The sequence below is a fragment of the Pseudonocardia asaccharolytica DSM 44247 = NBRC 16224 genome, assembly GCF_000423625.1.
GTDB classification, from domain to species: Bacteria; Actinomycetota; Actinomycetes; order Mycobacteriales; family Pseudonocardiaceae; genus Pseudonocardia; species Pseudonocardia asaccharolytica.
On record NZ_AUII01000001.1, the window covers coordinates 341,900 to 399,570 of the forward strand.

Sequence of the window (57,671 nt, forward strand, 5' to 3'; positions counted from 1 at the left end):
CGCCCGACCAACGGATGCGTACGGTCTCGGTCGTGGCCGTCCTGGCCACGCTGGTCGACGCCGGCCATGTCGTAGCGGATGTCGGTGCCGGCGGTGAGCGCGGCCAGCCGCTGCACCGTGCTGCGGTCCTCGAGCAGCTCGCCGAACAGCTCCCGCAGCGCGGTGACGTCGCTACCCGGGGCCAACAGCGCGGACAGCGCCTGTGCGTAGCCGGTGACCCGGCGGGCGGCGAGCTGCCGCTCGGAGTCGTAGCTGTCCAGCAGCCCGGCCGGAGCGTCGCCGCGCAGCTGCGCGGCGAGTTTCCAGCCCAGGTTGAGCGCATCCTGCAGACCCAGGTTGAGGCCCTGCCCGCCGGCCGCGTCCACATGCGCGGCGTCACCGACCAGGAACACCCTCCGGTCGCGGAATCGCTCGGCCCGCCGGTTGTTACCGCCGACCAGGCGGCGCAGCGCGTGCGGTCCGTCCCCGGTCGGTGGCCCCATCGGCACGTCGGCACCCAGCACCCGGCCGACGCTCTCCCGCAGCTCCGCGAGGCTCATCGGGCCGTCCGGGACCGGTCGGTCCCATTCGGTCGTGGCGATCATCGGTGCCCGCCCGGGTAGTGGTGCGTAGGAGAAGGTGCCGTGTTCGGTGCGGATGCCGATGAACGGGGAGACCGTCCCGTGCCCGGGCACATCGAGTCCGCCGGTCGCCGGGTCGAGCCAGTCGTCGGGTACCGAGACGTGTGCCCACCGGCTGGTCGTGCGGTCGTAGCTGACGCCCGGGAAACCGATGCCCGAGAGCTTGCGGGTCATGCTGTGTGCCCCATCCGCCCCCACCAGGTATCGGGCCGGAAGCCGATAGCTCCCGTCCGGGCCCGCGACGTCAACCCCGACGGCGTCGGCGTCCTGGGACAGGCCGACGACGCCGTGGCCCCACCGGATCTGCGCACCGAGCTCGATCGCCCGTTCCGCGAAGAGCTGGACGATCCGGTGCTGCGGCACCGGCAAGGTGTAGATCGGGTTGTCGTCGAGCAGGCCCAGGTCCAAGCCCATCCCGGCGAACATGAAGTACGGCGCCGGTCGGGGCGGCTCCGGGCTGCCGCTGAGGCGTTCGTACAGGCCACGGTGATCGACCATGCGCACGACCTGCCCGAGCAGGCCGTTGGCCTTGGCCTCGTCGCTCGGCTCGGTCAGCCGCTCCAGCACGATCGGCCGGACATCGGCCAACCCGAGCTCGCAGGCCAGCATCAATCCGGTCGGGCCGGCTCCGACGATGACGACGTCGACGTCCATTCGATCGCTCCTCCGGGATCGGGCGGGGTGTCATGGGACCGGGAGGCCGGCCCGAAGCTGCTCGAGCGCGTCCCGCAGGACCGGCCCGAGCGGTGTCGGAGCCTCGGCGCGCAGGCAGTGCTCGATGGCCACGGCGACGGCCGAACCGGCCGCGGCGGCCACGAGAGCGGGGTACAGGTCACGAGCGGGGTCGGTGCCGGTGCGCTCGGCGATCGCCGCGGCCAGCTCGTCCTGAGCCAGCGCATGCGCCCGGGCCAGCTCGCCCTGCAACGCCGGCTCGGTGAGCATCACCCGCACCCCGTCGACCTGCGCAGGGTCGGGCGCGGGCACGGCGTCCAGGTCCTCGTCGGGGGCGAACTGCGCCTCCACCGAGGAGACGAGGGCCTCCCACAACGGCTCGTCGCCCGGGCGGACGCGCAGCTCGTCGGCGATCCGCCGCATCCGGTCCAGGTGCCGGGCGGCGACCGCCTCCGCCTTACCGGAGAAGTAGTTGCGAAACGTCCGCACCGAGACGTCCGCGGCCGCGGCGATGTCCTCCACCGTCACCGCGGCCCACCCGCGCTCCACGGCCAGCCGGATCGCCGCCAGGCTCAACGCCTCGCGGGTCCGCTGCTTCTTGCGCTCCCGCAGCCCGCCGCGGCCGGCATGTCCGCCCACCATGCCGACAAGCCTAAACAGAATATGCCGGATCGGCAATATTGCTGATACGGCAAGATAGGGCGCCGCCGTCGAGAGAGCCGTCGTGTCCGGGGCGGCCGGGGCGCGCGTTCGGCCGGCATCCGGCGGTTGCGGGGTTCGCCTCCGTTTGGTAGCTTCATTCATAAGTTGAAACTTATTTATGGAGTGAGTGGGCATGGCGATCGATCTTGTGGCCACGGCTGGTCTGGTGACTCGGGAGGTCCGTAGCGGCACCCGCGACGGGGTACCCACGAAGATCGCCGTCGCTCGTCGTCGCTACCCCACCGATCAGGCCGATCTCTGGGACGCGCTGACCAACGGTGACCGCATCCCCCGGTGGTTCGTGCCCGTCAGCGGGGATCTCCGCGTCGGCGGCCGCTATCAGGTCGAGGGCAACGCCGGTGGTGTCGTCGAGCGCTGCGAGGAGCCGGAGATGTTCGCCGTGACGTGGGAGTTCGGGCCGATGGTGTCGTGGCTCGAGGTCAGGCTCACCCCGGCCGGCGACGGCACCACCCTCGAGCTGGCCCATGAAGCGCAGGTCGACCCCGACCTGTGGGGACAGTTCGGTCCAGGTGCGGTGGGCGTCGGCTGGGACCTCGGCCTCATGGGGCTGGGTCTCCACATCGAGAGCGGAGCACCGGTCGACCCGGAACTGGCTGCCACGTTCCCCACCTCGCCGGAAGGCGTCGAGTTCGTCCGCCGGGCCGCTGCGGGGTGGGCCGAGGCCGCTGTGATCGACGGCGACGAGCCCGGACCGGCGTACGAGGCGGCAGAACGCACGGTAGCCGCGTACACCACCCAGCCCGAGGACGTTCCCGAGGGCTAGATGGACGAGGTCTTCGATGCGCTCGGCGACCCGACCCGCCGGCAGATCCTGGAGCTGCTCGCCGCGGGTGAGCAGCCGGTGGGGACGGTCGTCGCAGCGCTTCAGGACCGAGCGCCGATCTCGCAACCTGCCGTTTCACAGCACCTCAAGGTGCTCCGCGAGGCCGGGCTCGTCACTGTGCGCGCCGAGGGGCCCCGCAGATTCTACGTCATCGACGGGGCCGGCCTCGATGCCGCCCGTGCCTGGCTCGCCCGGCTCGCCGACCCCCTCGCGCCGTTCGCCCAGCCGCTCGACGCGCTCGCGACCGAGATCGCACGCGGCCGACGGGCCCGTCGAGCTGCTCCCGTCGAGCGGCCCGGACAGCATCCAGGCGACCAGGACAGCCGGCTCGCCTGACCCGTGCAGGACATCCAGTGGCGCCGAACGAGTTAGAACGGTGGTGGGTCGTCGTCGGGGGTGGGTGGGGGTTCGGGTTCCGGTTTCGCTGCGACCGCGGCGGCGGTGAACTCGGCGCGCAGGGCGGCGAGTTCGGTGTCGGTGCGGTAGTCGTAGGGCTCGGTGGTGTAGACGTGCCCGGTCGGGGTGGTCCAGGTGACCCGGCCGTCGGGGTGCAGGGTGGTCTGCCAGCCGGCGTGGTGTTTGAGCTTGTGCCCGTGCTGGCACTTGGAATCGACGTTCGATTCGGCGGTCGGCCCGTCCGGGAACCGGATGATGTGGTCGAGCTCGCAGCCGGCCGCCGGGCGCATACACATCGGTTCGCGACAGTAGCCGTCGCGGGCGCGGATGTGATCGGCCAGGGCGACCGGGGGGTGGTAGGTGGTGCGGCCGTAGTCGAGCAGCGCCCCGGAGGCCGGGTCGGTGAGCAGGCGGTGCCAGACCGCGTCGGCGGCGAGCTCCCGGGCCAGCTCGGCCGGGAGGGTGCCGTAGCCGACCAGCTCGCACGGCTCGTCGGTCTGCCCGGTGAGCGTGGGGTAGGGGACCACGACCTGGATGAGGGGTTTGCCGGGGGTGACCGGGCGCAGATACATCCGGCCTGACCCCGCCTCGGAGGCCCCGGGCCCGGGCGGAGATTCCGGCGTGGCCGTCGCGTCTCCCTCGGGATCCGTGAACTGCTGGTCCGGATCGCTGTTGGTCTCGCCGGTGGTCTGCTCGGCGTCCCCGTTCTCGGGGGCGAGGAGATCGACGTCGGTGCTATCGGTGTCGGGGGCGACGGTGAGTCGGCCGGTGAGCAGGTCGCGCAGCAGGTCGGCGCGGCGGGCATCCATGCCGCGGGAGTCGGCGGCGCCGAGGCCGCGGGCCAGCCGGGTGAGCCACTCGTAGGCCGAGTACGCGTCCGGGGCCGAGAGCAGGGCCCACAGCGAGGCCATGCCGTCCTCGCGGGCCTGCACGGTGACCCGCCGGTCGTGCCGGGCGCGGCGGTGGCGGTTCGCGGCCCCGTCCGGGTCGACCGCGATCACCGCGCGGCGCAGCGCCGCGCGCAGCTGGGCCAGGCTCTGCCCGCCCGCCTTGGGGAGCACCCGGGCGGCCACCGCGGTGGCCTGGGCCGGGTCCAGATACAGGGTGGTCTCGTAGAGGGCGCGGACCTTGGCCGCGTCCAGCTCGCCGCGCTCGTACGCGTCGCGCACCGCGTGCAGGGGGCCGGCCAGGGCGGTGGCCTGGGCGAGCAGGAATGTCGCCCAGCCGCGGGAGACCGCAAGCGCGCAGCCGATCTCGTCGGGGGCGAACCGGCTGCCCACGCTGGGCTCGTTCGCCCGCAGCATGTCCGAGGGGTCGGCGGGGCGGCGGCCGGCGAACTCGGCCAGCAGCCGCGCCTGCCGCGCCCCGGCCCAGGACATCAGCCGGTGAAACCCGGCGATGGTCTCGACCAGCGCGGCGTCGTCCATCGAGGCCGGGTCGGCGGTGCCCAGCTCCAACTCCAGGGCCGCCCACCCGGAGGGCATGAACCCGGCTCCGGCCGGGCGACCCTCGGGTTCGGGCCGGGTCGACGGTGGGTCGACCGCCCAGACTCCCGGGGCGGGGGCGATCCCCGGTCCGGGGGCTTCGCGGCGGACGCTCACCGCCGACCAGGTCTCGAACACATGTTCGAGTATAGTCCATTCGGATCAACCACGCAAATGCATGCCGATCGCCTTGGTCAGTCCTGACCAGGCAGAACCTGCAGCCGTGGCCGAGCCGGTGAACGCATCGGAGGCGAAGGCGCACCTGTCGCAGTGGCTGGAGCGGGCGGAGGCCGCGCCGAGGAGCTGCTCACCACGGGCGCGGGCGGACACTTCCGGTTCGACCCGGAGCACGACCGGCTCCGGGCTCTCCGGCAGCGGGGAGACGCAGAACGGACCTGATCACGGTGCGACTAGGGTCGCCACGGACTGCGACAGTGGAGGAGCGAGGGGTGACAACTGCGGGACAGGCGGGCCGGCCACTCCTTCGCGAGCTGATCAGGATCCCGGAACGGATCCACCAGGGCGATTTCGTCCTGCGCCTCACCGAGGGCGTGCAACACACGCGATCCACCCTGGACAGCTACGTCATCACCCCCCAGCTGCGCGTGGCGTTCGACGAGGCACTCGGGCTGATCGGTTCCGCGCTCGCCGAGGGCCGGTCGAAGGCCAGCTACCTGCACGGCTCCTTCGGGTCCGGCAAGAGCCACTTCATGGCGGTGCTGCACGCGCTGCTGCGCGGTGACGTCGCCGCCCGGTCCCGTCCGGAGTTCGCCGACGCGCTGGCCCGGCACCGCTGGCTGGGCCAGCAGCGGTTCATGCTCGTTCCGTACCACCTGATCGGGGCGGAGAGTCTGGAGGCCGCGATCCTCGGCGGCTACGTCGACCACGTCCGCCGGGAGCACCCCGACGCGCCGCTGCCGCCGGTGTACCGCGTGCAGGGCCTGCTCGACGACGCCCGCGCGATCCGCGACAGCATCGGCACCCGGGCGTTCCTGGACCGGCTGCCCGCTTCGCAGGACGACGAGTGGGGGACCGTCGAGGCGCCGTGGACGCCCGAGCAGCTCGACGAGGCGTTCGCCGCCGCGCCGGACTCCCCGCTCGCCCAGCGCCTGATCAGCGACGTCGTGCCGGTCTTCATGCCCAGCTACGCCGACTCGGTGCGTGGTGCCGCCAACGCGTTCGTGCCGCTCGACCCGGGGCTGGCCGCGATCAGCGCGCACGCGAAGCGGCTCGGCCACGACGCGGTGATCCTCTTTCTCGACGAGCTGGTGCTCTGGCTCGCCGGCAAGATCGGTGACCCGGCGTTCGTCTCCCGGGAGACGGAGAAGGTCGCGAAACTGGTCGAGTCGTCCGACGCGTACCGGGCCGTGCCGATCGTCAGCTTCATCGCCCGGCAACGCGACCTGCGCGAGCTGATCGGCGCCAAGCGCACCGGCGCGGAGACGCTGTCGTTCCAGGACCAGCTCTCCTATTGGGACGGCCGCTTCGCCACCGTCACCCTGGAGGACCGCAACCTCGAGCTCATCGCCGAGAAGCGCATCCTCGCGCCCATCGACGAGGTGGCCGCGCAGCGCATCGCCGAGGCGTTCCGTCGCACCGACAACCTGCCCGGCGCCACCCGGGACGTACTGCTGACCGACGGCGACGGCGAGGCGTTCCGGCGCACCTATCCGTTCAGCCCGGCGTTCATGCAGACGCTGGTGCACGTGTCCTCGGCGCTGCAGCGCGAACGCACCGCGCTGAAGCTGATGCAGCAGATCCTCGTCGACCGCCGCGACGACCTGCGCCTCGGCCAGCTCGTCCCGCTCGGCGACCTCTTCGACGCCATCGCCGACGGCAACGACCAGCCGTTCACCGAGAAGCTCAAGCACGAGTTCGACCAGGCTCGCACGCTCTACCAGCGCACGCTGCGGCCGATGCTGCTGGAGCAGCGGGGGCTCACCGAGGAACAGGCCGCCGGGCACACCGAGGCGCCGCCCGCGGTCCTGGCCACCTTCCGCGCCGACGACCGCATCGTCAAGACGCTCCTGCTCTCCGCGCTGGCCCCGGACGTGCCCGCGCTGCGCGGCATGACCGCCCGCCGGCTCGCCGCGCTCAACCACGGCACCGTCATGACCCTCATCCCCGGCCAGGAGGTCGCCGAGGTCATCCGGCGGCTGCGCAGCTGGGCGGGTCACGTGGGGGAGCTCAAGGTCGGCGAGGAGGATGATCCGAGCGTCCGGCTGCAGCTCGTCGGGGTCGACATCGGACAGATCCTCGACCGCGTCACCCACGTCGACAACGACGCCAGCCGCCGCCGCCTGTTCCGCGACCTGCTGCTCGGCGAGCTCGGCATCCGCGACGACGGGGCGTTCGAGCTGGAGCATCCGGTGGTGTGGCGGGGGAGCAGGCGCACCGTCGAGATCGTCTACGGGAACGTCCGCGACCGCACCGAGCTGCGCGACGAGGTGTTCGAACCCTCCCAGCCCGGGCGCTGGCGGCTCGTCGTCGACTACCCGTTCGACGCGGCCACCTACTCCGCCGCAGAGGACCGGATGCGGCTCATGGAGCTGCGCGCCCGGCCCCGCCGCTGCGTCGCGTGGCTGCCGGCGTTCGTCACCGGCAGCGTCCTGGCGAAGGTCGGCACGCTGGTGCGGATCGACCACCTGCTGTCGGGGAACCAGCTCGACGAGAACGCCGCCCACCTCGGCGCCGACGACCGGCAACGCGCCCGCGACCTGCTGCGCAACCAGGGTGACGCGCTGCGCGCCGAGCTGCGGATGGTGCTGCGCGAGGCCTACGGGCTCGCCAAGGCGAACGAGTCCCACGTGCTGGACTGGTCCGACCACCTGATCAGCCTCGACCCGGCCCTGACCCCGCGGCTGGACGTCGGCCGCCCCTTCTCGGACGCGCTGGCCCACCTCGTCGACCAGTGCTTCGCCGCGACGTACCCGGATCACCCCCACCTCGACCCGCAGCGCAAAGGCACACCGGTGACGACGGCGGAGCTGCGGACCGTCCTGGAGGTGGTACGCCGGGCCGCCGACGCCGAGGGCGGGCGGACCGAGACCGACAAGTCCGAGCGCTCCGCGGTGGCGAAGCTCGCCCATCCCCTGCGCCTCGGCGAGGAGCACGGCGGCCCGTTCGTCCTCTCCCGCGACTGGGAGACCGAGTTCGAGCGGCGCGCCGCGCAGGCCCGGACGGACGGCGCCGACCTGCCGGTCCGGCAGGTCCGCGGCTGGCTGGCCGAGCTCGGTCTGGAGGACCGCGTCGCGAACCTCGTCATCGCGACGTACGCGGAGCTGAGCCGCCGGGCGTGGGTGCGGGCGAACCGGGTCGTCGAGCCGCCGAGGTCGGTCGACGAGGTGCGCGACGACATGCTGCTACGGCCACAGCCGATGCCGGACCCCGCGGACTGGGCGGTGGCCGTGGAACGAGCCGGCGTGCTGTTCGGCGAGAAGATCGACGCCCGGGTGATCTCCCCGCGGTCGGTGGCGCGGTTCGCCCGCGTCGGCGGCAAGGCCGACCAGCTGCGCGCCCCGGCGGCCGACCTGCTGGCCGTGCTGGAGAGCATGCTCCCCCGCCTCGAGGTGCCGAATGAGCCCGTCGCGCCGCGGCTGCACACCGCCGAGACCGGGATGCGGCTGCTCGACGCGCTGCGGCGCGCCGACGGCCCGACCGAGCTCGTCGCCGCGCTGGCCCGCGAACCGATCGACGTCCCACTGGTCACGCTCAGCCGGTCGCTCTCCTCGGCCGCGACCGTCGCGCAGGCGCTGCGGGACGCCGACTGGCAGGTCCTCGACCGGCTGTCCTCGCTCGATCATCCCGACGCCGACCCGGTCCGCGAGACACTCCGGACCGGAGCCGCGACGAACGAGAACGCCGCCTCGCTGGCCGAGGTCATCGCCGAGGCGCGGCGACGGGTGCTCGACCTGATCGTCGTCGCGGCGCCGGGCCGGCCTCCGCGTCCGGCCCGGTCTCCACAGCCGGCCCAGTCTCCGCCGGTCGGCCCCGCTCCGGGTCCGGCGCGCGTGCGGACGCTGCGGGGCCGCCGGGACGAGGTGCTGGCGCAGCTGCGAGAGGTGCTCCCGCGGGGTGTGGACGTCGAGATCACCGTCCGGGTCCTCGGCGATGTCCACGGCTGAGATCGCGTCGGCCGGCGAGCGCGCCGTCCTCGAACGGGTGCGCAGCCAGCTGGCGCGGGTCACCGAGCCGCACGGCCTCGTGATCGGTATCCGGACGCTCGAACCCCCCGTCTGGCAGAGCGAGCCGGAGCAGCGGATCGACGAGCGGCCGGTGCGGATCGCCGCGTGCCCCTCCGTGCTGGCCGTGCTCGACGCGCTGGCCGGCGCCGACCGGGCGGGCGTGACCGTGCTGCTCACCGACCAGCCGGAAAGCGAACTCGGCGACGCGGTCCTCGCCCGGCTGCATCGCGGCAAGCTCCTGGAGGCCGACCGGTACACGCTGCTGGGCGATCTGCTCGACGCGCGCACCCTCGACCCCCGCATCCGCGCCGAGAGCTGGCTGGTCGACGCGCTGATCGCGCTCGCGGGGGCCGAGGCGCTGCCGTCGGTGACGGGGGCGGCCGTCAGCCGCCGGCGGGCCGTCGGCCTCGTGGCGGCCGCCCGCCTCGGCGTCGACCCGGAACAGCAGGATCTGCCCGGCCTGGTCGCGGTCTTCGACGAGACCGCCGTCCGGTCGGGCTGGCGGGTGCTGGGCGAGGCCGAGCGTGCCGGCCTCGTCACCCACCTCGAGGAGCTGCACGGGCGGGGCGCGGGGGCCGTCGCGACGCTCGCGCAGCAGCGCGACGACGTCCTCGCCGAACTGCTCGTCGCCGCAGCCATCACCGCGGCCCCGGCCTCGGAAACACGCGCGGCGATCGCGCTCGGCGGTTTCACCCAGTCGCGTTTCCCCACGCCGCGTCCCACCCCGGCGGATCTCACCGCCGCCGGGCGCGCCGCGGTCGAACACACCCGGCGGGCCACGTCCGCGCGGGTGAGCCAGCAGATCCGGCGTGCCGAGGCGCTGCTCGACGAACTCGACGCCGCGGCCGTCGCGACATACAGCGACGTCCTGCCGCGCGGGTTCGGTGAGCGCCTCGCGCACGCCGCGACGTCACTCGAGGCGCCGGCGCTCACCGCGCTGGAGGCCCATGTGGAGGCGCGCGCGCAGCAGCACCGCGTCTCCCGGGTCCGCGCTGCGCTGCGCCTGCAGCGGTGGCTCGACACCCGGCCGACCGCCGACTACCGGACCACCGGCGAGGCCCTTGCACACCACGCCCGGGAACTCGCGTGGGTCGACAGGGCCCTCGCCCAGGTCCGTGCAGGCGATGCGGATCCGCGCGTCGCCGCCGTCCTCACCCGGGTTGCCGCGCAGGCAGGGCCGGCCCGCACCCGGTTCGACTCCGCCTTCGTGGCCCGACTCGCCGTCGCCCCGGACACCCCGGCCGAATCGCTCGCCGTGGAGACCCTGTTGCCCACGGTCGTCGGTCCGCTCGCGCACACCCGCGGCGTCCTGCTGGTCGTCGTGGACGGAATGTCCGGTGCGGTGGCGGGTGACCTCGCCGAGCGGCTCACCGACCATCGCAGCGGATGGACCGAGATCGTGCGCTCCGCCGACGGCGGGCGAGAGGCCGTCCTCGCCGCGCTGCCCAGCGAGACCCGCTTCAGCCGGGCGAGCCTGTTCCTCGCGGCGCTGAGCGTCGGGGGGCAGTCCGACGAGCGAGCCGCCTTCGCCGCCCACCCCTTCTGGCCGCCCGGTGGTGCGGTGCTCATACACAAGGCGGGCCTGGCCCCCCGCAACGGCGGTGACCTCGGGCCCGAGCTGGAGACCGCGCTCGCGCCCGCAGAGGGAAGCCCCCGCGTCATCGGGGTGGTCCTCAACGCCGTCGATGACGCGCTCGGCAAGGGCCGACAGTCGATCGACCCGGCGTGGCGGCCGCAGGACATCCCGGGGCTGCCCCAGCTTCTGGACCGCGCGGCGACCGCGGGCCGGGTCGTCGTGCTGACCAGCGACCACGGCCACGTGCTCGAACACGGATCGCAGCTGCGCAACCACTCCGGCGGCGGGGCGCGCTGGCGGCCGGCCACCGAGCCGGTGGGCCCGGATGAGGTGATGGTCGCCGGGCCGCGGATGCTGTCGGGCGACGGGCGCGCGGTGCTCGCGGCGACCGACGGCCTCCGCTACGGCGCCCGCGCCTACGGCTACCACGGCGGGGCGACGCTGGCCGAGGTGGCGATTCCGCTCCTGGTCCTGCTGCCGCCCGGCGTCGACGTTCCGCCCGGATGGAGGCAGACGCGCGGCGCGCCGGAATGGTGGACCGGGGCCGCCGCGACGCCCGCTTCCGAACCTGCACCGGCGCCGCGCAGCGCCGAGACGACAAAGACGAGAAAGAAGCCGTCGGCGCAGGGCGAGGGCCTGTTCGCCCGGCCGGCGCCGGCGCCCCGGCCGGCCCGCCGCTCCGGCCGCGGGGCCGCGCTGCTGGCCTCGCCGATCTTCCAGGCCGCGCACGCGGAGATGCCGGCCAACCGGGTTCCGGCGCCCGCGGTGTTCGCCGCTGTGGTGGACGCGCTCGTCAAGGCCGGGGGCCGGTTGCCGTCGGCCGCGGTGCTCGCCGCCGCGAACAGCCCCGGACGCAACCCGCGCGGCCTGGTCACCGCGATGGGCCGCGTGCTGAACCGGGACAGCTACGCCGTGCTGACGCCCGTCGACGGCGGTCGCGCCGTCGCGCTGGACCTCGCCCTGCTCGACGAGCAGTTCCCACCGAAGCGGTCGTGATGTCCGGCAACGTGTCCTCGGTGAGTCCCGCCCGCCGCCGCACGGTGCTGGCGGCGCTGCGGCGGGGCACCGTCCCGGACAGTGGGCTCGACCTGCTCGCCGTCGGGTTGGAGCGCCTGGCACCCGCGTTCCAGGCCGAGCTGACGGCATGTCGCGCCGGCGGTGCGGCCTTCACCGCGATCCGCGGTGAGTACGGCTCGGGCAAGACGTTCGTCTCGCGGTGGCTCGGCGAGCGCGCCAAGGCGTCGGCGATGGCCGTCGCCGAGGTACAGATCTCGGAGACGGAGACCCCGCTGCACCGGCTCGAGACCGTGTACCGGCGCCTGTGCGAACGACTGGCGACGGCGACGGATCCGCCCAGCGCGTTCCGTCCCGTCCTCGACGCCTGGCTCTACGCGCTGGAGGAGGACGTGCTCGCCGAGGGCACGGTCGCGGCCGATGACGCGGACGCGCTCGGCGCCGCGGTCGACGCGCTCCTGGAGCAGCGGCTGGCCGCGCTCGCCCGGGTGGCGCCCGGCTACGCCGCCGGGCTCCGCGGATATCGGCGCGCGCTCGCCGACGGCGACGTCGACACCGCGGACGGGGTGGTGGCCTGGCTGGCCGGACAGCCGCACGTGGCCGCGGCGGCCCGGCGGACCGCCGGGGTTCGCGGGGACATCGACCACTTCCTCGCGCTGGGGTTCCTGCAGGGCCTGCTCACCGTGCTGCGCGACGCCGGGCACCCGGGCCTGATGCTCGTCCTCGACGAGGTCGAGACGCTGCAGCGGGTGCGCAGCGATGCGCGGGCGAAGGCGCTCAACGCGCTGCGCCAACTGCTCGACGAGCTCGACGGCGGCCGATTCCCCGGGCTCTACCTCGTGATCACCGGGACGCCGGCGTTCTTCGACGGGCGCCAGGGTGTCGCGCTGCTCCCACCGCTCGCGCAGCGGCTGCACACCGACTTCTCGACCGACCCGCGGTTCGACAACCCGCGGGCCCCTCAGGTGCGGCTGCTCGGGTTCGACCTGGGCGGGCTCGTCGAGCTCGGCGTGACGGTCCGCGACCTCTTTGCCGCGGGGGCGTCGGACCCGGCGCGGATCCGCCAGGTCGTCGACGACGGGTACCTGCGCGTTCTCGCCGGCGCGGTTGCCGGCGGCCTCGGCGGGCAGGTCGGCGTCGCGCCCCGGGTGTTCCTGCGCAAGCTGGTCGGAGACGTCCTGGACCGCGTCGACCAGTTCCCCGACTTCGACCCGCGCGTGCACTACACGCTCACGCTGTCGGCGTCGGAGCTGACCGCGGTCGAGCGGAACGCCGCCGCCCGCCGCGCCGACGACGTCGAGCTCGACCTGCCGTGACCGTCGACCGGCTCCACCCGGTGCTCGTGCATCACCTGGTCAACTCCCTGGGCTGGCGCTCGCTGCGGCCCCTGCAACACCAGGCCGTGGCACCGCTGCTCGACGGTGCCGACGCCGTGCTGCTCGCCCCCACCGCGGGCGGCAAGACCGAGGCGGCGATGTTCCCGCTGCTCACCGCGATGGAACAGCAGGGGTGGTCCGGGCTGTCGGTAGTGTACGTATGCCCGCTCAAGGCGCTGCTGAACAACCTGACCCCGCGGTTGGAGAGCTACGGGGCGTGGCTGGGCCGGCGCGCCGCCGTCTGGCACGGCGACGTCGGGGCGTCGGCCCGCCGGCGGATCCTGCGCGACCCGCCCGACGTGCTGCTGACCACCCCCGAGTCGCTGGAGGCGATGCTGGTCAGCGTCAAGGTCGATCACCACCGGCTGTTCGCCGGGCTGCGTGCGGTGGTCGTCGACGAGGTGCACGCCTTCGCCGGCGACGACCGGGGCTGGCATCTGCTCGCGGTGCTGGAACGCCTGGCCCGGGTGTGCGGGCGGCCGGTGCAGCGGATCGGGCTCTCGGCCACCGTGGGCAACCCGTCCGAACTGCTGGCCTGGTTGCAGGGCACCGGTCGAGGATCGCGGGAGGCCACCGTCGTCGCGCCCGAGGCGGCACCGGCCGCCGAGATCGACGTCGAGCTCGACCACGTCGGCTCGGTGGACAACGCCGCGACCGTGCTCGCCGCGCTGCACCGGGGCGAGAAGCGGCTCGTGTTCTGCGACTCGCGGGCGCTGGTCGAGAAGCTCGGCGCGGCGCTGCGCGAGCGCGGCGTGACGACGTTCCTGTCCCACGCCTCGCTGTCGGTAGAGGAGCGCCGCCGCGCCGAACAGGCCTTCGCCGAGGCCCGGAACTGCGTGATCGTCTCCACCTCGACCCTGGAGCTGGGGATCGACGTCGGCGACCTCGACCGGGTCGTGCAGGTCAACGCGCCCACCACCGTCGCGTCGTTCCTCCAGCGCCTCGGCCGCACCGGACGCCGGGCGGGCGCCACCCGCAACTGCCTGTTCCTCGCGCTCGACAAGCACTCGCTGCTCTGGTCGGCCGGGCTGTTGCAGCTGTGGGCCGGCGGCTACGTCGAGCCGGTGACCGCCCCGCCGCAGCCGCGCCACATCGTCGCGCAGCAACTACTCGCGCTGTGCCTGCAGGAGGGAACCGTCGGCAGCCGGCTGTGGGCGCAGACCTGGAACGGGCTCGCGCCGTTCGACCGCAGCGCCGAACCGATCGTCACCCACCTGCTCGACGAGGGGTTCGTCGAGCGCGACGGCGAGCTGCTGTTCATCGGGCCGCAGGCCGAGCAGCGGTTCGGCCGACGGCATTTCATGGGAATGACGGCCGTGTTCACCGCGCCGCCCCAGTTCACCGTCGTCGAGGGGCGCCGCGAGATCGGCCACGTCGACCCGTCGCTGCTCACCGACCGGGTGGAGGGCCCGCGGCTGCTGCTGCTCGCCGGGCGCAGCTGGCGGGTGACCTGGGTCGACTGGACCAGGCAGCGCTGCTTCGTCGAGGCCGTCGACGCCGGTGGCCGCGCCCGCTGGCACACCGGCGGGGTCGGCGGGGCGAGCTTCACGCTGGCCCGCGCGGCGCGGGAGGTCCTGCTCGGCGCGGACCCACCCGTCGCGCTGACGAAGCGGGCGGTGCGGGCGCTCGGACAGATCCGCGACGAGCAGATCGCGACCGTGCACCCCGGAGGGACGGTGATCCTGCGCCATGGCGGGGAGGTGCGCTGGTGGACGTGGGCGGGCTACCGCGCGAACGCGACCCTCGCCGCCACCGTGTCCGATCTCGTCGACGCGACCCAGCGCGCCGACGACGTCTCGATCCGGCTGCGCGGCGATCTCACCCCGCAAATGTGGCGCGGCGCGACCGCGGATGCCGCCGAGCGGCTGTGCCTGCCAGACGTCGACCGGCGGGCCCTCGACGGGCTGAAGTTCAGCGAGGCCCTGCCCGAGCGGCTGGCGACCATGACCCTGGCCGCGCGGTTGGCCGACCTCGACGGGGCGGCTCGCGTCCTCGCCGAACCCACCCGGATGGTGGGTTCGTGACCGCGCAGTCGCAGTGTTGACGTTGACCGATCAGCAACACTCGATCTCGACCCCCGGTACGCTGCCGGACATGGCTCAGCCGGACGATCTGGAGGCGCGCGTGGCCGCGCTGGAATCCCAGATGCGAGAGCTGGCTGAGTGAACGAGGTCCGCGGCGAGACCCCCGCCGGGTCATCGGTCCAAGGCCGCGGCGATCGCGGCCGCAAGCGCCGTTCGCCCGGCCGCGGTCGGGTGCACCTGGTCCGGGCCGAGCAGCCCGGGATCAGCGGCCGCGACCGCCGCCCAGTCCACCAGCACCACGGTCGGGTGCCGCTGGGCCGCGGTGGCGAGCGCGGCGTTGTCGGGCTGCTGCCAGCGGCGGGGCACCGCGACGGTGACCAGCACCACGGGCCGCGGACCGGCGGCGGCGACGACCGCGTCGACGTCGGCGTCCCGCACGATCCCGTTGCTGCCCAGGTGCACGACGACAGGGCCGGGATGCTGGGCGACCCAGGCCGCGACGATCGCCGGCGCCGTGCTGAACTGGCGGCCGACCACGGCGTCGACCGTCGTGCCCGGGCCGAGCGCGGACCGGATCGCGTCGGCGCTGCCGAGCACCACCGAGTCCCCGACGACCAGCGGCGGCGGGGCCGGTAGTGCCGGGGCGGACGGCGCCGGAGTGGACGGTGCCGGTTCCGCCGACGGCGCCGCGGGCGCCGCCACCGGGGTCGCGGGTGGCCTCGGCCCGAGGGCACCGGGCACCGGCGTCGCGGTCAGGGCCAGCACCGCGACGGCGGCGGCACCGGTCGCGCCGACGGCGGCCACCGCCGGCCGCCACCGCGCCCAACCTCCCGGGCCGCGCCGCAGGCCGCGGCGCACCGGGAGCTCGATCCAGCGGTAGGACACCGCGGCCAGCAGCAGGGTCGCTCCAACCCGGCCGAGGTCGGCCAGCCGCGGCTCCCCGGACGGGTCCCGGATCAGCACGAAGATCGGCCAGTGGTAGAGGTAGATGCCGTACGAGCGCTGCCCGAGCCACACCAGCGGGGTGACACCGAGCAGTCGCGACAGCCCGGTCGCGGGGTGCGCCGCCGCGGCCACGACCGCCGCCGTGAGCAGCCCGACGAGGGCGAAGCCGCCGCGCCGGTACAGCTCTTCGTCGAACTCCGACACGCGCACGAACGCCCAGAGCAGCCCGATCAGCGCGGCCGCCCCGACGACGTCGAGCGCCCCCGACGCCGCGGTGCGCCTCGGCCGCGCCGTCCGGGGCAGCACCGCCAGTGCCAGGGCCGCGCCGATCAGGAACCCGGCTGCCCGGGTGTCGGTGCCGTAGTACACCCGGCCCGGCTCGTCCAGGTCGACCAGCGCGGCCATCGCCACCGCGGACGCCGCGGCGAGCGCGAGGGTCACCGCGGCGGCGCGCCGCCGGCCGGCGTAGGCGAGCGACCCCACGAGCAGCAGCGGCCACAGCAGGTAGAGCTGGCCCTCGACCCCCAAGGACCACAGGTGCAGCAGCGGCGACGGGCGGTCGAACACCTCGCCGTAGGGCACGTGGCCGAGCACGAGCTGCCAGTTCTGGACGTAGGCCAGTGAGGCCAGTGCGTCCCGACGCCACCGCGTCAGGTCCCCTGGCGAGACCCAGGCGACCAGGGCGACGGTTCCGACGACGCAGACCAGCAGCGCCGGGAGCAGCCGCCGGGCCCGCGCCAGGGCGAATCCGCCGAGGTCGACGCGGCCGGTGCGGCGCAGCTCGGCCACCAGCAGCGCCGTGACCAGGTAGCCGCTGAGGGTGAAGAACACCTCGACGCCGAGGAACCCGCCATCCGCCGGGCCGCCTACGTGGTAGGCGAGCACGGCGACGACGGCGACGGCGCGCAGCCCGTCCAGGCCGGGGCGATGCGGGATGCCCCGCCGCGGCGGACGTGGGTTCACCCGCCGGGCCGGGACGATGCCGGGCTCGATCACGACGTCACCCCCCAGCCGACGGACGCCGCGCCGCCGACCCCCCGTTCGGGACTGTCGCACACCGGGCCCCGGCTGATCGAGGGGACGCGCGGGCGGGCCGCGGATGGGGTCTCACGCGCGGTGGCGTCGCCCTCTCACTCGGTGGGAGGGCGAATCGCGACCACCTCCGCGACGATCTCACCGTCCGGACCGGCGTAGGTGATCCGCTCGCCGGGGCGGGCGCCGACGAGCGCGCGCCCGAGCGGGCTGTTGCGGGTCAGGGTGTCCGACGAGTCCGGCGCCTCCTCGAGGATCGCCACGACCCGCATCGTGTCGGTGGTGCCGTCGCTGAACCGCACCGTCACCTCGGTGCCCGCGGGCAGGGAGTCCGCGGCGGACGGCGGGATCCTGCCCGCAAGCACGTCGACGAGCTCCCGGATGTGCTCCGCGACGCGGGCGAGGTCGTCGGCGAGCTCGAGCCGCTGCGCCTGATCGGCGCGGTCCTCCACGCCGTCGATGCTGGAGATGACCTCGTCGAGCGCGCGGTGCCGCGCGCGCAGCTCGGCGAGCTCCCGTTCGAGCCGCTCCCGGGTCTGGGCGCTCAACCGAAGGCCGCCGCGTTGTTGCTTGTCCACGATGCTTGCCTCCCCGCTCGCCGATGAGCTCGCCGTGCCATCATCATCCCCTCTTCCACCCGCCGGCCGGGTCTCCCGCTACCCGGGAGACCTGCTGGGTGAACCGCCCCGGGTTTCATGGAGGCGCTGAACCCACGACAAGGTGGATCAGCGCCTGCTTCCCGGAGGTAGCCCCTGAGCTGCGTGAGCGCGCAGCGGCTGGTCGCGAAGGCGATGACGGAGGACCCGTCGCTGCCGCGAACGCGGCGGTGAAGCGGATCGGCCCGCGAGTCGGCATCGTGCCGGTAACACTGCGGCCTCGCTTAGTACCTCGGCCCGTACCTCCGAGACCGCCACGCGGAGCGAGATCACGAAGTCCGGCTGGACCAGATCCTCGCCGAGTGTGGGGCAAGCGTGTGGTTGTCGGCCTTCTCCGTGGTGATCGGCGACCGGGAGTCGCACGCCGCGGCACGCGCGGCCGCGGGGACCGAAACGGCGATCATGAAAGCAAGGCGATCATGGAGACAAGGCGCGGTTTCGAGGAGCGCCTGGAGGAGAAACCCACCGCACGGCCCGGCCGAGGGCGGCGTTGTGGCGCGGTCAGGACAGCGGGTGGGATCAGGACACGGCGATGACCGCGCTGCCGGCGACGGTGACGGTGCCGTCGGCGAGGGTAACGGCGAGCTCCAGCGTGGCGCGCCGCTCGCCGTCGACCTCCTCGATGGAGACCACCCGGCCGGTGCAGGTGGGCCGGCCGTGCACCGGGGTGACGGCGGTGAACCGGACGCCGAACGAGCGGAGCCGGCGCTGGTCGACCCAACCGGTGAGCAGCCGGCCGAGGTAGGCCATCGACAGCATGCCGTGGGCGAGCACGTCGTCGAGCCCGGCCGAGCGGGCCACGTCGAGGTCGAGATGGATCGGGTTGAGGTCGCCCGATGCCGGGCCGAACAGCGCCAGCGTGGTGCGGCTGATCGGCGGCAGGGCCAGCGGCGGCAGTTCGGCCCCCACCCGGACGTCGGAGAGGGTCACGGTCACGACGCACCTGCGGGCTCGCGCACGATCAGGGTCTCCCGCAGGTCGGCGATCGGGCTGCCGTCGTCGCGCCGGACGGCGATCTCCCGGATCAGGAACTGCAACGAGCCCGCGCGTTTGCTGAACACGTCGACGATCCGCGGGGTGAGGGTCAGGGTGTCCCCGGCGTGCGCGACCTGGTGGTAGGTGAAGTGCTGCTCGCCGTGCAGGACGCGGCGCAGGTCGACGCCGAGCCCGGTGAGCCAGGCGAAGTCGCCGGCGCCGAGGCCGAACAGGAACGTCGGGGGCACCGGCAGGTCGGGGTGCCCGGCCGTGCGGGCGGCCTCGAGGTCGGTGTAGACCGGGTCGGTCTCGCCGATGGCATGGGCGAAGGCGCGCAGCCGGCCGGGCTCGACATCGACGGTCACCGCCGGTTGCGCGGTGCCGACGACCGCGGGGTCGATCGCCATCAGCCGGTTCCTCCCCAGGTCGTAGGGCCGTCCGGATCTTCCCCGGCGTGCAGCCACGGTACCGCCCTCGATGGTCGGGCCCGAGGCGGATCCGGCGGTCCGTGCCGTGTCAGCCGCGGCGCCTCGGTGCTGCCCGTGCGGCCCGGCAGGAACCTCTCGGCCGCGCACCTCGCCGTCCGGCGGATGCGAGACCGGGCGCGCCACCAAGCCGTATGACTCCCGTCCTGCGCGACCGAAGCCATAACCGGTGGTGATGACCAGCCGCTCGGCAGGAACGTACGCCAGTGCGCCGGATGAAATTCGCTGCCTGATCCGGGACTCGACAGTGGTTCAGGAACGAGCAATGGCAGGTACTGACCATTTGGGCCGTGCCGTGACAACCAGCCTGCGCGGGTCAGGCGCCCTCGACGGAGCCCGGCGGCAGGAACTGGACGTCGCACTCCGCCGAAAGGCGAACCACCTCCGCGGGGTCATCCAGGTTGTGCAGTTTGTCGAACAGTTCGGCGAGGCGGCCTGCGGGGCTCACCCAGAACAATCCGCGGGTCACTTCTTCGCTTCGGTTGTAATACGCGTGCGGAAGGTTCTTCGGCATCAGTACGGTGTCGCCGGGACCCGCGGTCTCCCAGTCGCCGTCCAGGTACAGGGTGAAAACACCTTCGAGCACGTAGATGTGCTCGTCCTGGGTCGGATGGACATGTGGCGGAACGCCCGTCCCGGGTGGGTCGAGCGTTTCGAACGCGAAGCTGGAGTCACTGGCCGCCTTCATGAAGTAGGTGTGGCCAAGAATGTTCCACACCTTCTTCTTCATGCCCTCCCCGGCCAGGGTTATACCCTTCGGAAGTGGTCCGAGAACGATTTCATCACCCGTCATGGCTTCTCCTCGATCCGGGGAATCGTGACATCGGTTTGGGCGGACTGGCCGAGGCGACGCCAACCGTATGCACGCATCGTGACGCCCGTCAAGAGAGAGGCAATTGGCGCGGAGATCCATGGACCCTGCCTACGAGATCAACGTTCGGGCAGCGGGAGCCGCGCAGATCGCGGCCGGCCCTGCCGATTCGCTGATCATGGGGCCCCGATTGGGAGCGTCTGCGCGGTGTTCCGCCCAACGCCGCACGCACAGGGGCATCAGGCCAGGGGGACGACCTGCGGCGGGCACGGCTCGGCGCTGAGCAGGGCGACCTTGTCGGCGCGGCGTTCCCGGACGGCGCGCTGGTTGACATAGCCCTTGTCGGTGCTCTCCCCGGTGTCCAGCGCGGGGGGTTCGAGCAGGACGGCGAGCCGGTCGATCCGCTGGGACGAGCCGCTGCCCTCGGCGGCGAGCCGGGCCATGGTGGCCGCGAGGTCGGCGCGCAGGCCAGCGTCGGGGACGCCATCGGCGTCGCAGCGGTGGGCGTGGTCGGGGTGCAGCCACACCAGCGCGGTCACGCGGTCACCGTTCTCCCCGCAGATCACGGCGTCGGTGAGCAGGCCGGCCGACGCCGAGAGCAGCTGCGGGCGCAGCGTGCCGACGCTGACGAAGGTGCCGGTGGCGAGCTTGAAGTCCTCGGCGATCCGGCCGCGGAAGACGAGGCCGGCGGCCGGGTCGTCCGGGTCGGCGAGCGCGACGGCGTCGCCGGTGCGGAGGTAGCCGTGCTCGTCGAAGGCGGTCTCGGCCAGGTCGGGACGACGGTGGTAGCCGGGGGTGATGTTCGGCCCGCGCAGTCGGACCTCGAGCTTCTCGCCGACCGGCACCAGGGCGACCTCGATCCCGGGCAGCGGGACACCGAGGCAGTCGCTTCGGGTGATCGGGAAATGCGCGGACGTCGCCGCGGGCGACGACTCGGTCAGCCCCCACGACGTCGTCATCCGCATCGACGAGTGGTGCTCGGCGGCCAACCGGGACAGCCGGTCCCACATCTGTTGTGGCAGCGCCGCCGCGGCGAAGAAGCCCAGCCGCAGCCGCTCGAAGAACGCCCTGGCCGCGGCCGGGTCCCGTTCGAGGTGCGGTAGCAGCGCGGCGTGGCCGGCGGGGACGTTGAAGTAGGTCGTCGGGCGGGCGTCGGCGAGGTTGCGGACGGTGCGTTCGATCAGGGCCGGCGCCGGGCGGCCGTCGTCGATCCACAGCGTGCCTCCGCCGGTCAGCACCATGTTCAGGTTGTGGTTGCCGCCGAAGGTGTGGCTCCACGGGAGCCAGTCCAGTAGAACCGGCGGCTCGTCGAGGAGGAACGGCCAGACCTGGCGCATCTGCTGCTGGTTGGCCGCCAGCATGCCGTGCGTGTTGAGCACGCCCTTCGGCACACCGGTCGAGCCGGACGTGAAGAGGATCTTGGCGACGTCCTCGGGCCGCAGCCGGGCGCACCGCAGGTCGACTTCCGCGCGTGGCTCGGCGGACAGTTCGTCGAGGGTCATCGAACCGGGGATCCCGCCCTGGCTGAGCACCGGTCGTCCGGCGGCCACGGCGGGGGCGAACGCGGGGTCCTCGGCCACCATCAGGCCGGGGTCGGTCAGCTCGACCATCGCGCGCAGCTTGGCGTGGTCGGTGCTCTGCAGCGAGTAGGCGACGCTCGCGGGCACCAGCGGCACACCGACCGTCATAGCGGCCAGCGTGACCACCAGGTGCAGCCGGCTGTTGCCCGACAGCACCATCACAGGACGGTCGGTGAGGCCGCGGTCGAGCATTCCTTGGGCCAGCCGGTCGGCCTGCGCACGGACCTCCCCCCAGGTCGAGCGGGCCCACTGCCCGTCGGCGTCCCGCTCGGCCACGAGCAGCCGCTCGGGGTGCGCCTCGCTGTGCGCGCGGAACTCGTGGATGACGCTCGTCGCGCGGGGGCCGAGTGGCTCGGCCGAGCGCAGCAGCAGGCGCCCGTCGGGACAGGCCTGGGACTGAATGTGCGGGAGTGCAAAGGTTGGGCGGCAGGCGGGCGGGGCGGTGGTCATGGGTCGGTCACCTCCACGACGAGGGCGGCACCGGTGTCGCCGGCGGCGCAGCCGGTGAACAGGCCGACGCCGCCGCCGCGCAGCCGCAGGGTTTCGATGAGCTCGGCGATCGAGCGCAGACCGGTGGGGCCCTGCGGGTGGCCGAACACGAGGCTGCAGCCGTAGGCGTTCATGTCCTCGGGTTTGACCCCGGTCTCGCGGGCGAAGTACAGGTCGTTGACCGCGAATGGGTTGTGCGTGGTGATGGCGTCGACGTCCGTGATCTCCCGCCCGGCGGTCTGCAGGGCCGAGAGCGCGGCGGGCACGGGCGCCTGCGGCATCCGGCTCTTGGCCACCCGCGCGAAACCGCTCGCGAGCACCCGCACCACGCCCTCGCCGGTGGCCAGCGTCAGCGTGCCCTTCCGCTGTGGGAGCTCCACCGGCACCTGGTAGCGGCGCTGGAACGCCCGGTCCTCGGCGAGCCCGGCGGCGTACTGCGCCCAGCGCAGCGCGGTCAGATCGTCGAGCTCCTCACGGGTGGCGCCCATCTCCGCGGCGACCGCCTCGGCGGCGTCGAGCATCCCCGCACCCGCCCACGGGTCCCGGACGAAGCTGTCGAGCACCCAGTGCGAGGTGACCGGCGCGCCGCCCTGCCGGCTGGGCGCGGGCCAGCTGAGCAGCGCCCGTTGGAGATCCGGTCGGCGGTGACGACCAGCTGGGGCCCCGCACCGGCCGCGACCGCGCCCGCGGCCGCATGCAGCGCGGCGACGCTCGTCGCGCAGGCCTGGCTCACCATCGGCCCGGAGATGCCGGTCGCGCCGAGCCTCGCGGCCAGCGTCGGAGCGCCGTAGAAGATGTCCGGCTGTGGCACGGTCCAGCCGAAGACGATGCCGGCGAACCAGGCGGGATCCACCCGGCGGTCGGCCAGGGCGCGCGCCGTGACCGCGGTCGCCACGTCCACAGTGGACAAATCGGCCAATGTGCCCTGCCACTTCGCGAACGGCGAGGACCAGGTATGTCCCAACGGAATCGCGACGTCGCAGTACCGCATACAGCTCCTTCGACATACGCACGTGTGATGTAGACCATCCACCCATACGGGAGGGATGGGTCAAGATGGACACTTGACTACTTCATTGGACGATGCGGTCCGGTAACTCGATCAACCGCTGGCGAACTGCTGCACTTGCGGAACGGTCGTGACGACGTGCAGCACCGCCCGGCCCGACGTGCAGCGGAACAGATGCGGGAGATCTCCGGGGAATCGGATGAAGTCCCCCTCGGCGACCGTCGTCTCCTGTCCGACGGGACCCGCGACCACGGAGCCCGCCACGACGAAGACATGCAGGAGAGCGCCGGTCGGCAGGGCGGGAAGGACCTCAGGACGACCGTCGACGAGCTCCATGACGAACGTGGTGACCTGGCCCGATCCGTATGTCTGGTCGAGGGTTCGCACTCGTCGGTGCCGTTCTGGGTCCATTCGGCCTCGTCGGCGCTGCACGTAGACCGGGGTGCCCCATTCGGTGAGCAACCACGTCACGCCGACGTCGAGGGCGCGAGCCACCGCGAACAGCGTCTCGATCGTCGGGTTGCCCGTCCCGTTCTCCAGGTTGGCGAGGGTCTGCTTGGCCAGCCCCGCGGCCTGGGCGAGCCCGCCGAGGCTGAGGCGGCGCTCGTGCCGAATGCGCCGGACGTTGCGCCCGACCATCGCGCTGCCGTTCACGGCGGCACCGTGCCGCACCGCGCGGTCCTTGTCCAGCACGATGGACGGCGGTCCAGCTCTACGGGCGGGACGTTGCGTAGAACCCGCGTCCAGCGGTCACCCGTCGGGTGCGCCGTGTTGACCCGGATCGAGTGCGGCGCAAGCTCGTTGGCCAGCGTGCGCATCAGCCCGACGAGCCCGTGCTTGGCCGACACGTAGTGGGCGGTGTGGGTCATCCCCTTGATGCCCGCGGTGGAGCTGGTGATCACGATCGACCCGCCGTCGCCGGTCTGGAGCAGCGGCGGGTCAACTACAACCAGACGTCGGCGCTGCTGACCGAGTGGAAACGCGACCCGGAGCTGGCGTTCCTGACCGAGGTGCCCTCGGTGCCGCTCCAACAGGGACTGCGGCACCTGCAGACGGCGTTCGTGAGTTTCTGGGACAAGCGCGCCCGCTACCCCCGGCACAAGTCCCGCAAGCGCGGCAAGCAGTCCGCGGAGTACACCCGCTCGGCGTTCCGCTACCGCGACGGTGTCGCTCGACCCGGCCGGCCGCTGGCACGTGTCCCTGCGGTGCGAGGTCACCGTGCACGACGGCCCGGCCACGGACTCCGTCGTCGGTCTCGACGCCGGCAGCACCTCCCTGGTCACCCTGTCGACCGGGGAGAAGGTCACCAACCCGCGGCACGAACGGACCGACCGGGCCCGCCTCGCGCGGGCCCAGCGGCAGCTCGCCCGCACGCAGAAGGGCTCGAACAACCGAGCCAAGGCTCACCGCCGGGTGGCCCGCGTGCACGCGCGAATCACCGACCGGCGCCGTGATCACCTGCACAAGCTCACCACCCGGCTCGTCCGCGACAACCAAGCGGTCGTGATCGAGAACCTGAGCGTGCGCAACATGCTCGGCCACCACTCCCTCGCCCGCGCCATCTCCGACGCGGCCTGGGCACAGATGCGGGGCATGCTGGAGTACAAGTGCCAGTGGTACGGCCGCGACCTGGTCGTGGTCGATCGCTGGTTCCCGTCGTCGAAGCTGTGCTCGGTGGGCGGGGCCGGGCAGGACAAGATGCCGCTGGGCGTCAGGGAGTGGACGTGCCCCTGCGGGGCGGTCCACGACCGCGACGTGAACGCGGCCCGCAACGTGAGAGCGGCCGGGCTGGCCGTGCTCGCCTGTGGAGACGGTGTGAGACCGGCCAGGGCGGAAGCCCCGGCAGGCAGTCGTCGCTGAAGCAGGAAGGTCGCTGCCGCGAGGCAGGGAATCCCCCGCCTTTAGGCGTGGGGAGGAAGCCAACATCCAGGTGTTCTCGACCCGGCGATGCTGGCGTTGGCGCACACGATGTCGAGGCGCCCGAGCGCGCGCACACCCTCGTCGACGACCTCCTGCACCGCCGCGAGGTCACAGACGTCGGCCTCGCGCGCGACGATGCGCCGGTCGAGCTCCTCGACCTGCCGCGCGGTCTCCTTGAGGTCGTCCGCACTTGCCATCGGGTACTCGACGGTGTCGAACTGCCGGCAGATGTCGAACGCGATGATGTCGGCGCCCTCCTTCGCGAACGTCACCGCGTGCAACCGCCCCTGACCGCGGGCGGCCCCCGAGATCAGCACGACCTTCCCGTCGAACTTCCCCGTCGCTCCTCCTCGAGTTCGTGAGTCCAACGGGGCCGGGGCGGACGGTCGGCGCTGACCGCCCGCCCTGTGGTGTGTACCACTCGATCGACTGAAGATTCAAATCTTCGGTCAGTCGCTGACAGAGTCCGGCAAGCCGCGGTCAAGCGCCGGGCAAGTGCAGATGCGCAGGCTGAGCGCATGACAACCACCACAACCCCCACCCAGGTCGACGAGACGCGGATCGAGCAGTTCGCCGGGCAGTTCGGCACCGACCTTTCGGCCGCGGCGGCCACCGCCATGACGGTGATCGGCGACCGTCTCGGCCTCTACCGGGCGATGACCGGTACCGGGCCGCGCACCGCGGCCGAGATCGCCGCCGACACCGGCCTCAATGCCCGGCTGGTCACCGAATGGCTGGCCGCACAGACGGTCTCCGGTTACCTCACCTACGATCCCGCGGCCGAGCGGTACGAGCTGCCGATCGAGCACGCGATGGTGCTGGCCGAGACAGAGTCACCGGCCTACGTGATCCCCGCCGCCGAGGTCGTCGCCGCCCAGTACCTGACGCTGGAGCACCTGGAACGGGCGCTGCGCGGCGGGGGTGGCATCGACTGGGCAGCGTTCCCCTCGACGCTGCACTCCGGCGTGGCGCGGTTCTTCCGCACCGCCTACCTGCACCAGCTGCCGACCACCTGGTTCCCCGCGGTACCGGGCCTCGTCGAGCGGCTCGACGCCGGTGTCAGGGTCGCCGACGTCGGCTGCGGCCACGGGGTGTCCACGCTGCTGATATCGCGGCACTGGCCGGCATCGACGTTCGTCGGCGTGGACTTCCACGAGCCCTCCATCACCGCCGCGCAGGCCAAGGCCGTCGAGGCGGGAAACCCGCCGAACGTGTCCTTCGAGGTCGGTGCCGCCACCGGCACGACGCCCGGCGCGTTCGACGTGATCGTCTTCTTCGACGCGTTGCACGACATGGGCGACCCGCCCTCCGCGCTCCGCCGCGCGCACGCGTCGCTGACCGACGGCGGCATCGTCGTGGCCGTCGAGCCCTGGTCGACCGACCGGCTCTGCGACGGCATCGGCAACCCGGTGGTCCGGATGAACTATGCGATCTCCACCTCGGTGTGTACGCCGTGCGCGCTGGCCCAACCCGGCGGGCACGGGAGCCGACAACCCCACAACCCACAGGGAGACATCGATGTACGTACAGATCATCACATTCCGGCTCGACGGCCTGAGCCCGGCGGAGTTCGCCGAGGTCAACGCCCAGGTCGCCACCCAGTACGGCGGTGTGCCCGGCCTGGTGAGCAAGATCTTCCTCGCCGATCCCGACGACGACCACGCCTACGGCGGGGTCTACCTCTGGGAGAGCAGGACCGACGTCGAGCGGTACCTGCGCGAGGGTCTCGCGCAGATCCTGGTGACGGATCCGCGGTTCGTGGACCTGCACACTCGGACCATGGCGGTGCTGGCGGCTCCGACATCGATCACCGGAGGCCCGGTCGCGGATCTCGTTGCGCGGCCCGCGGCCTGAGCGACACCCGAGCCACCCGGCGCACCCATCCGGCCATCCCCAACGTCCGGAACTGCTCGGCGGCGGCAGCGGCCAACGGGCGCGCAGCCTGGCCGTCGCCGAGGTTGCGTGATCGACTGCTCCCACCCGGTATCCAGCGCCATGGCCAGCGCGTCCCGAGCTCCGATGTGGGTGGTGAGCTGCCAGCTCATCCGGTCCGTCGGCACCCGGGCCGCGAGGGCGTCGGCCGCCCCCAACGCCGCCGTCGCGGCAGCCAGATCGCCGAGCGCCGTGTGGCACCGGGCGACACAGGAGCGGCAGTACAGCTCCCAGGCAAGCTGGCCTCGGCTCTGGGCGGCTACCGCATCGGCCGCGAAGCGGGGCAGGGCCGCGGCGAAGTCACCGACCAGCAGCAACGCCACGGTCGGGTCGTCGGCGGCGTCGTCGGGGAGCCGTGCTCGGCTGCCGTACACCGCGGCCATCGCGTAGCGCCCCAGGTCGGCGCGCCCGGAAAGGCGGCCGGACTCGCTGAGGATCCACAGTGCACGGCGGCGCTCGGGAACGTCGAGCGGGATGCCGGGGTTGGCGGGGTCGGTGGCCTCGCGCCGATCGAGGTCGAGCAAGGTCAACGCGGCCCAGCTTGCCTGGTCGGCCCACGCCTCGAGCTCGGCGAAGCCGAGCCCGAGCTGCGTCAACTGCCACGCGTGCACGTTGCTCCCCGCTGCGGCGAGGGTGGTCGCGATCTCGGCGGCGACGGCGGCAGAACCGCTGTCGCGGGCGGTGGCCTCCACCGCGGCTCGGCCGACCGTGACCGCCTCGTCGAATCGCAGCGACCAGGCCAGCGCGATCGCGGAGCGGGCCAGCAGCTCCGGCAGCCGGGAGTCCCCGGGCGGCGCGAGCTCGCGGGCGAGACGGAGGAATCGGGCGTCCTCGTCGTGGGCGCCGGCCGTCCGGGCGAGATCGGCTGCCTCCAGCGCCGGCTCGACGCCGTGGTGGGCGCCGGGCAGCGCGGCCGCGAGCGGGCGGCCCGCGGTCGCACCGAGCAGCCGATCCACCGCGTACGGCTCGAGCCCGCCGAGCTGGACGGCCGTGCACTCGGTTTCGCTGCGCAGCTCGGCCAGCGCGTCGCTGAGCGGATGATCGGCCGCCAGCTCGCTGCCGCGATAGGCGCCGATCAGCACCAGCCGTGCATCGCGCGTGCTCCGGGCGACGTGACGCAGCATGGCGATCGTGCTCGATTCGGCCCAGTGCAGGTCGTCGATCGTCACCACGACGGTGCGCGTCCTGGTCGGCGAGAGCAGGAATCGGACCACCGCATCGAGCAGCCGCAGCCGCAGCTCGTCGGGCTGCAGGCGTGGTCCCGAGGGCTGCTCGGCCGCCGGCCTGGCCCGTCGGGGAAGGAGCGGGGCAACGGCGGCGAGGTCCGCGGGCGTGCTCTCGTGGCCGGCGGCCAGCAGGTCCTTGAGCGCGTCCGCGAACGGGTGGTACGGACCTGCTCCCGCCCCGCCAAGGCATCGGCCGGACAGCACGAGCGCCCCGCGGCGGGTGGCCACCGCGTCGAGCTCGGCCAGCAGCCGGGTCTTGCCGATCCCGGGTTCACCCGCCACCAGCACAACCCCGCCCCGGCCGGAATCGGCCTCGCCGACCCGTTGCAGCAGCCGGCCCAGTTCCACGCGGCGACCGACGAACTTCCCGCCCGCCACCCTGCGGCGCGACTCGGGCGAACCGGTGGGCGCCGGCGGCGGGCGCGGTGTGCGCCCGCCGGCGAGCAGGCGCCGCCGCAGGTCCGCCAGCGCGGGACTCGGGTCGAGGCCGGAGTCGTCGGCCATCCGGCGGCGGAACCCGTCGAGCGCGCGCAACGCCTCCGCGGTGCGTCCAAGGTCCTGCAACGCCCGGGCGAGGAGGAGGCTCAGGCCTTCCCGGAGCGGGTCGGCACTCACCGCCAGCTCCAGATCGGGCAGCGCAGGCCCGGCCTGTCCCGCGGCCAGGCGCAGGGTGAACCACTCCTCCTGCAGTTGCCGACGCCACTTGGCCAGGCGGGCCAGAGAGTCACATCCGGCGATGGGCCGGCACCTGCGCGAGGCGGTGCGGACCGGAACGTGGTGCTCCTACCAGCCCGTCGACCCGATCCGGTGGCAGCTCTGATCGCAGCTTTCGAGCCGACTAGCGCTCCGGGCGGAGCCAGACAGTCCATCTCTCGAGGGCGACATAGCCCATCCGTTCGTACACCGGCCGCCCGTCGTCGCTGGCGATGAGCACCGCGGGTGCCTCGGGATCGGCGAGCGTGGCGGCCCACGTCACCGCCGCCCCGGCCCCCCGACCGCGCGCCACCGGCAGCGTCGCGACGTACTCGACCAGCGTGATCCCGCCATGGGAGTGGGCCGCCGCCACCGCGACTGGCGAACCCTCCAGCCACGCGAGCCACACCCTGGTATCGGCCTGCAGAAGCGCCGGTCCGAGGAGGTCCCCCGGCTGTAACGGTTCGAGCTCCGGCATCGGGTAGCCCTCGACGAGAACCCGCTCGGCAAGCGCCAGCCCGTCCGCGTCGTGGACCTCGCGCACCTCGACCGCCGAACCCGGCCGCCCCGGCGGCGGACCCGGGAACCGCACCATCAGCGGCGGGTGCCCGACCAGCCCCAGCCCGTGCGGTCGTAGATCGGGAGTGGGCCACGCGCTGATCAACGCGTAGGGGACGTGGGATGGGAACAGATCGGCGATGTCGGCGAGCGTGCGTTCGGGACGAGTCAGCGGCTGCATCAACACGACCGGGTTCGTCAGTGCCCCACGGTCGCCGATCCAGCCGCCCGCCCACCCTGCCCCGGATCGCCCCGGCCGCCCCGCGGCGCGCGCGACCGCCACCGGCCAGGACGCATGCACGAGCACCGCCTGCCGCAGCAGGGTATCGCCGGGCGGGAGGTCCGGCTCCCATCCCGTCGTGAGGTGCTCGCCCTCCGGCGGGAGTATCGACGCGCTCATGGAGGAACGATGACGGCGCGTCCGCCGGGCCACAAGGCCGCACGCGGATCGAGCGGCCGTGAGGTTCGGCCTTCCGGCGTGCGGGCCATCCTCCCGCCTGTCCGGGTGCAGGCAACACCGACGAAGGAGCACCCGATGTCCGCCACCACCCTCGACGAGCGCCTCATCGAGGCGACCGCCGGCACCCTGGAGCTGTTCGGGATCTACCTGGGCGCCCGGCTGGGGCTGTACCGGACCCTGACGCAGCGCGGCAGCTCACCGCCCGCGGGCTCGCCGACGCCGCCGGAATCCACCGCCGTCCCGGCCGCGGCAGCGCGGGCCAGGAACGGCTGCCGGACCGTCGAGCACGCTACCGGCGATGGAGGTTTCGCGTATGGACCGGATCCGGTGTGGTCGCTCCGTCGCCGACGTGGCTCAGTCCGCGTGCGGCGGGCCTGCGCTGGTCGAGGGCGGTTCGACCAGCAGGGACTGCACGCGCGCCCGGTACTCCTGGTAGATGGCGCGGTAGCGCTCGACGGCCGCAGGTCGATCGCCACCCTCCAGCAGCGTGAGCGTCTCGCGGTACCCGTCGATCCAGATCTGCCACAGGTCGCTGTCGGAGTTGAGGGCGAGCAGCCGCAACGTGCGGGCGACGACGAGGTCGACGTGGGTCTGCAGCTCCCGGTTCCCACTCGCCATGATCATGATCGTGCTGACGTCGGCGCCCGCCGCGGCGGCGGCCGTCACGTCCCCGCGCTGCAGGCCGGTCACGAACTCGTCGAGACGTTGCCGCATCCGCTCCAGGTGGGTCTCGGTGAGGTTGTCCACCCCCCATTCGACGCCGGCGCATGCCAGCACACCCATGACGTCGATCAGCTCGAGCGCGTTCTTCTGGGTCACGTGGGTGACCCGTCGGACGCGGTTGGGCGCGATGTCGATGAGCCCTTCGGCGGCGAGCTGGGCGATGGCCTCGCGGACCGGGGTGATGCTCACCCCGAGTCGCGCGGCGAGCTCGGCGTCCTTGATGACCGTGCCGGGGGACAGGGTGCCGGTGACGATCTCGTCGCGGAGCTGGCGCACGATCGCCTCGCGCCGGGTCAACGGGACGGCATAGGACATCGCGGCGCTCCTCCATCGGCTCGGCACCCGAATGCTAGAGGGCAGGAGGACCGGGGACGGCACGTCGTCGGGCCGCCCGCCGGTCCGGTCCGGGGTCGCGGTGGTCAGGCGCGGGCCAACGCCCCCTCGAGCGCGAAATCCTCGTACCCCTTCGCCGCGATCTCGTCGCACAGCTGGCGGTAGACGCCGACGCCGCCGATGTAGGCCATGAACACCCGCGGCTTACCCGGCACGTTCGAGCCCATGTACCAGGAGTCGGCGGTCGGGTAGAGCGTCGCGTTGCCGACCTCCTCGACGTGTGCGACCCACGCGTCCTCGGCCTCGACGGTGGCGTCGATCTCGGCGAGCCCGCGCTCACGCAGGTAGGCCAGGCAGTCGCTGACCCAGTCGACGTGCTGCTCGATCGAGACGATCATGTTCGACAGCACCGAGGGGCTGGACGGGCCCGTGATCGTGAACAGGTTCGGGAAGCCGGCGACGGTGAGCCCCAGGTATGACCGCGGACCCTCGGCCCACTTCTCCTTGAGCGCCACCCCGCCCTTGCCGCGGATGTCGATCGCGCCCAGTGTGCCGGTCATGGCGTCGAAGCCGGTCGCGAAGACGACCGCGTCGAACTCGTACTCCCGCTCCGAGGTCCGCACGCCGCGCTCGGTCATCTCGACCAGCGGGGTCTTGCGCAGGTCGACCAGGCTCACGTGGGGCTTGTTGAACGTCTCGTAGTACCCGGTGTCCAGGCAGGGCCGCTTGGTGCCGAACGGGTAGCTGGTCGGGCAGAGCGTCTCGGCGACCTCGGGATCCGTCACGGTCTCGCGGATCTTCCGCCGGACGAACTCGGCCGCCGTGTCGTTCGAGGCCTTGTCCGTGATCGAGTCCGTGTACGCGGTGAGGATCGCGACGAGGTTGCCCTTGTCCCACCCTGCCTGATAGACGGCGTTGCGCTCCTCCTCGGAGGCCTCCAGCGCCGACTTCGTGGGCAGCGGAACCGGCACCCCGAACCCGGAGGTCCGCTGCGCCTCGCGCCAATCCCGGTAGTTGGCCTTCATCTCCGCGATCTCGTCCTCGGACAGCGGACGGTTCCCGGCCGGCATCGAGAAGTTCGGCGTGCGCTGGAAGACCGTGAGCGTCGCGGCCTGCTCGGCGAAGATCGGGATCGACTGGATGCCCGACGACCCGGTGCCGATCACGCCGACGTTCATGCCGGAGAAATCGACGCCCTCGTGTGGCCAGTGCCCGGTGTGGTAGGTCGGGCCCTGGAACCTCTCCAGCCCGGGGATCTCGGGCAGTTTCGACGTCGACAGACAACCCGTCGCCATGATCAGGTACCGGCTGTCGATCGACTCACCGGTGTCGGTCTCCACCCGCCACTGCCGACGCGCCTCGTCGTAGTGGGCGGTGGTCACACGGGTGTTGAAGGTGATGTCACGGCGCAGGTCGAACCGGTCGGCGACGTGGTTGACGTAGCCCAGGATCTCAGGCTGGGTCGGGTACTTCTCGGTCCAGGTCCACTCCTGCTCCAGCTCCGGGGAGAACGAGTAGGAGTACGACATGCTCTCCACGTCGCAGCGGGCCCCGGGATAGCGGTTCCAGTACCACGTGCCGCCGACGCCGTCGGCGGCCTCCAGCACGCGGGTGGTGAACCCGAGCTCCCGCAGGCGGTACAGCTGGTAGAGGCCGGAGAGTCCGGCTCCGACGATGAGGGCGTCGAGGGTTCGGGTGGCGGTCATGGGCATCCTCCTGATCGCGGCCGGGTCGGCCGCTGTCCTGGCGTCGTTGCGAGGTTCGTCAGGGAGCGTGAGCGCAGCACGGGGACCGGTGGCGGCGTTCGGGCCGCCACCGGTGGGCCGGGCCGGGATGGTGTTCGGGGGTGGTCGGTCGTCGGGTCAGGCCGTGGCCGTCGCGAGGTGCCGGTCGATCTCCTCGGCCACGTACGCGAGCCCGGCCGCGGCGCCGGGCAGCACGTTGACCATCGTGAAGAAGCCGTGCATCTGCCCCGCGAAGCGGCGGCGTCGGACGGGGACGCCGGCCTTCTCCAGCGCGTCGGCGTAGGCCTCGCCCTCGTCGCGCAGCACGTCGTGCTCGGCGGTGAGGACCACGGCGGGCGGCAGGCCGGAGAGATCCTCGGCCTTGATCGGGCACGCGTCGGGGTGCTGCCGCGACGCGGTGTCCGGCGCGTAGTGATCCCAGAACCAGATCATCGAGTCGCGGGTGAGCATGAGCTGGTTCTCGGGGTCGCGGTAGCTGGCGTTGTCGACGTCGGCGTCGGTGACCGGGTAGACGAGCACCTGCAGGGAGATCTCCGGCCCGCCCTCGGCCTTGGCGCGCTGCGCGACGATCGCGGCGAGGTTGCCGCCCGCACTGTCCCCGGCGACGATCAGCGGCAGCGTCTGTCCCTGTTCGTCGAGGTGCGCCCGCGTCCAACGCAGCGCCGCCCGGGCGTCCTCGACGGCGGTGGGATAGCGGTGCTCGGGGGCGAGCCGGTAGTCGACCAGCGCGACGGCGGCGCCGGTACGCTGCACGATCTGCCGGGCCAGCGTCTCGAACTCGTCGAGGGCCCCGATGACCCAGCCGCCGCCGTGGTAGTAGACGATCATTGCGCGCGGCTTCTCGGGCGCGAGGATGCGCACTGCGATGTCCCCGCCATCGACCCGCACGGTCTCGTTGACGACGCGGGCCACCTCGGGGCCTGCGCCGTACATCTCGCGGAGCGTGGCGCCCAGGCCGCGGGCCTCGGTGGGCGTCATCTCGTGAAGCGGCTTCATGCCGCTCTCCGCCATCTGGGACAGGAACGCCGTGGTCGCTTCGTCGAGAGCCATGGCTCACCTCGTCTTGGCCGGCACTGTTGTGATGTTCGCCACGGAAGCTACTGGGGCGGCGCCATCAGGGGCAGGGCTGGACGGGTGAGAAATGCATCCTGCATTCTCAAACGGATGCATCACCAGGGCCGGGGATACCACCCGGGACCATGAACGATGCGCGCTGTGCCGATGAGCGCCCGCGAACCCGGTGACCGGAGGGAAGAACACATGATCGTCCGCCTCGAGGCCGACACCGTCACCGGCGAGGACGCCCTCGCGCTGCTCGACGTGGAGGTTCTGCACGCCCGTGCCCGGGCCGCCGCACGCGCCTCCGACTGGGATGCCCAGTGGCGCGCGATGATCGACTACGCCGGACGGAAGGGGTGGCTCTCGGCCGGCGGACGGACCGTGCAGGCCCACATCGAGCCGGTCGGCTGACCGGCCGGCGCCGTTCAGGCGGGCACGCGGAGCCGGTAGTCGCCGGCCCCGTCGTCCCAGTCCATGGTGACCAGACCGCGGGCCTGGGCGGCTCTGGTGAAGGACAGGAAGCTGTTGAAGCCGTGGCGTTTCTCGCTGAAGTCGGGAACGCGCTTGCGCAGCTGGTCCTTGAGCCCGCTGAGCTGCGGTCCCGCTCCGGGTGCCTGCAGCCCGGCGACGACGTCGACGAGCAGCCGGAACGCGTCGTCGTCGGCGGAGCCGTCCTCCGGGAAGGTGACCTGGGGATCGCCCTTGGCGATGCCCTCGACCAGCTCGACCACATGCCGGCTCTCGAGGTTGCGCAGCAGCTCACCGAACCCGCGGAAACCGTGGTCGGCCTCGTCGAAGGTGGGGTCCTTGCGCAGGATCGCGCGCTTGAGGCGGGAGGCCAGTACCGGCCCGTCGGTATGGCGCTGGAGCCCGGCGAGGGTGCGCGCGACGAGGGTGCCGACGTCACTGTCCGGCCGGGTGCTCGTCGCCGCCTCCTCGACGGGGAGAACCTCGTCCGCGGGCGCTGGCGGGGCCAGCACGGGCGGCGCGGGTGGGGTGGCGGGTTGGCGGGCGCGTCCGCGGCCCCGCCGGGGCTCGGCGGACGGCTCGACACCGGGGAGCCGGTCGTAGAAGAGGAACTCGTCGCAGGCCGGGGGGAGCAGCGCCGACGTCGACGACTGCACCCCGATACCGATCACCCGCTTGTCGAGGGCACGGAGCTTGTGCACCAGCGGGGTGAAATCGGAGTCGCCGGTGCCGATGGCGAAGGTGGTGATGAAACCGCGTTCGTAGGCGAGTTCGATCGCGTCGACGGCCATCTTGATGTCGGCGGCGTTCTTGCGGGAGCCACCGAGGCGCTGGGGGATGTCGATGAGCTCGACCTGGGCCTTCGCCAGCAGCCTGCGGTCCTCGTCGAAGGACGACCAGTCGGCGTAGGCGCGCCGGGCCACGACCCGGCCCCGTTCGGCGAGCGCGTCGGCGACGGGACCGATGTCGAAGGGGGCGACGCCCAGGCCCTCGCGGGCCCCGATCGCGAGGTTCTCGTAGTCGAGGAACAGGGCGATTCTCTCGTCGTCGCCGTTCACGCGGCTCCTCCCTGATCGGACGATCCGGAGCCTAGCGGCACCGCGCCGCAGAGCGGCCGAACCCTGGACAGAAGCTCGCTCTGTCATCCAGAGTGAATGGGCTCAGCGTTGAGGAAGCCCGGCGGGCGCCGTCACGAGGTGAGGCCATGGACGTCCAGCTCTTCGACTACAGCCCGATCGTCGAGCGCGAGCCGCTGCGGTGGCCGGCCGGCGCCCGGGTCGCGTTCTACGTCGGACTGAACGTCGAGCACTACCGGATCGACCGGCCGTCGACGAGCATCTTCCCCGGCACGGCCGGTCTCGTACCCGACCCGCTCAACTACGGGTGGCGCGACTACGGGGCGCGCGTCGGAATCTGGCGGTTGACCGAGAGCCTGGACCGATACGAGATGCGGGCGAGCGTTCTGCTCAACTCCGACGTCTGCACCCACTATCCGCAGATCATCGACGCGGGGCGAGCCCGGGACTGGGCGTGGGTGGCACACGGGCGGGACAACTCGACCTTTCAGGCCGGGATGTCGCGGGAGGAGGAGCGTGCCTACCTCGTCGAGATCGTCGACACCATCGAGAAGGCAACCGGACGGCGCCCCCGCGGTTGGCTCGGGCCCGCGCTGACCGAGACGTTCGAGACGCCGGCGCTGCTGGCCGAGCTGGGGCTGCGCTACGTGCTCGACTGGTGCAACGACGACCAGCCGTTCCGGCTCAACGTGCCCGGGATGCTGAGCGTGCCGTACTCGATCGAGCTCAACGACGTCACGCTGTTCGCCGGGAGGAACCTGAGCGGACCGGAGTTCCTGCGGATCGTGCAGGATCAGTTCGACCAGCTCTACGTCGACTCCGCGGACAGCGGCCGGGTGATGGCCCTGTGCCTGCACCCGTTCATCGTCGGCCAGCCGTTCCGGCACCGGTATCTCGACCAGGCACTGGAGTACATCGCGAACCGGCCCGGGGTCTGGTTGACGACCAGTGACGAGATCGCGGAGCACTACGACGGTGCGACGGGAGGGGCATCGTGATGGCCGGCCCGGATCTGGTCGCGCAGTACGCGGCGCTGCGGGCGGACTTCCGCGCCCGGGGCTTCGGTGGCCGGGTCGGGTTCGGCGGCAGGCCGGCGGTCATCGTGATCGACCTCATTCGCGGGTTCACCGATCCGCGTTCCCCACTGGCCGGCGAGCTGGACGCTCAGCTGGCCGCCACCAACGAGGTGCTCGACGCGGCCCGGCGGGCCGGCGTCCCGATCATCTTCTCGACCATCGAGTACGACTCCGACCTGCAGGAGGCCGGGCTGTGGATCCGCAAGATCCCGTCGAACAAGTTCCTCGTCGAGGGGAGCGAGTGGGTCGAGGTCGACGAGCGGCTGGGCCGCAAGCCGTCGGAGATGGTCCTGGTGAAGAAGTACGCCTCGTGCTTCTTCGGCACCGATCTGGCTGCGCGGCTGCTGTCGCGGCGGATCGACACGCTCCTGATCACCGGTTGCACGACCAGCGGATGCGTCCGCGCAACCGCGGTGGACGCCTGCTCGTACGGGCTGCACACCATCGTCGTCGAGGACGCGGTCGGGGACCGGGCGGAGCTGGCACATCACGCCAGCCTGTTCGACATCGACGCCAAGTACGGCGACGTGGTCGGTCTCGCCGAGGCGACGGCTTATCTCGGCACGCGGCTGAGTGCTACATAACCACGACGCCCGCCGCTGAATCAGCACGGATATCCTGAGGCCGGCTGCGGGAGGTGGCTGTCTAATGCTTCTGTCAAGCGGCTGCCGTGATCATCGGCCGGTAGGGCTGACGTGTGCGCAGGATGGCGTGGAGGACGTTGACTCGTCGTCGGGCAAGCGCAATGACGGCCTGGTGGTGGGATTTTCCTTCGGCGCGTTTGCGCGCGTAGTAGGCCTTGCTGGCGGCGTCTGGGCTGCTGAGGGCGCAGAATGCCGAGCGGTAGAAGACGTGTTTGAGGGCTCGTTTCCCGGTCGTGGCTCGACGGCGGAACTGCACTCTGCCGGATTGGTGGAGTACGGGGGCGAGCCCGGCTGCGGCGGCGAGCTCGTCACCGGTGTCGAATCGGGCCAGACCGCCAGTGGTGGCCAGCAGTTCGGCGGTCAGCGTCGGGCCCATACCGGGCAGGCTGGTGATCAGCTCCGCGTCGGGATGAGTGTCGAGGACCGCACCGATGCGCGTGTCGATCTCGCGCAGTCGACGCCGGACCCGCAGCGCTTCCTCGGCCAGCTCGCGGACGATCTCGGCGACGATCGACTGGCCGGTCACCTCGATGGTCTGATCAGCGGCGGCCGCGAGCACCCGCTTGGTCAGCGTGTCTGCACGGGAGGTCTTCACGCCTGCGTCGCGCAGGTACGCACGCATCCGGCCGGCGCCGGTGTCGCGGATCTCGGCGGGGGTGACATACCGGGCGAGCAGGATCAGGTCCGAGTGGTTGGTCGGGTCGGTGGTGCGCTCCAGAGCTGGGAAGATGGCCACGAGGTGCTCGCGGAGTCGTTGCACTCGGCGAGTCTGTTCGGTGACCAGGTCGGTGCGGCGCGAGACCAGGACCTGCAGCTGCGCAATCTGCTCGTCGGTGATCGTGATCGGCCGCAGCTCGGGCCGGTGACGGACCTGGTCGGCGATCACCCGCGCGTCGCGGGGGTCGCTCTTGTTCTCCCCGCCGACGGTGGCTCGCCGCGCTCGGTTGACCACCAACCCGGGCACGTGGACCAGCGTCAGGCCGGCCGCGGCCGCCGTGGCGGTGAGCAGCCCGGCGATGCCACCGACGATGTCGAGTCCGACGGTGGCTCGGCCGTGTGCGGCGGCCAACGCGTTGATCTCGGCGAGCGTCGCGTTGATCTCGAGTGGGTCGTTGCGCAGCCGGTGGCTGAGCAACTCGGTGCCGTCGGTGGCGTCGACCACGACGATCCAATGCACCTCTTTCGCGACGTCGATTCCCACAGCCATTGGCACGACGGAACCTCCTTATTCGCAGGAATGCAGGTACAGCCCGCACCCGCCGTCCACGCCCTACGCAGCGATTCGTCGCCCTGCCTAATCAGCGGTCGAGAGCAGGCGACGGGACGGGGGGAACAGCCACCTATGGCCATCGAGGGCAGCTCTGATGTCAGCCATCCCCGTCCCGCCTGCACACCTCGCGATCCAAGCCGCTTCCGGTGCACTCAGGAAGGTAGGGCGTGAAGGCCCGGTCCTTGGTCTTCGACCTGTTCGGCGACTACCTGCGCTACCGCGGGAGCGAGGTCCGGCTGCGGGCGCTCGTGGCGCTGATGGACTGTTTCGACGTGCCGAAGCCGACCGTCCGGGTGGTCGCCGCCCGGCTGCGCAAGGAGGGCTGGCTACACAGCCGCCGCGAGGGGCGCGAGACCAGCTACGCGCTCACCGAGGCCGCCTGGCGCCTGCTCGACGAGGGCCGCTCGCGCATCTTCGCGCGCGCGGCGGGCCCGTGGGACGGGCACTGGCACATGGTCATCTACCAGGTCCCGGAGACCGAGCGGGCGCTGCGCGAGCAGCTGCGCAAGCGCCTGTCGTGGTTGGGGTTCGGGGCGCTGGCGCCGTCGGTCTGGATCTCTCCGCACGACCGGGCGGCGCAGCTGTGCGCCGAGTTCGCCGACCGGCCGGCGGCGCGCCTGGACGTTCTGCGCGCCCGGTCGGAGGGCCTGGCGGCGGACCGGGACATGGCGGGCCGCGCCTGGGACCTCGAGGCGCTCGACCGGGACTACGCCATCCTGCTGGCCGACTACCGACCGCGACTGGCCGACTACCGCGGGGGTGCGGTGCGCGGCCGGGACGCGCTGGTGGAACGGATGCGGTTGATCCACGACTACCGGCGCTTTCCCTTCCGTGACCCGGACCTGCCTCCCGAGCTGTTACCGGAGGGCTGGCCGGGCCGGGCCGCGCACGAGGTGTTCCTCGAGGCCCATGGACTGCTGCGCGCGCCGGCCGAGGCGTTCGTCGACGGCGTGCTGGGAGCACTGCCGCAGGCGTCCTGACGCCGGACAGCTCATCTCGCCCGAAATTGTGTCAATCAATATACGTTCGTCATGATTTCGTTGTATTATTTCGGCAGCTGTCGCCTACCGGAGGTGACGGCTGCCCCGCGCCGCGCCCGACCACCGACTCACGCACGGAAGAACCGGGAGCGTGACCACCGCCGATGTGGTAGCCCGTGTCCAGGTCGTCGGCGAGTGCCGCACCGTCCGTCCGGCCGGGGTCGGGTTCGGGCAGGGGTGTCGAGGAGGTCGAGGGCATGCGCATCGCGGTGATCGGCGGTGGACCGGGCGGGCTCTTCCTCGCCGCCCTGATCCGCAAGGCCGATCCCGCCGCCGAGGTGACCGTCTTCGAGCGCAACCGCGCCGATGACACGTTCGGCTTCGGGGTCGTCTTCTCCGACCGCACGCTCGCCGGCATCCACGACGCCGACCCGGTGCTGCGCGAGGCCCTCGAGGTCCACGGCCGGCACTGGGACGCCATCGAGATGCGGCTCAAGGGCGAGCGGATCCGCTGCGGCGGCAACGGGATGGCCGCGATCGTGCGCCGCACCCTGCTCATGCTGTTGCAGGAGCGCGCCCGCGAGCTCGGCGCGGACCTGCGGTTCTCGACCGAGGTCGGCCTCGACGACCTGCCCGGCCACGACCTCGTCGTCGCGGCCGACGGCACGGGCTCGCGGATCCGTGAGCGGCTCGAGCCGGCGTTCGGGTCGGCGGTCGAGACTGCGACCGCGAAGTTTATCTGGTTCGGCACCGACTACACCTTCGACGGGCTGACGTTCGTCCACGAGCGAGGCCCACACGGTGTGTTCGCCGTGCACGGCTACCCGATCAGCGACGACGCCGGCACGTTCATCGTCGAGACCGACGAGGCGTCGTGGCGGGCGGCCGGGCTCGGCGAGTTCGACGTCACCCAGCCGCCCGGACCGAGCGACGAGAAGACCCGCGCCTACCTGGAGGAGCTGTTCGCCGAGCAGATCGACGGCCACAAGCTGCTGGTGAACAACTCGCGATGGGGCAGCTTCCGGACCCGCCGCACGGCCCGCTGGACCACTCTGGACCCGCGCCCGGTCGCGTTGCTCGGCGACGCCGCGCACACCGCCCACTTCTCGGTCGGGTCGGGTACCAAGATGGCGATGGAGGACGCCGTCGCGCTGGCGCGGGCGCTGGTCGCGCATCCCGAGGACCTGCCGGGAGCGCTCGCCGCGTACGAGGCGACGGCCCGGCCGTCGGTCGACAAGATCCAGGGGTCCGCCCGGCCCAGCCTGTCGTGGTGGGAGCACTTCGGGCGCTACCACGACGCGTTCGAGCCATGGCAGTTCGCCTATCACTTCCTGTCGCGCAGCATCACCGACGCCCGGCTCGCCCGCCGCGACCCCGGGTTCATCGCCGCCGCGCACGACGCATGGCGACGCGAACACGGCGCCGAACCCCTCGACACCCCGCTGCGGGTCGCCGGCGCGACGTTCCCCGGCCGGCGCCTCGCCGAGGTCCCGCCGGGTGCGGCGCGGGTCGAGGCACCCCGGGACGAGGCGGACCTGCCCCTGGTCCTCGCGCGGGTGCGCGCGGCCGTGGAGCGCGGGGCGGACCTCGTCGCGGTGCACGGCGGGGCGGCGTTCACCCGCACCCTGGTGGGCGAGCAGGCGCGGCTGGTGCACGGTGTCCGGGCGCTGCTCGTCGACCCCGGCCTCGACCGCGACGGCGCGCTCACCGCGGTGCTCTCCGGCCGGGCCGACCTCGTGGTCTCCGCAGCCGCGTCGCGATCACCGCAGGACGGGCAGGAGGAACCCGATGGCCACCCCCATCCGTGACGGAGTCGTGCCCTGGCCCGCGGATGTCGCACGGGCCTACGTCGAGGCGGGCTACTGGCTGGGGCGCCCGCTGGGCGCGCTGCTGCGCGAGGCCGCCGACCGCACCCCGGGCGCGCTCGCGCTCGTCGACGGCGACGGTGTCGACGCGCCCTCCGCCGGCGCTGCGGGCGTGCGGCTGACCCATGGCGAGCTGCTCGACAGGGCCGACGCGATGGCCGCCCGGCTGGTCGATCTCGGTCTCGAACCCGGCGACCGCATCGTGGTGCAGCTACCCAACCGGTGGGAGTTCGTGGTGCTCACGCTGGCCTGCCTGCGCGCGGGGATCGTGCCGGTGATGGCGCTGCCCGCGCACCGCCGGGCCGAGCTGGCCCACCTCGCCGCGCACGCCGAGGCTGCCGCGATCGCCGTGCCCGACCGGCTGCGCGAGTTCAACCACCAGGCCCTCGCCGCGCAGCTCGTCGCCGCGGTCGCGCCGCTGCGACACGTCCTGGTCGCGGGCGAGCGGGTGGCCGACGGCCACGTCGACCTGCGCACGCTCGGCGCGCCCGGCTCTGCGGTTTCGATGCGGAGACGATCTACCTGGTGAGCCTGCCTGCGGGGCACAACTTCCCGCTGGCCTGCCCGGGGATCCTCGGCGCGCTGCTGGCCGGCGGCCGGGTCGTCATGCTCGGCTCGCCCGAGCCGACGCGGGCGTTCGCCACGATCGCCGCCGAGGGGGTCACCCACACCGCGGTCGTCCCCGCGGTCGCCGGGCGGTGGCTCGAGCACGCCGCCGCGCACGGCCCGCCCGAGCCGCTGCAGGTGCTGCAGGTCGGCGGGGCGCGGCTGGCCGACGAGCTGGCCCACAAGGTCCGGCCCGTGCTCGGCGCGCAGCTCCAGCAGGTGTTCGGGATGGCCGAGGGGCTGCTCAACTACACCCGCCTCGACGACCCCGACGACGTCGTCTGCACCACCCAGGGCCGCCCGCTCAGCCCGGCCGACGGGGTCCGCCTCGTCGACGAGCACGACCGCGACGTCCCCGACAGCGAGCCCGGGTCGCTGCTCACCCGCGGCCCCTACACCCCGCGCGGCTACTACCGGGCCCCCGAGCAGAACGCCCGCGCGTTCACCGCCGAGGGCTGGTACCGCTCCGGGGACATCTGCCGGCGCACTCCGGACGGCAACCTCGTCGTCGAGGGCCGCGACAAGGATCTGATCAACCGCGGCGGGGAGAAGATCTCCGCCGAGGAGGTCGAGAACCTCGTCTACCAGCTGCCGCAGGTCAGCCAGGTCGCCGCCGTCGCGATGCCCGACCCCGAGCTCGGCGAACGGGTCTGCGTGTACGTCGTTGCGCGCCTCGGCGCCACCGTCACCCTCGACGAGATCCGCGGGTCGATGCGGGCGGCCGGGGCGGCGCGGTACAAGCTGCCCGAACACCTCGTCCTGGTCGACGAGCTGCCCGTCACGACGGTCGGCAAGATCGACAAGAAGGCGCTGCGAGCCGACGTCGCGGCCGCGCGGGCGACGACATGACGGGCCTGGCTCAGGCCTGGGCCGACCCGCCGGCGATGTTCACCAGCCAGTCGATGCCGAACTTGTCGGTCACCATCCCGAACTTGTCACCCCAGGGGGCGTCCGCGAGCGGCATGGTGATCGTGCCGCCCTCGGCCAGCCGCTCGAAGTAGCCCGAGAGCTCGGCCTCGTCGTCGCCGCTCAGCGACATGCTGATGGTCGAGCCGGGCCGGTACTCCATGCCGCTGGGCGTGTCGGCGGCCATGAAGACGATGCCGTTGTCGACGGTCAGCTGCGCGTGCATGATCTTGTCGTCTTCGGCGGAGTCCTGGGACGCGCCGTACTCCTTGAACGTGTGCTGCTCCAGCTTGCCCCCGAAGACGGTCCGGTAGAAGTCCATGGCCTGGCGGGCGTTGTCCTTGAAGCTGAGATATGGGTTGAGCCTGCTCTGCACGATTCCTCCTCGTGGGCTCCCGGTCAGTTCCCGGCCGCCGGGAGTCTCCTCCCACATCCGGTCCGGCGAAAGGCGCGACCGGTCGGCTCAGCCCCCGTGCGTCGCGCCGCTGGCGTAGTCGGTGTAGGTGTACGGGTTGTCGAGGATCTTCGTCTCGGGGACGTCGGGGTTCATGCCCTTCTGCCACGCCTGTTCGCCGAGGGTGGAGCGCAGATGCGCCACCGTCGCCTCGACCTCGCGGCGGATCGATCCCAGGTCGACCCCGACGAGCCGGTGCTCGTGCTTCACGATCCGGCCGTTCACCAGCACCGTGTGGACGTCGCCGCGCTGGGCCTGGAACGCGACGTGGCCGTGCGGGTTGAGCAGCGGGAACGACACGGGGGAGTGCTCGTTGCGGAGCAGCACGAGGTCGGCCTTCCTCCCGACCTCGACGCTTCCGAGATCGCCGTCGCGGCCCAACGCTCGGGCGCCGCCGCGGGTGGCCCATTCGACCACCTGCTCGGCGCGCAACGCCCAGGTGGGCGGGTAGCCCTGGCCCGCGCTCTGCTCGCTCTCGGTGGAGACCGAGACCGAGCCGCCGGTGGCGGCGATGCGGTGGTAGGAGTCGGCCGCCAGCGTGGCGGCGTGCACGAAGATGCTGGTCTCGTCGAGGAACCCGGCCTCGTGGGCGAGCCGGATGCCGTTGTCGTTGGTCGCGCCCCCCACGCCCGCGTGCGTGGTGACCGGGACGCCGAGCTCGCGGGCGACCTCATAGGCCGCCTTCTCCGGGAACGCCGGGTCGCCGGTGACGTCGAAGGCCATCTGGAAGCCGAGCATGTCGTCGCGCTCGTCGATGCGGCGCCGCGCGAAGGCGCGGAACTCCGGCGAGGTCGCCCACTCCCAGGGCGCCTGCTGGATGTTGCCGTAGGCGAGCACGAACCGCCCCGGCACCGCGCGCAGGGCGTCGACGGCGGCCTCGGCGTGGTCGGTGGTCTGCAGCCCGTGTGACCAGCCGACGCAGGTCGTCACGCTGGCGTCGAGCGCCTCGGCCGCGGCGAGCAGGTTGCCGGCGTGCACGTCCTGCGGGCGGAAATGCCTGCCCGACTCGAGGTAGTACCAGACGAAGTACTGGGTCAACGTCCAGTCCGCGCCGTAGCCGCGCATCGCGGTCTGCCACATGTGCCGGTGCGTGTCGATCATGCCGGGCAGCACGATCCCGTCCCGGACGTCGATCTCGCGGGTGCCCTCGGGGACGTGCAGGTCCGGTCCGATCGCCGCGATGCGGTCGCCCACGACGAGGACGTCGGTGCCGGGCAGGACGCGATGCGCGTCGTCGAGGGCGAGCACCGTGCCGCCCCGCAGGACGACCGGCCGTGGCGTTGCGAAGTCCCCGTCCAGCGCCATCGCCGCACCCCGGCCACAGTTTCGGACAGCTGTCCGCTGTTCGGTCAGCCGTACTGTGGGTCGCCGCGGTCACGCTGTCAAGCGAGCGCAGTAGCCTCGTGCGGACCGACCGGCCGACGAGCGGGGGACGCCATGTCGCGCAGGGGCGCAGGGCCCGACTTCATCGAGGCGCTCGCCCGCGGCCTCGAGGTGATCGCCGCGTTCCGGCCGGGCGTTCCGCTGATGACGCTGACCGAGGTCGCGACGGCGACGGGGCTGGCCCGGCCGACCGCGCGCCGGATCCTGCTCACCCTGCGGGAGCTGGGGTACGTGCGATCCGGCGACGGCGGGTTCGCCCTGACCCCGCGGGTGCTCGACCTCGGTGTCGCCTACGTGCGCTCGCAGGGACTGTGGGACATCGCCCGCCCGCATCTGGAGAAGCTGGTCGCCCGGACGAACGAGTCGTCCTCGATCGCCCAGCTCGACGGGTCGGACATCGTCTATGTCTGCCGGGTCGCGGTGCCCAAGATCGTCGGCCTTTCCGTGCAGATCGGGACCCGGTTCCCGGCGCTGCCGACCTCGCTCGGAAAGGTCCTGCTCGCCGCCCTGCCCGCCGACGATCTGGAGCGGGTGCTGGCCGAGCCGAGCCGGTCCGGGCTGGTGCCCCGCTGGCAGCCCGGCCGCGCCGAACGCGACGTCGAGCTGCGGGAGGTCCGCGCGCGGGGATGGGCGCTGACCGATGAGCAGCTGGCCATCGGGATCCGCTCGGTGGCTGCCCCGCTGCGCGACGGCTCCGGCCAGGTGATCGCCGCCCTCAACGTCAACACGCACACGGCGGAGACCCCGACCGAACGCCTGCTGGAGGAGCATCTGCCGCTGCTGCTGCGCACCGCGGGCGCGATCAGCGCCGACTTCGCGCGCCTGGAGGCGGTCCCGCACGTCACCGTCGCGGTCTGAGCGAAGCTTGCGGAGCGAACATCGGCACTGAGCGGAGCTTGACCGATGCCTGAGGTGTGGCACGATCGCCGAATCGGACAGGTGTCCGATCAGCGGCGGAGGGTCAACTGATGCCAGATGCCACGGGGGAGACCCGCGCCGCGACCGCACCGCTCGCCGGCCTCTTGGTCGCCGACTTCTCCCGGGTGCTGGCCGGGCCGTACGCGACGATGCTGCTGGCGGACCTGGGGGCGGAGGTGGTGAAGGTCGAGTCGCCGGACGGCGACGAGACCCGCACGTGGACGCCGCCGACGCGCGGCGACGTCTCGACGTACTACCTGGCGATCAACCGCGGCAAGCGCTCGGTGGCCCTGGACCTGCGCGACCCGGCCGACGCCGAACTCGCCCGCGAGCTCGCCCGCCGGGCCGATGTGATGATCCAGAACTTCAAGCCGGGCGGGCTGGCGCGCTACGGCCTCGACTACGCGGCGGTGCGGGCGGGCAACCCCGGGATCGTCTACGCCTCGATCAGCGGGTTCGGTCCGCGGGCCGGCGCGAAGGTGCCCGGCTACGACCTCATGGTGCAGGCGATCTCCGGGCTGATGAGTCTCACCGGGGACCCGGAGGGCCCGCCGTACCGCTCGGGCATCTCGGTGTTCGACGTGATGGCAGGCAACCACGCCGTGATCGGGATCCTCGCGGCGCTGCGGCACCGGGACGCGACGGGACAGGGCCAGGAGGTCGAGGTGAACCTGCTGGCCTCGGCGCTGTCGGGCCTGGTGAACCACAGCTCGGCGTATGTGGCCGGGGGAGTGGTGCCCTACCGGATGGGCAACGCACACCCCAGCGTCTTCCCCTACGAGCCGCTGCCGGCCGCCGACCGCGAGATCATCATTGCCGCCGCCAACGACCGGCAGTTCCGGAGGCTGTGCGAGGTGCTCGGCGTCCCGGAGGTGGCCGACGACCCGCGGTTCGCCCGCAACCGCGACCGCACCGCCAACCGCGACCAGCTGCGACCGATCCTCGTCGAGCGGCTCGCGACCCGCGGTGCGACGGAATGGTTCGAGCTGCTGGTCGACGCCGGGGTGCCGTGCGGGCCGATCAACACCATCGAAGGCGGCTTCGCCATGGCCGAGCAGTTCGAGCTGGAGCCGGTCGTGCAGGTCGGGCCCGGGGAGCGGGCGCTGCCGATGGCGCGGCACCCGATCACGCTCTCCGCGACGCCCGCGCGCTACGAGCTGCCACCCCCGGAGCTGGACGAGTACGGCGCAGAGCTGCGCACATGGCTGGCCGCACCGCGACCGGAGCCGCAGGAGGGGCCCCGTGGCTGAGCCGAGCCGGAAGTATCCGACGGCGCTGGGCGCGTCCACCCCGGACACGATCACGCTGCTCGGCCACGACCTGGCCCGCGACGTCATGGGTGAGGTGGGGTTCGGCGAGCTCGCGTTCTGGCTGGCCACCCAGCAGCGCCCGACGAAGGGTCAGGTCCGGGTGTTCGAGGCGGTGCTCGCCGCGCTGGCCGACCACGGCTTCACCCCGACCGCGATCGTCACCCGGCTGACGTATCTGTCGGCGCCGGACTCGATCCAGGGCGCTCTCGCGGCGGGTCTGCTCGGCGGGGGTTCGCGGTTCCTCGGCGTCACCGAGGACACGGGCAACTTCCTCCACGACGTGCTCGCCTCGGCGGACGAGCTGCCGGCCGACCCCGACGACACGGCCGGCTGGGACGCCCTCGCGCTGGCGACGGTGCGCCGGCAGCGGGCGGCGGGGCGGTTCGTGCCGGGCCTGGGGCATCACGTGCACAAGGACGGCGACCCGCGCACCCCGCGGCTGATGCGGATCGCGCGCGAGGAGGGCTGGTTCGGGCCGCATCTGCAGCTGTTCGCCGCGATCGGCCGGGTGCACCCGCAGGTGCTCGGAAAGACGTTGCCGCTCAACGGGGCCGGGGTGTGCGGGGCGGCGCTGGCCGATCTCGGGCTGCCGCTGCCGCTGCTGCGCGGGTTCGCGCTGCTGGCCCGCACGGCGGGGCTGATCGGGCAGCTTGCCGAGGAGCTGCGCCGTCCCGTCGCGAACGAGATCTTCCTGTCGGTCGATCGCAACAGCCGTTCGCTGCCGCCGGAACCGTGGAAGCCGGAGTCGTGATGCCCGTCCTGCCCGCGTCCCTGGTCGGCAGCTATCCCCAGCCCGAATGGCTGATCGACCGCGCGAGGCTGGCCGGGCGGTTCCCGCCGCGGGTGCGGGCGGAGGAGCTGTGGCGGATCGAGCCGGGGCTGCTGGCACAGGCCCAGGACGACGCCACCGAACTGGCGATCCGCGCCCAGGAACGCGCCGGGCTGGACATCCTCACCGACGGCGAGATCCGCCGGGAGAGCTACTCCAACCATTTCGCCACCGTGCTCGAGGGCGTCGACCCCGACAACCCCGGCACCGCGCTCGACCGGTCCGGCCACCCCAACCCGGTGCCGCGCATCGTCGGGGAGATCCGCCGCCCGCACCCCGTGCAGGTGCGCGACCTGCGGTTCCTGCGCGCACACACCGAGCGTCCGGTGAAGATGACCGTGCCCGGTCCGTTCACGATGAGCCAGCAGGCGCAGAACGACCACTACCCCGACCTCGAGTCGGCGGCGATGGACTACGCGGCGGCGGTCAACGCCGAGATCCGCGACCTGTTCGCCGCGGGCGCCGACGTCGTCCAGATCGACGAGCCGTATCTGCAGGCCCGTCCCGACGCGGCCCGCGGCTACGGGCTCGCCGCGCTGGGCGCCGCGCTCGACGGGCTCACGGGAACGACCGCGGTGCACCTCTGCTTCGGCTACGCCGCGATCATCCACGAGCGCCCGGAGGGCTACTCGTTCCTGCCCGAGCTCGCGGGCTGCCCGGTGCGGCAGGTCTCGATCGAGACCGCCCAGTCCGGGCTCGACCTCGGGGTGCTGGCCGACCTCGCCGACAAGACCGTGATCCTCGGGGTGATCGACCTGTCCACGCCCGAGGTGGAGCCCGCCGGGGTCGTCGCCGACCGGGTGCGCCGGGCGTATCCGTACCTGCCGCCGGAGCGGCTCGTGATCGCTCCCGACTGCGGGATGAAGTATCTGCCGCGGGAGGCCGCGGAGGGCAAGATGCGCGCGATGGCGGGCGCGGCCGCGCTGCTGCGCGCGGAGCGCGAGGAGGAGTAGATGCAGCCGATCACGGAGGAGAACATCACCGGGCTGGCCGCGCAGCGGTGGGCGAGCGCCCACGACCCCCGGCTCGCCGAGATCATGGCCGCGCTGGTACGGCACCTGCACGAGTTCGCCCGTGAGGTGCGGCTCACCGAAACCGAGTGGATGGCCGCGATCCAATGGCTCAACCGGGCCGGGCAGACCAGCGACGACAAGCGCGAGGAGTTCATTCTCGCCTCCGACGTGCTGGGGCTGTCGATGCTCGTCGTGCAGATGAACCACCGCCTCGACCCGGCCGCGACGCCGGCGACGGTGCTCGGGCCGTTCCACATCGAGGGATCCCCCCAGCTGGGGTTCGGTGCCGACATGTCCGAGGGCCTTCCCGGCACCCCGCTCTACATCCACGGCACGGTGCGCGATCTCGGCGGCAAACCGGTCGGCGGGGCGGTGCTCGACGTGTGGCAGGCCGACGCCGAGGGCGTCTACGAGGCCCAGCTCGACGTCGACGAGGCGCGGCTGCGGGCGAAGTACACCATCCGCGAGGACGGCAGCTACTGCATCCGCACGATCACGCCGAGGGGCTACTCGATCCCGATGGACGGTCCCGTCGGCGATCTCATCGGGCGCACCGCGATCAGCCACTCCCGTCCGGCGCACGTGCATTTCCTGATCGACGTGCCCGGCTACGAGCCGCTGGTCACGCATCTGTTCCAGGAGGGGGCGGACTACCTCGACAGCGACGTCGTGTTCGGCACCAAGCGGGAGCTGATCGTCGCGTTCGAGCCGCGCGAGCCGGGGCCCACACCCGACGGCGGCACCTCCGACCGGGCATGGGCCGAGACGCGATACGACTTCGTGCTGCAGCCACGACCGTGAGAGGCCCCCGCTCTGCGTGCGACGAACTCGGCCACCTCGCCCGGGGTGCTGCGGCCCCGGAGCCGGGCGTGGTGCCGATCGGCGGGATCGTCGGGACGGCCGGTGGCCAGCGTCCAGCCGTCGTCGAGGTCCCAGTGCGCGGACAACGGCTGCCCGCGCCGGGTCGACGAGTCGATCGTGACGGCGAAGACGACGGTTCCGGCGGGGTGGGGCGAGCCGTGCAGGACGGCGGCGTCCACCGGGAGGCGCCGCTCGGTGAGCTCGCAGACGACGTCGGCGAGGTACTGTGCCCATCGGGCGCGATCGGCACCCGTGCGATGCGCGGGCCTCGTGCTCACCGGCTTCATGTCGTCGTCTCCCTCGGATCTGGCGGCGGTGACCCTCAGCCTGCGCGACGACACACGTGGTGACCAGCGGCCACCGGACCCTCCATGCGGGACCAGTCGCTCAGCTGGGCCGGGACCTTGGTCCCGTCGGCGGCGCCCTTCGACCGTGCGTCCTCGGACGTGACCGGCCGATGCTCACCGTCGACGGACGAGATCCCGGCCGATCAGGTCCTTCATGATCTCAGTGGTACCGCCGTAGATCGTCTGGACCCGTGCGTCGACGAACGCTCGGGCGATGGGGTACTCACGTATGTAGCCGTAGCCGCCATGCAATTGCAGGCAGCGTGAGATGACCCGTTGTTGCAGCTCGGTGGCCCACCACTTCGCCTTGGCGGCGTCTGTGGGCGTCAGCCGCATGTCGTTCAACGCCAGTACCGCGTCCGCCATGAATGCTCGGGTGATATCGAGTTCTGTTCGCATCTCGGCGAGTTCGAATCGGGTGTGCTGAAACTCGGCGACAGCCTTGCCGAAAACGGAGCGATCCCTGACGTGTGCGAGGGTCCACTCGAACGCCGCCTCGGCGGAGGCGAGCGCGTACACCGCGATCGACGTTCGCTCGGTCGGAAGGTGATCGCGCAGGTGCCTCATCGCCTGTCCTTCGGTCCCGAGCACCGCCTCGACCGGCACGTGCACATCGTCGAAGAACAGTTCGGCGACGTTCTCCCCGCGCTGCCCGAGCTTGTCCAGGCTTCGCCCCGCGGTGAACCCCGGGGCGTCCTTCTCGACGAGGAAGAGGGTGAAGCCGTCGGCGCCGCCATCCGGATGGGTGCGGGCGACGACGATGAGTACGTCCGCGTGGCCACCGTTGGTGATGAACGTCTTGCCGCCGTTGAGCACCCAGCCGTCCCCGCTCCGGCGGGCTCTGGTACTGATGCCACGCAGGTCGCTGCCAGCCCCAGGTTCAGTGATCGCCAATGCCGGGGTTGCTCGGCCGCTGCACAGCGCAGGCAGCCACCGCTGCTTCTGCTCCGGGGTGCCGAGGTCGAGCAGGTACGGCAGGACGAGGTCGTCGTAGAGGCTCATGTGAGAGTTGACCGAGGCAGCCCCGACCCTCGCCAACTCCTCGCTGATAACGCAGCGGTAGCGGTAGTCCGCTACCCCGCCCCCGCCGTACTCCTCTGGGACGGCAAGCCCGAGCAGCCCTTGCTTTCCGGCGGTGACCCAGAGGCCGGGGTCCATGTGACCCGCATCGTCCCACTCGAGATGACGCGGCTCGACCTCGCGCTGGACGAACGATCGGACAGCGGAGCGGAATGCCTCGTGATCGGCCTGGTAGAAGTCGCGACGCATCGGGTCAGGCGTAGTGGCGGTAGACCGCTCGCGCGACGCACGCCGGCTTGTCGGAACCCTCGATCTCGATGGTGAAGTCGAGCACCATCTGGACCCCGTTTCCGGCGACCTCGCTCACCGACTCGACCTTCCCAATCAATCGGATCTTGTCGCCGACCCGAACCGGACTCGGGAAACGCACCTTCTCGAGCCCGTAGTTGAGGCTCATCGTCACGCCTCGAACGTCCAGGAGCTCACCGAAGAGAGGGATGAGCAGCGACAGCGTCAGGTAGCCGTGCGCGATAGTGCCGCCGAACGGCCCGTCCTTCGCGCGCGCCTCGTCGACATGGATCCACTGGTGATCGTCCGTGGCATCAGCAAACGTGTTGACGCGGTCCTGGGTGATCTCTCGCCAATCGGTCTGCCCGAGATCCTTGCCGGACAGTTCCTTGATCTCGTCGAGTCCGTTCACGGTGGTGGTCATGGCTTAGTCCTCCTACTTGTTGCCGGCGAGGCCGAGCAGCCGCACGGCGTTGTCCTTGAGAATCTTCGGGCGGACCTCGGGTTTGATCTCGAGCTTGTCGAAATCGGACAACCAGCGGTCCGGGGTGATGACGGGATAGTCGGAGCCGAACAGCACCTTGTCCTTGAGCAAGGTGTTTGCATACTGCACTAGTTGCGGTGGAAAGTACTTCGGTGACCAGCCGGAGAGGTCGATGTAGACGAACGGCTTGTGCGTCGCGACCGCGAGTGCCTCGTCCTGCCAGGGGAACGACGGGTGGGCAAGAATGATCCTCATCTCGGGGAAGTCCACTGCCACATCGTCAACCAGCATGGGGTTGGAGTGTTTGAGGCGGATGCCGCCCCCTCCGGGCACGCCAGCACCGATTCCGGTCTGCCCGGTGTGGAACAAAGCAGGGACGCCGAGTTCCTCGATCGCCTCGTACAGCGGATAGGCCATGGTGTCATTGGGCGCGAAGCCTTGCACGCTGGGGTGGAACTTGAACCCGCGGACGCCGTACTCCTCGACCAGTCGCCGCGCCTCACGCGCACCGCTGCGACCCTTCCACGGATCAACACTCGCGAAGGGAATCAGCACGTCGGCGTGTTCGGCACAGCTCTCGGCGACTTCTTCGTTCGCGATCCGCGGATGTCCGGTCGCATGTTCGGCGTCCACGGTGAAGACGACGGCTGCCATTTTCCGATGGCGGTAATAGCCGGCCATCTCGGTGACGGACGGCTGCCGGTGGCCCTGGGCCTTGAAGTACTCGGCGGAGGCACCGAGGAGATCGGGGCTCAGAGAGGCGTGGCCGTCCCGCGACACCTCGGCATGCGTATGCATGTCGAGGGCGACCAACTCATCGACGTTCATCACAGGATCGGGCATGTCAGGCCCCAGGGGCCTGTGGAACAGGCATACCGTAGGTTTCGGGCTGCGCGCCGACGCCGGTCGTCCATGACTCCGCGATGGCCGTCGCCGTCCATCCACCGTCGGAGAAGCTGACCGACTTCTCCTGCGGATGCGACCACAGGGCAAGCTTGTCGCCCCCGAGGCCGATTGCTTGGCCCGTGATCCCGCTCGACCGGTCTGAGGCGAGGAAGACAACCAGCGGGGCGACGTCCTCGACGGTGCCCATACCCTCGTCCTTGCGCAACCAGTCCGGGAACGGCCGTCCGGTGCGCTCGGACTCCTCGATGACCGGGGCCAGCGCGGGAATAGTCTTGGTCATCTCGGTCGCCGCGACCGGGACCACGGCATTCACCGTGATTCCTGCCTTCGCCAGCTCCATGGCCCAGGTCCGGGCCATCGCCACGATGCCTGCCTTGGCCGCCGAATAGTTGGTCTGCCCGAAGTTGCCGCGCTGCCCGGCAGGCGATGAGACAAGGATCAGCCTGCCGCCGGTACCCTGCTCCCGCATCCGCAGCGCTGCAGCACGCGCGCAGGTGAACGTCCCGCGCAGGTGGACGTCGATCACCGCATCGAAGTCCTCGTCGCTCATCTTCCAGAGAACCCGGTCGCGGAGGATGCCGGCATTGGTCACCATCACATCGAGCCGGCCGAACTCCTCGACAGCGGTCGCCACAAGCTGCTCCGCCACTTCGGCGGTGCCCACAGGAGCGACGACGCCGACGGCGCGGCCTCCTGCTCCGGTGATCTCCTTGACGACCTGACCGGCCGACTCGGCGTCGATATCGTTGACCACTACCGCGGCACCCGAGGCGGCGAGTGCCTCCGCGTAACCACGACCGAGTCCTCGGCCGCTACCGGTGACTACGGCGACCTTCCCCTGCAGATCCATGCACGCTCCTTCAGTACTGCTGTTTCTGATGCGCACGCCGATTTACCGACAATGCGAGTGACTGATGTCTGGGACTTCCGATGATTCTCGTGTCACCCCGGCCACTTGAGGTATCGCCTCGAGGTGAACCGCCACTCTCCTGATTCCTTGACCAGTAGATCGTCGTATTCGCCCGCCGCCCGTACCTCGGCGTGCTCGCCGACGAGGACCACGGTCAGGTAGGAGCGGGCCCGCACCGCGTTGCCCTCGGTACGGGTGAGTACGGTGTTGCCCACCCAGTGCTGCATGCTGCACTCGGCCGCATTTGCCTTGGCCCGCTTGACGAATTCGCGCAGGGCGGAACGGCCCTCGATCGGGCCTGACGACCCGTGGAACACACCGTTCTCGGTGAACAGAGTCGCGACCCCGTCGGCGTCACCGGCGTCGAAAGCCCAGCTGTACCTGGCCAGCAGTTCGATGATTAGTTGCCGATCCTCCGCGCTGATGGCCTGGTGATCTGACACGGCCCGCTATCCTTTCGCTAGAGTCCGAGAGTTTCCGGATCGACACCGGCTGCGTCACACGCGGCCAGCGAGCCGAATATCATCGCGCGCATATTTGCGTAGCCGCTCTGATATCCGGTACCCATTTCGTGTAGTGCCATCGAGTTTCCGGTCACATACAGCCCGGGTATCGGTTTGTTCGACCAGTCCAGCACTCGGCCGTTGAGATCAGCGGCCAGGCCGACGTTGGGAATGCCGATGCTTACTGACCGCAGTTCGACCGCGTAGTACGGGGCGGTGTCGATCGGGCCGAGCAGGGGGTGCGGCGCGGTGCCATCGCCCTTGCCTACCGCAACTGGGCGGCTGCCGCGCCTGAACCGGTCGTCCCTGCCCTCGGAGGCTGCCGGGTTGAACACTGCCAGTTCATCGGCAAATCCCTCAGGATCGAAGCCGGCCTTCTCCGCGAGGCCCTCCGGTGTCGATGCGCTCACCACCTCGGCGGGAAGCTCGTCGGCCGGACCCCACGGCCCCACGCCGTAGTGGCGCCGGTAGTGGTCGTCGAAGACGCCCCAGAACGGCTGATTGGCCAGGCATGGCTGGTCGACGTCGACATTGGATAGTGCTGCGGTGTAGGACGGACCGAACGACTCGTCGCAGAACCGCCGGCCGTGCCGGTTGACCATGATCGCGTGGGGCAGCTCGGTCTTGAGGCGGGGCAGGGTTGTCCCCACCCGGAACCGATGATCCACCCATTGCGGCCTGGCGGCGGAGAACACCGGTTTCGCACCGAGCATCCCGGCCAGACGCAGGTGATCACCTGTCACCTCTGGCATGGTCAGGCTGGCCCCGCCAGGTCGCGCGTCGAAGCTGCTGGCCAGATCCGCATTCCAGTCGTAACCGCTGGTGGCGAGGAGGATCCCGCATCGGGCGCGGACCTTGACCTGCTTCCCTCCGACCCGCACCCGCAGACCGACCGCGCGACCATGCTCGCGAACGAGCTCGGTGGTCGCGGCCTCGGTCCACATCTGGATCCCGCGGGAGAGCGCGCCGCCGACCAGGTAACCGGCCAGCCCGCCGCCCAGCGTCCGAATGTCGTCCGCCTCTCGTCGCTCGGCGACCCCCGCGGGAACGCTGCCACGCTTCTCCTCGTTGGTGAGCCGCATCCTGTTCGAGTCGCGGGTGCTTGCCGCCCACTGACCCAGGCACCGACCTGGATATGGCTCGACTTCGAGACAGCGGCCCTCTGCCATCGAGCCGGGCGCCTCGGGGTAGTAGTAGTCGGGCTGCCCCCGCCAGAGACGCCAGCGGATACCGGCACGATCCCGGAAGAACCGCACGACTCCGGGTGCGCGCTCGCAGTAGGTCCGGGCGTGGTCGGGCATGCTGAATCCGCCGCCGACCCACATCATGTAGTCCTGTCCCCGTCGGGGCGAATCTGCGATCCCGAGCTCGGCTTCACAATCGTTGCCGGCCACCCAGACCTGCCCGAGCGACAGCGCGGCGACCCCACCGACCTGGTCGCTCTTCTCCAGCACGAGGACCGTCAGGCCCGCCTCGTGTGCGACGATCGCCGATGCCAGCCCGCCGATACCCCCGCCGATCGTGACGAAGTCGAACTCGGCGTCCCATGAGATCACGACACCCGACCTCCTCCGAGTACGCCCGCGCCGATCAAGGCGACGATGTTGCCGAACACGTCCTCTCCTCGTCCCATCGCGGCGTGCGCGGCGGGCAGCTCCTCGAAACGGATCGCGCGGCCAAGGCACGGGTCGATCCGTCCGGCGAGCACGAGATCGTTGTAGGCTCGGGCCTGCTCGTCGTTGGTGCCGTGGCTTCCCTGTAGCCGCTTCTGCCGGGTCCAGTGGTAGCGCAGGTCGACCATGGCCTCGTACCCGGTGGTGCCCGCGCAGATCACCACCATGCCGCCGGGTTCGCAGACGAAGATGCTTGTCGGAACCGTGCTCTCGCCGGGATGCTCGAACACGATCGCCGGGTCGCGCCGCTCACCCACGATCTCCCAGATCCGTTTGCCGAATGCGCGTGCGCTTGCCGACCAGGCCTCCTGGCCGGCCTTGTCGCTGATCTTCGGCGGGAGGCCCCAGTGGCCGAAGTCGTGGCGGTTGATCCACCCGATTGCCCCGTACTTCACGGCGTACTCACCGCGGCGTTCGTCGGAGACCACGGCGACCACCCGGGCGCCGGCCGCGGCGGCCAGCTGGGCCGCCTGAGTCCCCAGGCCGCCCGATCCTCCCCAGACCAGAACGACGTCGCCGTCGCGGACCTCGTTGCCCGCCCAGCCGTGCAGCATTCGATAGGCGGTGGTGCCGACCAGCGTCGGTGCGGCTGCCTCCTCCCAGGTCAGGTGTTCGGCCTTGGGTAGCAGCTGGTGGCGCTGAACTCGGCAGAACTGAGCGAACGACCCGAAGTTGATCTCGGCGTCGTAGCCCCAGATCCGAGCTGACGGCGCGAGCATCGGGTCCTTGCCCTTGGCGATCCACGGGTCGTCCGGCTCCCAGTACCCGGGGTGGACGACGACGTGCTGGCCGATCTCGACGTCGTCTACGCCGTCGCCGACGGCGTAGACGATGCCGGAGGCATCGCTGCCGCCGATGTGAAAGTCCTCCGCGCCCCCGGCGCGCATGCGCTGGGCGATGACGTCGACGGGATAGCCGCGCGCGGCCCAGACGTTGTTGTAGTTCACTCCGGCGGCCATCACGGCCACCAGCACCTCACCCGGACCGATCCTCGGCGTAGCGATCTTCTCGACCTGGAACGCGGTCGCCGGGTCGCCGAACCGGGACTGCCGGACCACCTGGGCGTACATGTTCCGCGGCACGGTGCCGACCGGAGGCAGCTCGCCCACAGGCACGCTTTCCAGCCCGGGTGTCGTGACGTCGACTCGTGCCTCGTCTGAGATGGACACTGCATTCCTTTCGATGTGGTCCGTGGTCAACGCGGTAGCCAGAGGGGCATGGACGCACCGGCGGGGACCGTGGGCTTGTCCCAGTAGGCGAGGGTTTCGGAGAACTGCGTCACCGGCGCAAGGTGCTCGAGGCGGCCGTAGGGCGTGTCCATCGCGGCCGTCCGCGGCGGGGGCAGAACGAGCCCCTCCGGGACGTCTGGCAGGAGACCGAGGTTCTGCACCCACATTCCGGTACGTGCCAGGGAGAGCTTCACGTGGTAGCTGCCGCCTTCGCGGGAGCGCCGGATGAGCGCAGCGAGAGCGCCGGCCGCCCCCAGGAACCCGGCGAGGAAGTCGCACAGCAGCAATGTGGGCAGCCGCTTCGGCTCGTCCAGCGATCCTTCGGCCGCCGCGATGCCGATCGCGGCCTGGGTCTCTGGGTCGAAACCACGCCGCAGCGCCCACGGTCCACTGTGCCCGAACGCGTTGAGCGAGACGTAGATGATCCCGGGTCGTTTCGCTGCGACCTGGTCGGCCGAGAAACCGCGCCGGGCAAGGGCTCCGGGTGCATACGACTGGACGAAGACGTCGCTGTCGGTCGCCAGCTCGGTGAGACGGCGGCTGTTGTCGGGGACGTCGAGGTCGAGGTAGGCGTGGCGCTTGCCGAACCCGGTGTCAATGACGTTGGTCAGGACGTCCGGCTCCCGGGGAGTCGCGATTCGCAGCACGTCGGCGCCCTGCTCGGCCAGGGTGCGGCTGGTTCCGGGGCCGGCGAGCAGGTGTGCGACATCCAGAACCCGGACTCCGGACAGCGGCCGCGCACCGGGACCGAGCGGTTCGGGGTCGCTGTCGCCGATCTTCTCGATCTCGATCAGAGGAGCCGCGTCGAGAGCCTGTCCCTGGGGATGTCCGCGCCATTCATCGCTGGTGCGGACGACGAGCGCGACCAGGCCGCGAGCTGCGGCTGCCTCCTCGAGCTCGAAGGCCCGCCATCGGGAGACGGCGGCCGCCACCGCGTCCTTGGTATTCGCGCAGTCGAGCAACTCGAGCAGACCGTTGCGCAATCTCAGCCGTGGGCCGATCAGTGAGATCCACCGCCCGTCAGCCGTCCGGTAGAAGCCGTTGATCGGCTCTGGCGGCAGCAGGCTGAGCCCGATCGCCACATCGTTCTGCTTCAGCAGCTTGACCGAGTTCAGCGCGTGCACGGCCT

General features: G+C 71.8%; 50 protein-coding genes and 2 pseudogenes (2 of these 52 running past the window's edge). 22 read left to right on the forward strand and 30 right to left on the reverse strand.

What is annotated here, in order from left to right:
- Window positions 1–1,274, reverse strand: partial view of an FAD-dependent monooxygenase gene (locus G567_RS0101635; protein WP_028928587.1) — the 5' portion only. It extends 355 nt beyond the left edge of the window; 1,274 of the gene's 1,629 nt are visible here — the first part of the coding sequence; the start codon lies at window positions 1,272–1,274; the stop codon falls past the left edge of the window.
- A 30-nt stretch (window positions 1,275–1,304) separates the two neighbouring features.
- Window positions 1,305–1,934 (reverse strand): TetR/AcrR family transcriptional regulator, encoded by a 630-nt coding sequence (locus G567_RS0101640; RefSeq protein ID WP_028928588.1) that lies wholly within the window; start codon window positions 1,932–1,934, stop codon window positions 1,305–1,307.
- A 193-nt stretch (window positions 1,935–2,127) separates the two neighbouring features.
- Here G567_RS0101640 and G567_RS0101645 point away from each other — a divergent pair, with 193 nt between their 5' ends.
- Window positions 2,128–2,778: an SRPBCC family protein gene (locus tag G567_RS0101645; RefSeq protein ID WP_037055272.1), complete on the forward strand. Its 651-nt coding sequence runs from the start codon at window positions 2,128–2,130 to the stop codon at window positions 2,776–2,778.
- Window positions 2,779–3,174: an ArsR/SmtB family transcription factor gene (locus G567_RS0101650; protein WP_028928590.1), complete on the forward strand. Its 396-nt coding sequence runs from the start codon at window positions 2,779–2,781 to the stop codon at window positions 3,172–3,174.
- A gap of 32 nt (window positions 3,175–3,206) precedes the next feature.
- Here the strand turns inward: G567_RS0101650 and G567_RS0101655 are convergent, their stop codons facing one another.
- On the reverse strand, window positions 3,207–4,856 hold the full coding sequence (locus tag G567_RS0101655) for a DUF222 domain-containing protein (RefSeq protein WP_028928591.1): 1,650 nt from the start codon (window positions 4,854–4,856) through the stop codon (window positions 3,207–3,209).
- 311 nt (window positions 4,857–5,167) lie between these two features.
- Between G567_RS0101655 and G567_RS26205 the strand changes: the two genes are divergently transcribed.
- The 4 genes from G567_RS26205 to G567_RS0101675 are packed head-to-tail and all read left to right on the forward strand — an operon-like array spanning window position 5,168 to window position 14,892.
- Window positions 5,168–8,842, forward strand: a complete 3,675-nt coding sequence (locus tag G567_RS26205) for a BREX-2 system ATPase PglY family protein (protein ID WP_037055275.1) — start codon at window positions 5,168–5,170, stop codon at window positions 8,840–8,842.
- Entirely contained in the window at window positions 8,829–11,474 is a 2,646-nt protein-coding gene (gene pglZ / locus G567_RS0101665; RefSeq protein WP_028928592.1) for a BREX-2 system phosphatase PglZ, read from the forward strand. Before G567_RS26205 ends, pglZ begins: the two co-directional genes overlap by 14 nt.
- On the forward strand, window positions 11,474–12,808 hold the full coding sequence (gene brxD, locus G567_RS0101670) for a BREX system ATP-binding protein BrxD (RefSeq protein ID WP_037055278.1): 1,335 nt from the start codon (window positions 11,474–11,476) through the stop codon (window positions 12,806–12,808). The genes pglZ and brxD overlap by 1 nt, the downstream gene beginning before the upstream one ends.
- On the forward strand, window positions 12,805–14,892 hold the full coding sequence (locus G567_RS0101675; RefSeq protein WP_028928594.1) for a DEAD/DEAH box helicase: 2,088 nt from the start codon (window positions 12,805–12,807) through the stop codon (window positions 14,890–14,892). Before brxD ends, G567_RS0101675 begins: the two co-directional genes overlap by 4 nt.
- A gap of 171 nt (window positions 14,893–15,063) precedes the next feature.
- On the opposite strand, the gene G567_RS26210 is transcribed toward G567_RS0101675, so the two are convergent.
- From G567_RS26210 to G567_RS35310, 7 genes are all read right to left on the reverse strand, one after another.
- Window positions 15,064–16,833, reverse strand: a complete 1,770-nt coding sequence (locus tag G567_RS26210; protein WP_051232040.1) for an acyltransferase family protein — start codon at window positions 16,831–16,833, stop codon at window positions 15,064–15,066.
- 134 nt (window positions 16,834–16,967) lie between these two features.
- Entirely contained in the window at window positions 16,968–17,447 is a 480-nt protein-coding gene (locus tag G567_RS0101690) for a GreA/GreB family elongation factor (RefSeq protein ID WP_161631655.1), read from the reverse strand.
- Window positions 17,448–18,044: 597 nt separating this feature from the next.
- Complete coding sequence (locus tag G567_RS0101695; protein ID WP_028928596.1) at window positions 18,045–18,461, reverse strand: MaoC/PaaZ C-terminal domain-containing protein; 417 nt, start codon at window positions 18,459–18,461, stop codon at window positions 18,045–18,047.
- Window positions 18,458–18,907 carry a MaoC family dehydratase N-terminal domain-containing protein gene (locus tag G567_RS0101700; protein ID WP_028928597.1) on the reverse strand — a complete coding sequence of 150 codons (450 nt, stop codon included), beginning with the start codon at window positions 18,905–18,907 and terminating at the stop codon, window positions 18,458–18,460. The genes G567_RS0101695 and G567_RS0101700 overlap by 4 nt, the downstream gene beginning before the upstream one ends.
- Window positions 18,908–19,301: 394 nt before the next feature.
- On the reverse strand, window positions 19,302–19,778 hold the full coding sequence (locus tag G567_RS0101705; protein ID WP_028928598.1) for a cupin domain-containing protein: 477 nt from the start codon (window positions 19,776–19,778) through the stop codon (window positions 19,302–19,304).
- Between the two features lie 257 nt (window positions 19,779–20,035).
- Window positions 20,036–21,826 (reverse strand): feruloyl-CoA synthase, encoded by a 1,791-nt coding sequence (locus G567_RS26215; RefSeq protein ID WP_037055280.1) that lies wholly within the window; start codon window positions 21,824–21,826, stop codon window positions 20,036–20,038.
- Entirely contained in the window at window positions 21,823–22,428 is a 606-nt protein-coding gene (locus tag G567_RS35310; protein ID WP_211223816.1) for a beta-ketoacyl-[acyl-carrier-protein] synthase family protein, read from the reverse strand. Before G567_RS35310 ends, G567_RS26215 begins: the two co-directional genes overlap by 4 nt.
- Window positions 22,429–22,509: 81 nt before the next feature.
- On the opposite strand from G567_RS35310, the gene G567_RS35315 reads away from it, so the two are divergent.
- A complete protein-coding gene (locus G567_RS35315) occupies window positions 22,510–22,656 on the forward strand; it encodes a hypothetical protein (protein ID WP_211223817.1) in 147 nt (48 codons plus the stop codon).
- 311 nt (window positions 22,657–22,967) lie between these two features.
- On the opposite strand, the gene G567_RS0101720 is transcribed toward G567_RS35315, so the two are convergent.
- Window positions 22,968–23,528 (reverse strand): helix-turn-helix domain-containing protein, encoded by a 561-nt coding sequence (locus G567_RS0101720; protein ID WP_028928599.1) that lies wholly within the window; start codon window positions 23,526–23,528, stop codon window positions 22,968–22,970.
- A complete protein-coding gene (locus G567_RS36565) occupies window positions 23,525–23,920 on the reverse strand; it encodes an SDR family NAD(P)-dependent oxidoreductase (protein ID WP_051232042.1) in 396 nt (131 codons plus the stop codon). The genes G567_RS0101720 and G567_RS36565 overlap by 4 nt, the downstream gene beginning before the upstream one ends.
- 118 nt (window positions 23,921–24,038) lie before the next feature.
- On the opposite strand from G567_RS36565, the gene G567_RS26225 reads away from it, so the two are divergent.
- The gene (locus G567_RS26225; protein WP_051232043.1) at window positions 24,039–24,734 is read left to right on the forward strand and encodes an RNA-guided endonuclease InsQ/TnpB family protein; all 696 of its coding nucleotides are present in this window, start codon (window positions 24,039–24,041) and stop codon (window positions 24,732–24,734) included.
- Window positions 24,735–24,775: 41 nt separating this feature from the next.
- Here the strand turns inward: G567_RS26225 and G567_RS26230 are convergent, their stop codons facing one another.
- Complete coding sequence (locus G567_RS26230; RefSeq protein ID WP_028928601.1) at window positions 24,776–25,111, reverse strand: SDR family NAD(P)-dependent oxidoreductase; 336 nt, start codon at window positions 25,109–25,111, stop codon at window positions 24,776–24,778.
- A 339-nt stretch (window positions 25,112–25,450) separates the two neighbouring features.
- Here G567_RS26230 and G567_RS36995 point away from each other — a divergent pair.
- A pseudogene (locus G567_RS36995) lies at window positions 25,451–26,122 on the forward strand (class I SAM-dependent methyltransferase); the annotation flags it as partial.
- Window positions 26,123–26,312: 190 nt separating this feature from the next.
- On the forward strand, window positions 26,313–26,648 hold the full coding sequence (locus G567_RS37000) for a YdhR family protein (protein ID WP_161631657.1): 336 nt from the start codon (window positions 26,313–26,315) through the stop codon (window positions 26,646–26,648).
- A 1,154-nt stretch (window positions 26,649–27,802) separates the two neighbouring features.
- On the opposite strand, the pseudogene G567_RS37005 reads toward G567_RS37000, so the two are convergent.
- From G567_RS37005 to G567_RS0101765, 5 genes and pseudogenes are all read right to left on the reverse strand, one after another.
- A pseudogene (locus tag G567_RS37005) lies at window positions 27,803–28,690 on the reverse strand (AAA family ATPase); the annotation flags it as partial.
- A 100-nt stretch (window positions 28,691–28,790) separates the two neighbouring features.
- The gene (locus tag G567_RS0101750) at window positions 28,791–29,603 is read right to left on the reverse strand and encodes a GNAT family N-acetyltransferase (protein WP_028928604.1); all 813 of its coding nucleotides are present in this window, start codon (window positions 29,601–29,603) and stop codon (window positions 28,791–28,793) included.
- Between the two features lie 414 nt (window positions 29,604–30,017).
- The gene (locus tag G567_RS26235; protein ID WP_051232045.1) at window positions 30,018–30,701 is read right to left on the reverse strand and encodes a GntR family transcriptional regulator; all 684 of its coding nucleotides are present in this window, start codon (window positions 30,699–30,701) and stop codon (window positions 30,018–30,020) included.
- Between the two features lie 104 nt (window positions 30,702–30,805).
- On the reverse strand, window positions 30,806–32,425 hold the full coding sequence (locus tag G567_RS0101760) for a flavin-containing monooxygenase (RefSeq protein ID WP_281169635.1): 1,620 nt from the start codon (window positions 32,423–32,425) through the stop codon (window positions 30,806–30,808).
- Window positions 32,426–32,581: 156 nt separating this feature from the next.
- On the reverse strand, window positions 32,582–33,514 hold the full coding sequence (locus G567_RS0101765; protein WP_028928606.1) for an alpha/beta hydrolase: 933 nt from the start codon (window positions 33,512–33,514) through the stop codon (window positions 32,582–32,584).
- 210 nt (window positions 33,515–33,724) lie between these two features.
- Here G567_RS0101765 and G567_RS26240 point away from each other — a divergent pair, with 210 nt between their 5' ends.
- Complete coding sequence (locus tag G567_RS26240; protein WP_037055284.1) at window positions 33,725–33,934, forward strand: hypothetical protein; 210 nt, start codon at window positions 33,725–33,727, stop codon at window positions 33,932–33,934.
- 14 nt (window positions 33,935–33,948) lie between these two features.
- Here G567_RS26240 and G567_RS0101775 read toward each other — a convergent pair whose 3' ends face one another.
- The gene (locus G567_RS0101775; protein WP_028928607.1) at window positions 33,949–35,049 is read right to left on the reverse strand and encodes a PIN domain-containing protein; all 1,101 of its coding nucleotides are present in this window, start codon (window positions 35,047–35,049) and stop codon (window positions 33,949–33,951) included.
- Window positions 35,050–35,195: 146 nt separating this feature from the next.
- On the opposite strand from G567_RS0101775, the gene G567_RS0101780 reads away from it, so the two are divergent.
- Together G567_RS0101780 and G567_RS0101785 are read left to right on the forward strand one after the other, a co-directional pair.
- Window positions 35,196–36,065, forward strand: coding sequence for a polysaccharide deacetylase family protein (locus G567_RS0101780; RefSeq protein WP_028928608.1), 870 nt, complete (start codon window positions 35,196–35,198; stop codon window positions 36,063–36,065).
- A complete protein-coding gene (locus G567_RS0101785) occupies window positions 36,065–36,727 on the forward strand; it encodes an N-carbamoylsarcosine amidohydrolase (protein WP_028928609.1) in 663 nt (220 codons plus the stop codon). Before G567_RS0101780 ends, G567_RS0101785 begins: the two co-directional genes overlap by 1 nt.
- Before the next feature lie 73 nt (window positions 36,728–36,800).
- Here the strand turns inward: G567_RS0101785 and G567_RS0101790 are convergent, their stop codons facing one another.
- Window positions 36,801–37,994: an IS110 family RNA-guided transposase gene (locus G567_RS0101790; protein WP_037055287.1), complete on the reverse strand. Its 1,194-nt coding sequence runs from the start codon at window positions 37,992–37,994 to the stop codon at window positions 36,801–36,803.
- A gap of 230 nt (window positions 37,995–38,224) precedes the next feature.
- Between G567_RS0101790 and G567_RS0101795 the strand changes: the two genes are divergently transcribed.
- The 4 genes from G567_RS0101795 to G567_RS36790 all read left to right on the forward strand — a co-directional run bounded on the left by G567_RS0101795 (window position 38,225) and on the right by G567_RS36790 (window position 42,357).
- Window positions 38,225–39,037, forward strand: coding sequence for a PaaX family transcriptional regulator (locus G567_RS0101795; protein WP_028928611.1), 813 nt, complete (start codon window positions 38,225–38,227; stop codon window positions 39,035–39,037).
- Between the two features lie 257 nt (window positions 39,038–39,294).
- Window positions 39,295–40,845: an FAD-dependent monooxygenase gene (locus tag G567_RS26245; RefSeq protein WP_051232048.1), complete on the forward strand. Its 1,551-nt coding sequence runs from the start codon at window positions 39,295–39,297 to the stop codon at window positions 40,843–40,845.
- Window positions 40,826–41,431, forward strand: a complete 606-nt coding sequence (locus tag G567_RS36785) for an AMP-binding protein (RefSeq protein ID WP_307724127.1) — start codon at window positions 40,826–40,828, stop codon at window positions 41,429–41,431. The genes G567_RS26245 and G567_RS36785 overlap by 20 nt, the downstream gene beginning before the upstream one ends.
- Window positions 41,428–42,357, forward strand: coding sequence for an AMP-binding protein (locus G567_RS36790; RefSeq protein ID WP_307724126.1), 930 nt, complete (start codon window positions 41,428–41,430; stop codon window positions 42,355–42,357). The genes G567_RS36785 and G567_RS36790 overlap by 4 nt, the downstream gene beginning before the upstream one ends.
- A gap of 10 nt (window positions 42,358–42,367) precedes the next feature.
- Here the strand turns inward: G567_RS36790 and G567_RS0101810 are convergent, their stop codons facing one another.
- Together G567_RS0101810 and G567_RS0101815 are read right to left on the reverse strand one after the other, a co-directional pair.
- Window positions 42,368–42,790 (reverse strand): VOC family protein, encoded by a 423-nt coding sequence (locus tag G567_RS0101810; protein ID WP_028928612.1) that lies wholly within the window; start codon window positions 42,788–42,790, stop codon window positions 42,368–42,370.
- Between the two features lie 87 nt (window positions 42,791–42,877).
- Complete coding sequence (locus G567_RS0101815; RefSeq protein ID WP_028928613.1) at window positions 42,878–44,173, reverse strand: amidohydrolase family protein; 1,296 nt, start codon at window positions 44,171–44,173, stop codon at window positions 42,878–42,880.
- A gap of 132 nt (window positions 44,174–44,305) precedes the next feature.
- Here G567_RS0101815 and G567_RS0101820 point away from each other — a divergent pair, with 132 nt between their 5' ends.
- The 5 genes from G567_RS0101820 (at window position 44,306) to G567_RS0101840 (ending at window position 49,122) form a co-directional block, all read left to right on the forward strand.
- Window positions 44,306–45,109: an IclR family transcriptional regulator domain-containing protein gene (locus tag G567_RS0101820; protein ID WP_028928614.1), complete on the forward strand. Its 804-nt coding sequence runs from the start codon at window positions 44,306–44,308 to the stop codon at window positions 45,107–45,109.
- 110 nt (window positions 45,110–45,219) lie between these two features.
- Window positions 45,220–46,419, forward strand: coding sequence for a CaiB/BaiF CoA transferase family protein (locus G567_RS0101825; RefSeq protein WP_028928615.1), 1,200 nt, complete (start codon window positions 45,220–45,222; stop codon window positions 46,417–46,419).
- A complete protein-coding gene (locus G567_RS0101830) occupies window positions 46,412–47,230 on the forward strand; it encodes a citryl-CoA lyase (RefSeq protein ID WP_028928616.1) in 819 nt (272 codons plus the stop codon). Before G567_RS0101825 ends, G567_RS0101830 begins: the two co-directional genes overlap by 8 nt.
- On the forward strand, window positions 47,230–48,261 hold the full coding sequence (locus tag G567_RS0101835; RefSeq protein ID WP_037055484.1) for a 5-methyltetrahydropteroyltriglutamate--homocysteine methyltransferase: 1,032 nt from the start codon (window positions 47,230–47,232) through the stop codon (window positions 48,259–48,261). Before G567_RS0101830 ends, G567_RS0101835 begins: the two co-directional genes overlap by 1 nt.
- Window positions 48,262–49,122, forward strand: a complete 861-nt coding sequence (locus G567_RS0101840; RefSeq protein WP_028928618.1) for a dioxygenase family protein — start codon at window positions 48,262–48,264, stop codon at window positions 49,120–49,122. It begins immediately after the preceding gene.
- Window positions 49,123–49,643: 521 nt separating this feature from the next.
- On the opposite strand, the gene G567_RS0101845 is transcribed toward G567_RS0101840, so the two are convergent.
- The 8 genes from G567_RS0101845 to G567_RS0101880 all read right to left on the reverse strand — a co-directional run.
- A complete protein-coding gene (locus G567_RS0101845; RefSeq protein WP_028928619.1) occupies window positions 49,644–50,798 on the reverse strand; it encodes an acyl-CoA dehydrogenase family protein in 1,155 nt (384 codons plus the stop codon).
- Window positions 50,799–50,802: 4 nt separating this feature from the next.
- On the reverse strand, window positions 50,803–51,261 hold the full coding sequence (locus G567_RS0101850) for a MaoC family dehydratase (protein WP_028928620.1): 459 nt from the start codon (window positions 51,259–51,261) through the stop codon (window positions 50,803–50,805).
- A 12-nt stretch (window positions 51,262–51,273) separates the two neighbouring features.
- Window positions 51,274–52,149, reverse strand: coding sequence for an amidohydrolase family protein (locus G567_RS0101855; protein ID WP_028928621.1), 876 nt, complete (start codon window positions 52,147–52,149; stop codon window positions 51,274–51,276).
- A gap of 16 nt (window positions 52,150–52,165) precedes the next feature.
- The gene (locus tag G567_RS0101860) at window positions 52,166–53,077 is read right to left on the reverse strand and encodes an SDR family NAD(P)-dependent oxidoreductase (protein WP_028928622.1); all 912 of its coding nucleotides are present in this window, start codon (window positions 53,075–53,077) and stop codon (window positions 52,166–52,168) included.
- Between the two features lie 92 nt (window positions 53,078–53,169).
- A complete protein-coding gene (locus tag G567_RS31680; protein ID WP_028928623.1) occupies window positions 53,170–53,580 on the reverse strand; it encodes a nuclear transport factor 2 family protein in 411 nt (136 codons plus the stop codon).
- A 17-nt stretch (window positions 53,581–53,597) separates the two neighbouring features.
- Window positions 53,598–55,196: an FAD-binding protein gene (locus G567_RS0101870; RefSeq protein ID WP_028928624.1), complete on the reverse strand. Its 1,599-nt coding sequence runs from the start codon at window positions 55,194–55,196 to the stop codon at window positions 53,598–53,600.
- Window positions 55,193–56,482 carry a crotonyl-CoA carboxylase/reductase gene (gene ccrA / locus G567_RS0101875; protein WP_245585495.1) on the reverse strand — a complete coding sequence of 430 codons (1,290 nt, stop codon included), beginning with the start codon at window positions 56,480–56,482 and terminating at the stop codon, window positions 55,193–55,195. Before ccrA ends, G567_RS0101870 begins: the two co-directional genes overlap by 4 nt.
- Before the next feature lie 26 nt (window positions 56,483–56,508).
- Window positions 56,509–57,671, reverse strand: partial view of a CoA transferase gene (locus tag G567_RS0101880; protein ID WP_051232050.1) — the 3' portion only. It continues 259 nt past the right edge of the window; only the last 1,163 of its 1,422 coding nucleotides appear in the window; its start codon lies off the right edge, out of view — the gene reads right to left on this strand; the stop codon is at window positions 56,509–56,511.

Excerpts from the sequence above, each read along its gene's own strand:
- G567_RS0101640 (WP_028928588.1), bottom strand. The coding sequence starts at position 1,934 with ATGGTGGGCGGACATGCCGGCCGCGGCGGGCTGCGGGAGCGCAAGAAG.
- G567_RS0101645 (WP_037055272.1), top strand. The coding sequence starts at position 2,128 with ATGGCGATCGATCTTGTGGCCACGGCTGGTCTGGTGACTCGGGAGGTC.
- G567_RS0101650 (WP_028928590.1), top strand. The coding sequence starts at position 2,779 with ATGGACGAGGTCTTCGATGCGCTCGGCGACCCGACCCGCCGGCAGATC.
- pglZ (WP_028928592.1), top strand. The coding sequence starts at position 8,829 with ATGTCCACGGCTGAGATCGCGTCGGCCGGCGAGCGCGCCGTCCTCGAA.
- brxD (WP_037055278.1), top strand. The coding sequence starts at position 11,474 with ATGTCCGGCAACGTGTCCTCGGTGAGTCCCGCCCGCCGCCGCACGGTG.
- G567_RS0101700 (WP_028928597.1), bottom strand. The coding sequence starts at position 18,907 with ATGGCGATCGACCCCGCGGTCGTCGGCACCGCGCAACCGGCGGTGACC.
- G567_RS0101705 (WP_028928598.1), bottom strand. The coding sequence starts at position 19,778 with ATGACGGGTGATGAAATCGTTCTCGGACCACTTCCGAAGGGTATAACC.
- G567_RS26215 (WP_037055280.1), bottom strand. The coding sequence starts at position 21,826 with ATGACCACCGCCCCGCCCGCCTGCCGCCCAACCTTTGCACTCCCGCAC.
- G567_RS37000 (WP_161631657.1), top strand. The coding sequence starts at position 26,313 with ATGTACGTACAGATCATCACATTCCGGCTCGACGGCCTGAGCCCGGCG.
- G567_RS0101750 (WP_028928604.1), bottom strand. The coding sequence starts at position 29,603 with ATGAGCGCGTCGATACTCCCGCCGGAGGGCGAGCACCTCACGACGGGA.
- G567_RS26235 (WP_051232045.1), bottom strand. The coding sequence starts at position 30,701 with ATGTCCTATGCCGTCCCGTTGACCCGGCGCGAGGCGATCGTGCGCCAG.
- G567_RS0101760 (WP_281169635.1), bottom strand. The coding sequence starts at position 32,425 with ATGACCGCCACCCGAACCCTCGACGCCCTCATCGTCGGAGCCGGACTC.
- G567_RS0101765 (WP_028928606.1), bottom strand. The coding sequence starts at position 33,514 with ATGGCTCTCGACGAAGCGACCACGGCGTTCCTGTCCCAGATGGCGGAG.
- G567_RS26240 (WP_037055284.1), top strand. The coding sequence starts at position 33,725 with ATGATCGTCCGCCTCGAGGCCGACACCGTCACCGGCGAGGACGCCCTC.
- G567_RS0101780 (WP_028928608.1), top strand. The coding sequence starts at position 35,196 with ATGGACGTCCAGCTCTTCGACTACAGCCCGATCGTCGAGCGCGAGCCG.
- G567_RS0101785 (WP_028928609.1), top strand. The coding sequence starts at position 36,065 with ATGGCCGGCCCGGATCTGGTCGCGCAGTACGCGGCGCTGCGGGCGGAC.
- G567_RS0101790 (WP_037055287.1), bottom strand. The coding sequence starts at position 37,994 with ATGGCTGTGGGAATCGACGTCGCGAAAGAGGTGCATTGGATCGTCGTG.
- G567_RS26245 (WP_051232048.1), top strand. The coding sequence starts at position 39,295 with ATGCGCATCGCGGTGATCGGCGGTGGACCGGGCGGGCTCTTCCTCGCC.
- G567_RS36785 (WP_307724127.1), top strand. The coding sequence starts at position 40,826 with ATGGCCACCCCCATCCGTGACGGAGTCGTGCCCTGGCCCGCGGATGTC.
- G567_RS0101815 (WP_028928613.1), bottom strand. The coding sequence starts at position 44,173 with ATGGCGCTGGACGGGGACTTCGCAACGCCACGGCCGGTCGTCCTGCGG.
- G567_RS0101820 (WP_028928614.1), top strand. The coding sequence starts at position 44,306 with ATGTCGCGCAGGGGCGCAGGGCCCGACTTCATCGAGGCGCTCGCCCGC.
- G567_RS0101825 (WP_028928615.1), top strand. The coding sequence starts at position 45,220 with ATGCCAGATGCCACGGGGGAGACCCGCGCCGCGACCGCACCGCTCGCC.
- G567_RS0101835 (WP_037055484.1), top strand. The coding sequence starts at position 47,230 with ATGCCCGTCCTGCCCGCGTCCCTGGTCGGCAGCTATCCCCAGCCCGAA.
- G567_RS0101840 (WP_028928618.1), top strand. The coding sequence starts at position 48,262 with ATGCAGCCGATCACGGAGGAGAACATCACCGGGCTGGCCGCGCAGCGG.
- G567_RS0101845 (WP_028928619.1), bottom strand. The coding sequence starts at position 50,798 with ATGCGTCGCGACTTCTACCAGGCCGATCACGAGGCATTCCGCTCCGCT.
- G567_RS0101850 (WP_028928620.1), bottom strand. The coding sequence starts at position 51,261 with ATGACCACCACCGTGAACGGACTCGACGAGATCAAGGAACTGTCCGGC.
- G567_RS0101855 (WP_028928621.1), bottom strand. The coding sequence starts at position 52,149 with ATGAACGTCGATGAGTTGGTCGCCCTCGACATGCATACGCATGCCGAG.
- G567_RS0101860 (WP_028928622.1), bottom strand. The coding sequence starts at position 53,077 with ATGGATCTGCAGGGGAAGGTCGCCGTAGTCACCGGTAGCGGCCGAGGA.